The 56,971-nt window shown below is 55.8% G+C and carries 59 protein-coding genes (2 of these 59 only partly in view); 33 read left to right on the top strand and 26 right to left on the bottom strand.

The features are described 5' to 3' along the window. The 12 genes from EL361_RS00560 to EL361_RS00505 form a co-directional block, all read left to right on the top strand. Nucleotides 1-132: the 3' portion of a phosphoribosylanthranilate isomerase gene (locus EL361_RS00560; protein ID WP_126375644.1), read on the top strand. Its footprint begins 570 nt before the window's first position; 132 of the gene's 702 nt are visible here — the last part of the coding sequence; the start codon falls outside the window, past its left edge; it ends in the stop codon at nucleotides 130-132. Between the two features lie 65 nt (nucleotides 133-197). Next, nucleotides 198-995: a hypothetical protein gene (locus EL361_RS00555; RefSeq protein ID WP_126375643.1), complete on the top strand. Its 798-nt coding sequence runs from the start codon at nucleotides 198-200 to the stop codon at nucleotides 993-995. A 187-nt stretch (nucleotides 996-1,182) separates the two neighbouring features. Next, nucleotides 1,183-2,103, top strand: a complete 921-nt coding sequence (locus tag EL361_RS00550) for an HD domain-containing protein (RefSeq protein ID WP_126375642.1) — start codon at nucleotides 1,183-1,185, stop codon at nucleotides 2,101-2,103. 6 nt (nucleotides 2,104-2,109) lie between these two features. After that, nucleotides 2,110-2,913 carry a tetratricopeptide repeat protein gene (locus EL361_RS00545; RefSeq protein ID WP_126375641.1) on the top strand — a complete coding sequence of 268 codons (804 nt, stop codon included), beginning with the start codon at nucleotides 2,110-2,112 and terminating at the stop codon, nucleotides 2,911-2,913. A 175-nt stretch (nucleotides 2,914-3,088) separates the two neighbouring features. Next, nucleotides 3,089-3,403, top strand: coding sequence for a late competence development ComFB family protein (locus EL361_RS00540; RefSeq protein WP_126375640.1), 315 nt, complete (start codon nucleotides 3,089-3,091; stop codon nucleotides 3,401-3,403). A gap of 39 nt (nucleotides 3,404-3,442) precedes the next feature. Next, nucleotides 3,443-3,919: a hypothetical protein gene (locus EL361_RS00535; protein WP_126375639.1), complete on the top strand. Its 477-nt coding sequence runs from the start codon at nucleotides 3,443-3,445 to the stop codon at nucleotides 3,917-3,919. A 45-nt stretch (nucleotides 3,920-3,964) separates the two neighbouring features. Beyond that, on the top strand, nucleotides 3,965-4,450 hold the full coding sequence (locus EL361_RS00530; RefSeq protein WP_126375638.1) for a hypothetical protein: 486 nt from the start codon (nucleotides 3,965-3,967) through the stop codon (nucleotides 4,448-4,450). 151 nt (nucleotides 4,451-4,601) lie between these two features. After that, on the top strand, nucleotides 4,602-5,783 hold the full coding sequence (gene alaC, locus EL361_RS00525; protein WP_126375637.1) for an alanine transaminase: 1,182 nt from the start codon (nucleotides 4,602-4,604) through the stop codon (nucleotides 5,781-5,783). After that, nucleotides 5,777-7,060 carry a homoserine dehydrogenase gene (locus EL361_RS00520; RefSeq protein ID WP_126375636.1) on the top strand — a complete coding sequence of 428 codons (1,284 nt, stop codon included), beginning with the start codon at nucleotides 5,777-5,779 and terminating at the stop codon, nucleotides 7,058-7,060. Before alaC ends, EL361_RS00520 begins: the two co-directional genes overlap by 7 nt. Before the next feature lie 199 nt (nucleotides 7,061-7,259). Then, entirely contained in the window at nucleotides 7,260-8,438 is a 1,179-nt protein-coding gene (locus EL361_RS00515) for an iron-containing alcohol dehydrogenase (RefSeq protein ID WP_172961568.1), read from the top strand. A 265-nt stretch (nucleotides 8,439-8,703) separates the two neighbouring features. Next, entirely contained in the window at nucleotides 8,704-9,894 is a 1,191-nt protein-coding gene (locus EL361_RS00510) for a cofactor-independent phosphoglycerate mutase (protein WP_126375634.1), read from the top strand. Further along, nucleotides 9,891-10,301, top strand: coding sequence for an acyl-CoA thioesterase (locus EL361_RS00505; RefSeq protein ID WP_126375633.1), 411 nt, complete (start codon nucleotides 9,891-9,893; stop codon nucleotides 10,299-10,301). The genes EL361_RS00510 and EL361_RS00505 overlap by 4 nt, the downstream gene beginning before the upstream one ends. Before the next feature lie 62 nt (nucleotides 10,302-10,363). Here the strand turns inward: EL361_RS00505 and EL361_RS00500 are convergent, their stop codons facing one another. From EL361_RS00500 to EL361_RS00490, 3 genes are all read right to left on the bottom strand, one after another. Further along, entirely contained in the window at nucleotides 10,364-10,864 is a 501-nt protein-coding gene (locus EL361_RS00500; protein ID WP_126375632.1) for a DM9 repeat-containing protein, read from the bottom strand. Nucleotides 10,865-10,950: 86 nt separating this feature from the next. Beyond that, nucleotides 10,951-11,463: a hypothetical protein gene (locus EL361_RS00495; protein WP_126375631.1), complete on the bottom strand. Its 513-nt coding sequence runs from the start codon at nucleotides 11,461-11,463 to the stop codon at nucleotides 10,951-10,953. Between the two features lie 168 nt (nucleotides 11,464-11,631). Then, a complete protein-coding gene (locus EL361_RS00490; RefSeq protein ID WP_126375630.1) occupies nucleotides 11,632-13,290 on the bottom strand; it encodes a DEAD/DEAH box helicase in 1,659 nt (552 codons plus the stop codon). 336 nt (nucleotides 13,291-13,626) lie between these two features. Here EL361_RS00490 and EL361_RS00485 point away from each other — a divergent pair, with 336 nt between their 5' ends. The 4 genes from EL361_RS00485 (at nucleotide 13,627) to EL361_RS00470 (ending at nucleotide 16,432) form a co-directional block, all read left to right on the top strand. After that, complete coding sequence (locus EL361_RS00485) at nucleotides 13,627-14,415, top strand: amidohydrolase family protein (protein WP_126381213.1); 789 nt, start codon at nucleotides 13,627-13,629, stop codon at nucleotides 14,413-14,415. Between the two features lie 101 nt (nucleotides 14,416-14,516). Next, nucleotides 14,517-15,830, top strand: a complete 1,314-nt coding sequence (locus EL361_RS00480) for a M48 family metalloprotease (RefSeq protein ID WP_126375629.1) — start codon at nucleotides 14,517-14,519, stop codon at nucleotides 15,828-15,830. Between the two features lie 153 nt (nucleotides 15,831-15,983). Beyond that, complete coding sequence (locus EL361_RS00475; protein WP_126375628.1) at nucleotides 15,984-16,190, top strand: hypothetical protein; 207 nt, start codon at nucleotides 15,984-15,986, stop codon at nucleotides 16,188-16,190. Nucleotides 16,191-16,204: 14 nt separating this feature from the next. Further along, nucleotides 16,205-16,432 carry a hypothetical protein gene (locus EL361_RS00470; protein ID WP_126375627.1) on the top strand — a complete coding sequence of 76 codons (228 nt, stop codon included), beginning with the start codon at nucleotides 16,205-16,207 and terminating at the stop codon, nucleotides 16,430-16,432. An 82-nt stretch (nucleotides 16,433-16,514) separates the two neighbouring features. Here EL361_RS00470 and EL361_RS00465 read toward each other — a convergent pair whose 3' ends face one another. Beyond that, nucleotides 16,515-20,168: a PAS domain S-box protein gene (locus EL361_RS00465; protein ID WP_172961567.1), complete on the bottom strand. Its 3,654-nt coding sequence runs from the start codon at nucleotides 20,166-20,168 to the stop codon at nucleotides 16,515-16,517. A 358-nt stretch (nucleotides 20,169-20,526) separates the two neighbouring features. Between EL361_RS00465 and EL361_RS00460 the strand changes: the two genes are divergently transcribed. Beyond that, a complete protein-coding gene (locus EL361_RS00460; protein ID WP_126375625.1) occupies nucleotides 20,527-21,456 on the top strand; it encodes a hypothetical protein in 930 nt (309 codons plus the stop codon). An 81-nt stretch (nucleotides 21,457-21,537) separates the two neighbouring features. Here EL361_RS00460 and EL361_RS00455 read toward each other — a convergent pair whose 3' ends face one another. The 3 genes from EL361_RS00455 to EL361_RS00445 all read right to left on the bottom strand — a co-directional run bounded on the left by EL361_RS00455 (nucleotide 21,538) and on the right by EL361_RS00445 (nucleotide 24,826). After that, the gene (locus EL361_RS00455) at nucleotides 21,538-23,850 is read right to left on the bottom strand and encodes a cache domain-containing protein (protein ID WP_126375624.1); all 2,313 of its coding nucleotides are present in this window, start codon (nucleotides 23,848-23,850) and stop codon (nucleotides 21,538-21,540) included. Between the two features lie 109 nt (nucleotides 23,851-23,959). Continuing rightward, nucleotides 23,960-24,286 (bottom strand): hypothetical protein, encoded by a 327-nt coding sequence (locus EL361_RS00450; RefSeq protein WP_126375623.1) that lies wholly within the window; start codon nucleotides 24,284-24,286, stop codon nucleotides 23,960-23,962. 24 nt (nucleotides 24,287-24,310) lie between these two features. Continuing rightward, nucleotides 24,311-24,826: a TlpA disulfide reductase family protein gene (locus tag EL361_RS00445; protein WP_126375622.1), complete on the bottom strand. Its 516-nt coding sequence runs from the start codon at nucleotides 24,824-24,826 to the stop codon at nucleotides 24,311-24,313. Between the two features lie 156 nt (nucleotides 24,827-24,982). On the opposite strand from EL361_RS00445, the gene EL361_RS00440 reads away from it, so the two are divergent. Then, the gene (locus EL361_RS00440) at nucleotides 24,983-25,819 is read left to right on the top strand and encodes a tetratricopeptide repeat protein (protein ID WP_126375621.1); all 837 of its coding nucleotides are present in this window, start codon (nucleotides 24,983-24,985) and stop codon (nucleotides 25,817-25,819) included. 134 nt (nucleotides 25,820-25,953) lie between these two features. On the opposite strand, the gene EL361_RS00435 is transcribed toward EL361_RS00440, so the two are convergent. Continuing rightward, complete coding sequence (locus tag EL361_RS00435; RefSeq protein WP_126375620.1) at nucleotides 25,954-26,214, bottom strand: hypothetical protein; 261 nt, start codon at nucleotides 26,212-26,214, stop codon at nucleotides 25,954-25,956. A 152-nt stretch (nucleotides 26,215-26,366) separates the two neighbouring features. Between EL361_RS00435 and EL361_RS00430 the strand changes: the two genes are divergently transcribed. From EL361_RS00430 to flgM, 3 genes are all read left to right on the top strand, one after another. Continuing rightward, entirely contained in the window at nucleotides 26,367-26,882 is a 516-nt protein-coding gene (locus tag EL361_RS00430) for a hypothetical protein (RefSeq protein WP_126375619.1), read from the top strand. A gap of 397 nt (nucleotides 26,883-27,279) precedes the next feature. Continuing rightward, nucleotides 27,280-27,501, top strand: coding sequence for a hypothetical protein (locus tag EL361_RS00425; RefSeq protein WP_126375618.1), 222 nt, complete (start codon nucleotides 27,280-27,282; stop codon nucleotides 27,499-27,501). Nucleotides 27,502-27,705: 204 nt separating this feature from the next. Next, complete coding sequence (gene flgM / locus EL361_RS00420) at nucleotides 27,706-28,017, top strand: flagellar biosynthesis anti-sigma factor FlgM (RefSeq protein ID WP_172961566.1); 312 nt, start codon at nucleotides 27,706-27,708, stop codon at nucleotides 28,015-28,017. 244 nt (nucleotides 28,018-28,261) lie between these two features. Here the strand turns inward: flgM and EL361_RS00415 are convergent, their stop codons facing one another. From EL361_RS00415 to EL361_RS00395, 5 genes are all read right to left on the bottom strand, one after another. Next, a complete protein-coding gene (locus EL361_RS00415; RefSeq protein ID WP_126375616.1) occupies nucleotides 28,262-29,938 on the bottom strand; it encodes a ribonuclease J in 1,677 nt (558 codons plus the stop codon). Next, on the bottom strand, nucleotides 29,907-30,479 hold the full coding sequence (locus tag EL361_RS00410; protein WP_232034830.1) for a lysophospholipid acyltransferase family protein: 573 nt from the start codon (nucleotides 30,477-30,479) through the stop codon (nucleotides 29,907-29,909). The genes EL361_RS00415 and EL361_RS00410 overlap by 32 nt, the downstream gene beginning before the upstream one ends. A 261-nt stretch (nucleotides 30,480-30,740) precedes the next feature. Next, nucleotides 30,741-31,199 carry a rhodanese-like domain-containing protein gene (locus EL361_RS00405; protein ID WP_172961565.1) on the bottom strand — a complete coding sequence of 153 codons (459 nt, stop codon included), beginning with the start codon at nucleotides 31,197-31,199 and terminating at the stop codon, nucleotides 30,741-30,743. A gap of 119 nt (nucleotides 31,200-31,318) precedes the next feature. Further along, nucleotides 31,319-33,376 (bottom strand): elongation factor G, encoded by a 2,058-nt coding sequence (gene fusA / locus EL361_RS00400; RefSeq protein WP_126375613.1) that lies wholly within the window; start codon nucleotides 33,374-33,376, stop codon nucleotides 31,319-31,321. 258 nt (nucleotides 33,377-33,634) lie between these two features. Further along, on the bottom strand, nucleotides 33,635-34,117 hold the full coding sequence (locus EL361_RS00395) for an adenosine-specific kinase (protein ID WP_126375612.1): 483 nt from the start codon (nucleotides 34,115-34,117) through the stop codon (nucleotides 33,635-33,637). A gap of 533 nt (nucleotides 34,118-34,650) precedes the next feature. Between EL361_RS00395 and EL361_RS00390 the strand changes: the two genes are divergently transcribed. The 9 genes from EL361_RS00390 (at nucleotide 34,651) to EL361_RS00355 (ending at nucleotide 44,473) form a co-directional block, all read left to right on the top strand. Further along, nucleotides 34,651-36,051 carry a sigma-70 family RNA polymerase sigma factor gene (locus EL361_RS00390; protein ID WP_126375611.1) on the top strand — a complete coding sequence of 467 codons (1,401 nt, stop codon included), beginning with the start codon at nucleotides 34,651-34,653 and terminating at the stop codon, nucleotides 36,049-36,051. A 294-nt stretch (nucleotides 36,052-36,345) separates the two neighbouring features. Continuing rightward, a complete protein-coding gene (locus EL361_RS00385) occupies nucleotides 36,346-37,236 on the top strand; it encodes a formate/nitrite transporter family protein (RefSeq protein WP_126375610.1) in 891 nt (296 codons plus the stop codon). A gap of 9 nt (nucleotides 37,237-37,245) precedes the next feature. After that, nucleotides 37,246-37,380 carry a hypothetical protein gene (locus EL361_RS17305; protein WP_269471679.1) on the top strand — a complete coding sequence of 45 codons (135 nt, stop codon included), beginning with the start codon at nucleotides 37,246-37,248 and terminating at the stop codon, nucleotides 37,378-37,380. 37 nt (nucleotides 37,381-37,417) lie between these two features. Further along, the gene (locus EL361_RS00380) at nucleotides 37,418-39,553 is read left to right on the top strand and encodes a molybdopterin-containing oxidoreductase family protein (RefSeq protein WP_126375609.1); all 2,136 of its coding nucleotides are present in this window, start codon (nucleotides 37,418-37,420) and stop codon (nucleotides 39,551-39,553) included. A 12-nt stretch (nucleotides 39,554-39,565) separates the two neighbouring features. Further along, nucleotides 39,566-40,120 (top strand): 4Fe-4S dicluster domain-containing protein, encoded by a 555-nt coding sequence (locus tag EL361_RS00375; RefSeq protein ID WP_126375608.1) that lies wholly within the window; start codon nucleotides 39,566-39,568, stop codon nucleotides 40,118-40,120. Between the two features lie 68 nt (nucleotides 40,121-40,188). Continuing rightward, a complete protein-coding gene (locus EL361_RS00370; protein ID WP_126375607.1) occupies nucleotides 40,189-41,847 on the top strand; it encodes an FmdE family protein in 1,659 nt (552 codons plus the stop codon). Between the two features lie 314 nt (nucleotides 41,848-42,161). Next, a complete protein-coding gene (locus tag EL361_RS00365; protein WP_232034829.1) occupies nucleotides 42,162-42,623 on the top strand; it encodes a DUF2318 domain-containing protein in 462 nt (153 codons plus the stop codon). Nucleotides 42,624-42,632: 9 nt separating this feature from the next. After that, nucleotides 42,633-43,796: an ABC transporter permease gene (locus tag EL361_RS00360; protein WP_126375606.1), complete on the top strand. Its 1,164-nt coding sequence runs from the start codon at nucleotides 42,633-42,635 to the stop codon at nucleotides 43,794-43,796. Nucleotides 43,797-43,804: 8 nt separating this feature from the next. Further along, nucleotides 43,805-44,473, top strand: coding sequence for an ABC transporter ATP-binding protein (locus EL361_RS00355; protein ID WP_126375605.1), 669 nt, complete (start codon nucleotides 43,805-43,807; stop codon nucleotides 44,471-44,473). A 225-nt stretch (nucleotides 44,474-44,698) separates the two neighbouring features. Here the strand turns inward: EL361_RS00355 and EL361_RS00350 are convergent, their stop codons facing one another. The 12 genes from EL361_RS00350 to pspA all read right to left on the bottom strand — a co-directional run bounded on the left by EL361_RS00350 (nucleotide 44,699) and on the right by pspA (nucleotide 53,122). After that, entirely contained in the window at nucleotides 44,699-45,124 is a 426-nt protein-coding gene (locus tag EL361_RS00350) for a DUF4079 family protein (RefSeq protein WP_126375604.1), read from the bottom strand. 54 nt (nucleotides 45,125-45,178) lie between these two features. Next, on the bottom strand, nucleotides 45,179-45,997 hold the full coding sequence (locus tag EL361_RS00345) for a UbiA family prenyltransferase (RefSeq protein WP_232034827.1): 819 nt from the start codon (nucleotides 45,995-45,997) through the stop codon (nucleotides 45,179-45,181). Then, nucleotides 45,997-47,211 carry a cytochrome c oxidase subunit II gene (gene coxB, locus EL361_RS00340; RefSeq protein ID WP_126375603.1) on the bottom strand — a complete coding sequence of 405 codons (1,215 nt, stop codon included), beginning with the start codon at nucleotides 47,209-47,211 and terminating at the stop codon, nucleotides 45,997-45,999. The genes EL361_RS00345 and coxB overlap by 1 nt, the downstream gene beginning before the upstream one ends. Then, nucleotides 47,208-47,510, bottom strand: coding sequence for a cytochrome C oxidase subunit IV family protein (locus EL361_RS00335; protein WP_126375602.1), 303 nt, complete (start codon nucleotides 47,508-47,510; stop codon nucleotides 47,208-47,210). Before EL361_RS00335 ends, coxB begins: the two co-directional genes overlap by 4 nt. Before the next feature lie 35 nt (nucleotides 47,511-47,545). Continuing rightward, the gene (locus EL361_RS00330; RefSeq protein ID WP_126375601.1) at nucleotides 47,546-48,145 is read right to left on the bottom strand and encodes a cytochrome c oxidase subunit 3 family protein; all 600 of its coding nucleotides are present in this window, start codon (nucleotides 48,143-48,145) and stop codon (nucleotides 47,546-47,548) included. Next, on the bottom strand, nucleotides 48,138-49,745 hold the full coding sequence (ctaD, locus tag EL361_RS00325; protein WP_126375600.1) for a cytochrome c oxidase subunit I: 1,608 nt from the start codon (nucleotides 49,743-49,745) through the stop codon (nucleotides 48,138-48,140). The genes EL361_RS00330 and ctaD overlap by 8 nt, the downstream gene beginning before the upstream one ends. Before the next feature lie 9 nt (nucleotides 49,746-49,754). After that, on the bottom strand, nucleotides 49,755-50,726 hold the full coding sequence (locus EL361_RS00320; protein ID WP_232034825.1) for an SCO family protein: 972 nt from the start codon (nucleotides 50,724-50,726) through the stop codon (nucleotides 49,755-49,757). 9 nt (nucleotides 50,727-50,735) lie between these two features. Continuing rightward, nucleotides 50,736-51,023: a c-type cytochrome gene (locus EL361_RS00315; protein WP_126381206.1), complete on the bottom strand. Its 288-nt coding sequence runs from the start codon at nucleotides 51,021-51,023 to the stop codon at nucleotides 50,736-50,738. Nucleotides 51,024-51,235: 212 nt separating this feature from the next. Continuing rightward, nucleotides 51,236-51,622, bottom strand: a complete 387-nt coding sequence (locus tag EL361_RS00310; protein ID WP_126375599.1) for a cytochrome c3 family protein — start codon at nucleotides 51,620-51,622, stop codon at nucleotides 51,236-51,238. Nucleotides 51,623-51,708: 86 nt separating this feature from the next. Then, nucleotides 51,709-52,155 (bottom strand): envelope stress response membrane protein PspC, encoded by a 447-nt coding sequence (gene pspC / locus EL361_RS00305; protein ID WP_126375598.1) that lies wholly within the window; start codon nucleotides 52,153-52,155, stop codon nucleotides 51,709-51,711. Beyond that, nucleotides 52,142-52,390 (bottom strand): hypothetical protein, encoded by a 249-nt coding sequence (locus EL361_RS00300; RefSeq protein ID WP_126375597.1) that lies wholly within the window; start codon nucleotides 52,388-52,390, stop codon nucleotides 52,142-52,144. Before EL361_RS00300 ends, pspC begins: the two co-directional genes overlap by 14 nt. 45 nt (nucleotides 52,391-52,435) lie before the next feature. Continuing rightward, on the bottom strand, nucleotides 52,436-53,122 hold the full coding sequence (gene pspA, locus EL361_RS00295) for a phage shock protein PspA (RefSeq protein ID WP_126375596.1): 687 nt from the start codon (nucleotides 53,120-53,122) through the stop codon (nucleotides 52,436-52,438). Between the two features lie 187 nt (nucleotides 53,123-53,309). Between pspA and pspF the strand changes: the two genes are divergently transcribed. The 3 genes from pspF to EL361_RS00280 all read left to right on the top strand — a co-directional run bounded on the left by pspF (nucleotide 53,310) and on the right by EL361_RS00280 (nucleotide 56,782). After that, entirely contained in the window at nucleotides 53,310-54,374 is a 1,065-nt protein-coding gene (gene pspF, locus EL361_RS00290; RefSeq protein ID WP_126375595.1) for a phage shock protein operon transcriptional activator, read from the top strand. After that, a complete protein-coding gene (locus tag EL361_RS00285) occupies nucleotides 54,364-55,416 on the top strand; it encodes a lipid A deacylase LpxR family protein (protein ID WP_126375594.1) in 1,053 nt (350 codons plus the stop codon). The genes pspF and EL361_RS00285 overlap by 11 nt, the downstream gene beginning before the upstream one ends. A 145-nt stretch (nucleotides 55,417-55,561) precedes the next feature. Further along, nucleotides 55,562-56,782, top strand: coding sequence for a hypothetical protein (locus tag EL361_RS00280; RefSeq protein ID WP_126375593.1), 1,221 nt, complete (start codon nucleotides 55,562-55,564; stop codon nucleotides 56,780-56,782). A gap of 75 nt (nucleotides 56,783-56,857) precedes the next feature. On the opposite strand, the gene EL361_RS00275 is transcribed toward EL361_RS00280, so the two are convergent. Then, on the bottom strand, nucleotides 56,858-56,971 hold the final stretch of the coding sequence (locus tag EL361_RS00275; RefSeq protein ID WP_126375592.1) for a methyl-accepting chemotaxis protein. 1,950 nt of this gene lie beyond the right edge of the window; only the last 114 of its 2,064 coding nucleotides appear in the window; its start codon lies off the right edge, out of view; its stop codon occupies nucleotides 56,858-56,860.

Raw genomic sequence — 56,971 nt, 5'->3', positions numbered from 1 at the left:
ATTTTACAAGTCAAACCCGCAGGGGTGGATGCGCACACCGGTGTCGAAACCCCCGATGGTCGAAAAAGCCCTGAGCTCGTAGCAACATTCGTAAAACAGGCCTTGGCAGGATTCGAGTCACTCTCCCATTAAACCTCCCCCCGTTGCACCGCTTGCGCATTTGAGGCATGCTTGCAGGGCCATCCAAGGAGGCACATGTGAGCGACAATTTACCTCCCAAGCAACCATTCACCATTGAACATGCCACTTTTTCTGCCCGAGAGACGGAACTGGCCTGCAGCTTCGCCTTCAGCTACGACGCTGTATGGGAAGCCGTTAACAGTGCCGCCACCCGTCTGGGGTTGACCGTAATCTCGGCAAACAGAGAAGTGGGACTGACCGTAGTCAAACCGCCGTTCTCCCTGCTCAACTTCGGGCGACGCATCGCCATTACCTTCCTCAAACTCGAGAAGAATCACATCCTTGTCCGTAGCGTTTATCTGCATGGCTTCCTGTGCCTGGAAAGCCGCCATTCGCGGCAGCAGACCCTGGATGGCCTGTTCCGGGCCGCCTTGCTGAGCCTGGATAAACCCAAGCCACAGGCCCCTCCTGTCCCACCAACAGCAACAAATGAGGGGCAATCCGCCCCCACAAGCAAGGTTGCGCCAGGGACCTCGCCGGCTCCACCTGAACAAACGCGGCCCCCACAAACGGCCTCGCCCGTGCAGTCTGCCGCCGAAGTCCAGGCGTCCGCAGCCCGGACAACTCCCCGAGCACCGTCTGCAGCAGCCACAACCGCAGCGGTCGATCTCGATTCACTGGATTTTCGACACACGGACTTCGAATCGTTGCCCCTGACCCCACCGACAGGAGCCGAAGCAGCCAGATACCGCTTGCGCCCGCCGCTGCAACGCCAATCCGGATGGGGCCGTTCGCTTGGCTGGTTTGGCCTCGGGCTGGCCATCGCCATCCTGATCTTCATCCTTTCAGGCGGGCTGTCGCTTTTGGTACAGTAGTACCCAAGACGCGCCATCGCCCCCTTTGAAATCGGTTTTTTGATTCTAATTCACCACTGCTTCAAGCGCCTGAATCCAAGTAAATCGGAAGTCCGGTTGCACCTGTCACCAAAAAGAAATACACTGCAACGGTGCATCGCCATCACTGCGTGCCATGAGTCAGGCAAATACTTTCCGAGGGGGATCAATGGGAATTGCTGACACTCATGCCGACGTAAAATTGTACGACCTTGTTGACGTAACAAGCCCGTCGGTATTGCTGGCTGAAGTCCATACCATTGTCGAAACTATGTATCCCGGCTTCGATTTCAGTTTCCTGGACAAGGCATTTGCCGATTCCAAACGCCTTTTTCGTGGCAAATATCCCGGCTATCGCTCCAGTACGACCATGTACCACAATCTCCAGCACACAGTGGAAGTCTTCCTGTGTTGTGCCCGGCTTCTTCACGGCGCAGCCCAGGACAACATCACCGTCAATGCCCGAATGATGGAGCTGACCCTGGTCAGTTCCCTGTTGCACGATGTCGGCCTGATTCAGGAAGAAAACGACATGGAAGGGACCGGCGCCAAATATACCGTTGGTCACGAACAACGCAGCATCGCGTTCATGAAGGACTATTTTCATGAGGCCGGACGCCCGGGGTTCGACATTCACGACGCCTCGAAAATGATCGAATGCACCTGCCTGGGTGTAGACGCCACCAACATTGCCTATAGTGATGACACCACCAGATTCTGTGCTCAGATCCTCGCGACAGCCGACTTGCTGGCCCAAATGGCCGACCGCGAATATCTGGAAAAACTGATGCTGCTATATCTTGAATTTGAGGAAGCAGGCCTGCCTTACGCCTCCCCCAGAGATCTTCTTGAAAAAACCCATGGTTTCTATGCCATGATGGTGGGCCGCATGGATGGTCCGCTTGGCGGCGTCCGGCGTTTTTCCCTGGCGCACTTTACATCCAAATGGGATGTTCAAGAAGACTTGTACGACAAGTCCATTCAAGCTAACATGGCCTACCTCTACTTGGTTCTTGAAGAAGAGCAGGACAACTACCTGAACAAACTCAAACGGGGCGGCATCGTGCAAAAAATCGAGCCGCTGCTCTGAGAAACGATGCCTGATCAGGACGACAAAACAGAACGCGAGCCCATTCACGGCGTTTTCTCCACCATGGAGACGCGCAAGATTGGTACTGGCACGACTCTGCGCAAGACCAAGGTCAAACAACACTGGCTCGTGCACGAACTTGATGACGGATTGGTCGAAGTCCAGCCCATCAACGAAAACCTGATCGCCACGGGAAAAAAGCGGACAATTTCCACAGACACCCTGCTGGACCGCTTCGCGCCCGAACCCGATTTCTACATCACCTCCGAAGTTCCTGAACCCGCCACGGGCAATGGATCCGTACTGGACCTGGACGAACCTTCCGCGCCTGAGCCCAAGGCCCCGCCTGTTTCTTCCGGCGGCCCGCAAATCGAAGGATTCGAATTATCCGGAACACCCGAGGACGTTGAAAAAAGTGCCCGCGCCAGCTTTGGCTTGGCCCTGACCTATTTGAAACGCGGCAACATGACCAAGGCTGTGGACATTTTCTCCCAGTTGGCCGAGGCCGAAGCCCCCTTCGCCCCCGAGCACAAACACATGTTCAATGAGTTTGGCATCTCCTTGCGCAAAGAACGACTCCTCGACACGGCACTCAAGCACTACCTTCGCGCCCTGGACTTGGCCCCCGAGGGCGACGAAAACCTGCACCACAATATTGCCCGTGCCTATTTCGAAAAAAAGGACATCGGCAACGCCGTCAAATTTCTGGAACAATCCCTGAAAATCAATCCCGACCTCACGGAATCCAAACTGTTCCTCAAATACTTGCGCCGCAAGCACGAATCCGCTTTCGGCCCCATCACCCTCTAGCAGACGGTGAAAGAGCCCTATTCGCAGGACAATCAGACCTGCTCCCCCTCTCCTGTTTCCCAACCAACCGTGTTCCCCGGACAGGCCTGAACCGAATCGGCATGATCATTGCTTTTTCGGTTTGTAATAGCGCGCTAGAATTGCTATTCATTATTGCAATACTCAGGAGAATTTCATGGAAAAGAAAGTCGCTGACTTGCTGGAGCTGTACGCCGTAGGCAAAACCAACCTGTTTTTCATTCACAACAAGAATGAAAAACGGGTCATCGAAGCCATGAGGCACGCACTGGCTGAACACCCCGATTTTGCGCCCAACGACATCGATATTCAGGATATCTATGCCCTCAGCCTGAATTCGCTTCCGCCCCGCTATGTCCAACAGGGCACCATCGTCCTGCGCGAACCGGTCCGACCAGACGTCATCAACGACGCCGTGCGCGAAGCAATCGAAACGGTGCGAACCCGACCGAATTACACTCCTGACGAATGATAGGTACTTGTGGCGTAAACACATGGAGGCTTGCGTCCCATGATGAAGAACTACACCGAGATCCTTGATCGACTCCAAAAAGGCCTGGGCAAAGCCTACCTGGAATCCCCCCTGATTCTGGGCGTCCCTGGTGTTTCCGTTGCCGTCAAAATCGACCCTCATTACTATTTATGTGTCATGCCCGCCTTTCTCTCACGGTTGGCAGAATTAAGCGGCATGTTTCCCGACACGGCCGAACAGGCGCTCATCCGGACAGGCAGCCTGATCACTGGCGTGCATGGCTCGCACTTGACCCAAGTCACCGTGGTCTGGGGGTCTCCACCCATTTCCCGTCGGGTCAACGCTTCCTTTGTGCTCGCAGAATTCGTTGACCGGGCGCTCCGGCTCTATGGAAATCAACTCACCCCCATGTCTGTGGCCGATTTACGCATCACTACAGATGACCAGGAAGCAGTGGCAAAGTTCTTCGACACAAAAACCTGTGTTGACAAAACCGCATTCACTCAGCCAGTGTAGCTCCGAAGTTGACGAGCAATCGCTCGTATCTATGAAGGAAACTCCATGAGACGCCTTGCCGCTATCCATAGCAGCGCCCTGTTGGTCGCCCTTGCCACGATGATTCTCATCGCAGGTTTGGCCATGGCTCAGGACCTTCCCACGGGCAAGACCATCCCCAACACCCCCTCCGAGATGAAAACCGGTGCCACTCCCGTGGCCGTCATTCACGACAACGTGGATCAACTCGGTGCTCGTCTGGCCTACCAGCTCAAAGAGACCTTCAACGCCTCCAGCCTGTTCACGCTCACGTCCAAGGACGAAGCCAAGATCAAGCTCATTGTCGCCACCAAGCCCGAATTTCCCAGCCGCCCACAGGTGGGCAGCGTCTACTCAGTGGTCTGGATCTTCTCCGCAAGCGAGAATGTCCTTACCCATTATCTGGCCTCCGAGGCCGGAACCGTCGACGCAGCCACTGTGGCAGCAGCAGCAGAAGCCCTGGCGGGCCGAACTACCGCCGTGGCAGACCAGTACGCCTACCTGTTCGAGTAGGCGGCCCCCTCCCCCGCCCCATCCCGGTTTACCCCCCGGCCTAAGTGCGGGGGGATGAACTTGTTCGCGGATGTTTTGACAAGCGCGTCTTCGCGCCTCTAACATGCACGAATGCAGCAACCGCCTAGGCGGGACAACAAAAGGAGAGGACATGGACCAATTCCCACGAGTACACCGGCTTCCCCCCTATGTGTTCGCCGTGGTCAACGAACTCAAGATGCAGATGCGCCACCAGAACATCGATATCGTTGACTTCGGCATGGGCAACCCAGACATCGGTACCCCCCAGCACATTGTGGACAAGATGGTTGAGGCCGCGCAAAAACCCATCAACCACCGCTACTCGGCCTCCAAGGGCATCCCCAACCTGCGCCGGGCCATCTCGTCCTGGTACGAACGCCGTTACGACGTACATATCGATCCGGACCAGGAAGCCGTCGTCACCATGGGCGCCAAGGAAGGCCTTGCCCACCTGTCCATGGTCATGCTTTCTCCAGGTGACGTCGTCTTTGCCCAGGACCCGACCTACCCCATCCATCCTTACGCCAGCATCATCGCCGGCGCAGACGTGCGACGCATTCCCATGGACCCAGAGCGCGACTTCATTGCGGACCTGGAACTGGCCATGCGCCAAACCTGGCCCAAGCCCAAGCTGCTCGTGCTCTGCTTCCCGCACAACCCCACAACACAGGTGGTTGATCTGGAATTTTTCCAGCGTATCGTGGACTTTGCCAAAGAGCACGGCATCTACGTCATCCATGATCTGGCCTATGCCGATCTGGTCTTTGATGGCTACAAGGCCCCCAGTTTCCTGCAGGCCAAGGGTGCCAAGGACGTTGGTGTGGAATTCTTCTCCATGTCCAAGAGCTACTCCATGGCTGGCTGGCGCGTGGGATTCTGTTGCGGCAACCGCGACATGGTCCAGGCCCTGACCCGCATCAAGAGTTATCTGGACTACGGCATCTTTCAGCCCATTCAGATCGCCTCGATCATCGCCCTGAATGAGGACCAGACCTGCGTCAAGGAGATCGTGGATACCTACCAGCACCGGCGCGACATCCTCTGCGAGGGTCTGAACCGAGTGGGTTGGGAAGTCACCCCGCCCAAGGCGACCATGTTCCTCTGGGCCAAGATTCCCGAACCATTCCGCAAGATGGGGTCCGTCGAATTCTCCAAGCTCCTGCTTCGCGAAGGCCATGTGGCTGTTGCGCCGGGCCTTGGCTTCGGCAGCTACGGTGACGACCATGTCCGCTTTGCACTCATCGAAAATGACAACCGCACCAAACAAGCCATGAAGGGCATCAAACACGTACTGGAGAGTCATTCATGCTAGAGCCCCTGAAAATCGGCATCGCCGGCTTCGGCACGGTCGGCAGCGGGTTGGCCGAGGTCCTCAAATCCGGCGGTCAGCGAGTTACGGACCGTACGGGCCGCGCCATCGCCATCACCATGGTGGCCGAGCGCAACGAATCACTGCGTCCTGCCATCGAAGCCCACGGCGCATCCATGACCACCGACTGGAAGGAAATGGTCGCCAACCCCGACATCCAGGTCATCGTGGAGCTCATTGGTGGGACCACCGTGGCCCGCGACTTGATCGTCGCCGCCCTGAAGGCCGGCAAGCATGTGGTCACTGCCAACAAAGCGCTCCTGGCAGAACACGGACACGAACTCTTTGCCCTGGCCACCAAAAGTGGTGTGCACCTGGGCTTCGAAGCCAGTGTGGCTGGCGGCATCCCTGTCCTGGATTCTCTGCGCGGAGGATTGGCAGGAAACCGCATCCGCTCGCTCATCGGCATCCTGAACGGCACTGCCAACTTCATCCTGACCGAAATGTCCACCCGCGGGCTGGACTTCGACACTGCGCTCAAGATGGCTCAGGACAAGGGGTTTGCCGAGGCCGATCCGACCCTGGATATCGAGGGCATCGACGCGGCACATAAGCTGACCCTGCTTATCCAATTGGCCCTTGGTCGTTACTACGCCCTGGACAAGCTGCCCGTGACCGGTGTGACGGTGGTCGACTCCATGGATATCGGCTTTGCCAAGGAATTCGGCTACGCCGTGAAGCTTATTGCCCAGGCCAAGGAAGTGGACGGTAAAATTGAAGCTGGCGTGTATCCCGCGCTGGTACCGCAGGACTATCTGCTGGCGGCAGTGCAGGGATCATTCAACGCCATCCGCTTTGATGGCGATGCCGGGCCGGTGCTGCTGCACGGCCATGGCGCAGGCGACCTGCCCACTGGCAGTGCCGTCCTGGCAGACATCATGGCCATCGCCCGAGGCGAAGCCCCGAACATCCTGGGCTTCACCAGCACGTCACTGCCTGACGCCGAAATCCTCGATCTGGACGCCGCTGTCAGCAAGCACTACGTGCGCTTCATCGTCCCGGATCAGCCCGGCGTGCTGCGCGATATTGCGGGCATCCTGGCGGATAACGAAATCAGCCTGCATCAGGTCATCCAAAAAGGTCGCGCCGAAGGTGACGAAAGCGTGCCCCTGGTCTTCCTTACGCACGAGGCCACTGCCGAAGCAGTGCACACTGCCATGCACCGAGCCGATGAACAGGGCCTGACCCGAGGCAAGACCATGCATTACCGCATCCTGTAAGAGGACATACGTCCCCATACGGCTGAGCACAGAATCTGGGTCATTCAAACTGTTCAGGCAGAACAGGCTGATCAAATTGAGTCAGATGTGAGGCGCAATACGCATTCAAGATCGCTGCATATTATTACAATACCGTCGAACTTGAATGTGTCGCAGTAACAAAACAGATGGCTTGATTTCAAAGGCCCGGAGAATCAAAATGCAGAGTTTCGTATACCACAATCCAACCAAAATCATCTTTGGTTTGGGCGTGTTGGGTCAAACGGGGGCAGAAGCCGCCGCTCATGGCAAGCGTGCACTGCTGGTCACAGGCGGCGGGAGCATTCGACGTAGTGGTGTCTATGACACGGTCCGGGCTTCACTGGAGGCCGCAGGAATCGAGGTCGTAGACTTTGGCGGAGTCGAACCCAATCCGAAGCTCTCGCATCTGCGCCAGGGGATCGAACTGGCCAAGACCTCCGGGGCCGACCTCGTGATCGCTGCCGGGGGCGGCAGCGTCATGGACGAGGCCAAGGCAATCGCCGCCGGGGCCTGCATGGATACGGATATCAACGACTATCTCACGGGCGGGGCGCTCCTCTCCTGCGCCCTGCCCGTGATTACCGTTCCCACCGTGGCCGCTACCGGCTCGGAGATGAACGGAGTGTTTGTAATCACCAACGACGAAACCCACGTCAAAAACGGCATGGCCCATGATCTGGTAAGGCCCAAGACCTCGATCATGGACCCTGCGACAACGGCCACAATCCCACTGGAATACACGATCCTGGCGGCAGTGGACATCGTCTCCCATGCCACCGAAGGCACACTGACCCAGGCCGACAACGACACGCCCCTGCAGGATGGACTGACCGATACAGTTGTGCGCACGGTTATGGACTGCATGCACGTGCTCATGGCTACCCCCACAGACCTCCCCGCAAGGACGAATATGATGTGGGCCTCCACACTGGCCTGGAATGGCCTCTGTCCGGCGGGAATCGGAACATGGGCAAAGCCCTGCCACATGCTGGGGCACCCCATCAGCGCCATGTACGACACCCTGCATGGAGCCACCCTGTCCATCGTGACCCCTGCCTGGATGGAACATCAGGCTGAAATTGAACCGACACGCATTGCCCGCTGGGGACGCAGCCTCTTCGGTGTCAGCGAACAGGATGACCGTAGCGCAGCACTGGTCACAGCCTCGGCCTTGCGCGGTTGGTACCGTAAACTCGGCGCGCCTCTTACCTTTGCCGAGGCAGGCATCGAAAAGCCGGACCTTGACGGTCTGGCCGAGCGTTCCATGTCCATTGCCCGCTCCAAGGGCGAAGACAGTGGATGGAACACCGCTGGCATCCGATCCGTACTTGAACGCAGCCTGCAAGGATCGAAGTGAAACAACCTCTACCCTGAGAACGGACCTTTCCTTTTGCCGTGGCATCATGGTATTGGTTACTCAAGGCAAAGGGGCAAACGTCATGATCCACTCTGTTTTAGCGACATTTTTTCGCAAGGTCATCACCCAGGGAAACCGACATACCGTTGTGATCATATTGACTTGCGTGATTTTTTTGGCATTTCTGGTTGCCGCCTTACTGCCGCTTTTCTTCTAATAATCTGCCGGAATCCGGCCCGATCCAGACACTCCGATGGAACGACGCATGAAACTACTCTTTCTCATTGCCGACGGCATGGGCGACTGGCCCGTAAAGGAACTGGGGGGCAAGACGCCCCTGGAAGCTGCCCATACCCCGCATATGGACCAACTGGCTAAAAGCTGTGTGGCTGGACTCATCCGCACCGTGCCCACGGGTATGGCCCCCGGATCAGACGTTGCCAACATGAGCCTGGTGGGATTCGACCCCGCCAAGTACCATACCGGACGCGGCCCCATCGAAGCCGCCGCCCAAGGGCTAACGCTTGACCCGAACGATCTGGTCTGGCGCTTGAATCTGGTCTCCGTGACCAGTCCTGACGAAACAGGTACCATGCTGGACTATTCATCCGGACATATCGGCACCGCCCAGTCCACCCCACTCATCGAGGACCTTCAATCCCAACTGGGTGATGATGACTTCGAATTCATCCCCGGCATCCAGTACCGACACCTGCTGGTACACAAGGGTGGAGCAAACCAGCCCGAGGCCGAGCTGGCCATCCGCCCCCCCCACGACATCACCGATCAAGCCATGGATCAGGACATCACCGCCTACGCCCAGTCTCCACGCATGAAAGCCCTTTTCGACGCTGCGGCCAAACGTCTGGGCCGCCCTGACAACGGTACCAAAGCCAACGCCATCTGGCCCTGGGGCCAGGGTCGCCCGCTGATCCTGCCGGACTTCGCCGACACCTACGGCATGAAAGGTGCCGTCATCTCCGCCGTTGATCTGGTCAAGGGACTGGGGCGCGCTTCGGGTATGGAGGTCATCGACATCCCTGGCGCTACAGGCCTGTTGGACACCAACTATCAGGGAAAAGTGGATGCGGCCCTCGATTTTCTGAGTAGCGGCGGCGATTATGTCTATCTGCATGTGGAAGCTCCGGACGAATGCGGCCATTCGGGCATCGTCGCCGACAAGGTCAAGGCCATCGACCAGTTCGACGAGCACATCGTGGGCCCTCTGATCGAAGCACTGGCTGGCGAGGACGTGGCGTTCATGATCACCTGCGACCACTTCACTCCGCTCATCGAGCGCACCCACACCACTGATCCGGTCCCCTTCCTGATCTCGCACCCGTCGTGCACCATGCACGGTCTACCTGCATTTTCCGAGGCCAACGCAGCGGGAACGGGGGTGATGGTCGAGCATGGGCATGAGGCTCTCAAGTATACGCTGGAGGTGCTGTCATGAGCGACTTTCCCAGCCCCGAGACCTGGTATCAGCACCGCGTATCCTACGGTGAGACTGATGCCATGCAGGTGCTGTACTACGCCGAATACCTCCACCTCTTCGAACGCTCACGCAGCCAGTTCATCCGTGAATACGGCATGAGCTACAATACGGTGGAGGAACGTGGCATCTTTCTGCCTGTGCGCGAAGCCTCGGCCCGTTATCGACGCCCTGCGCGTTATGACGACCTGCTTCAGGTCCGGGTTGGTATCTCCGAATGGGGTCGTGCCTCGATGACATTCACTTACGAGGTCTACGACGAAGCTCGAAAAGTGCTGCACACCACCGGCATGACCCAACACGCCTGCATGAGTACCGAGGGCAAGCCGGTCAAGGTCCCCGACTGGCTCAAGGAACTTTTCACCTGATCGTTGAACACGACAAGGCCCGCAAAAGCGGGCCTTTTTCATATTGTTAAACCAAGCGAAAATCACTTGCACAGGGCTTCATAGGAATAGGCCTCTTGCGGCATGTTCCCACAATACACATACGGCGCACCAATTACGGCGCCAAAGGTACCGTAGCAATATTTCCCACCGATTCTGGCCCTGATGAAATACAACGGACCACCGTCCTGTCCGAATTGCACAGCTCCCTTGGGTGCCATAGTGGCCCCACCCTTGCACCATTTGGCCTTGGGCAGATAGACGTCATACGATGCCGCAGAATATTTCTGAGCCTGCCCATAGATCTCCGCCTTGTTCTCTCCAAGACTCACCGTTCCTGGATAATACGCATGGCTGCCACTCGTGGTCGGTATTTTTGCCTTCACGGCATAGACCCCATTCTCAATGGAATGAGCCGACTTGGGCACGCCCCCATTTTTGCCAGAACCCCAATCACCGGCAAAGCCATTTCCTGCCACTGACAGCAACATCAGCATCCAGATCGCTACGACCATCCACAAAATCTTCGCACACATCTTTCGCATACTCCGCTCCCTGCCGGTCACGCCCGGCGACAACTGGTTTGCCCTCTCTCATGAAAAAGGCAGGCGAAGGATGTGGTTGTTATCCATCAAGGGGATACGGCGCACAGCACTTCGCACTCAGGAACGGGCGCCCAGATGTTGCTGTTGTATACATATGGGACGAGGTTTGCTTCACTCAGCATCCCGTATGCATACTCACCTCCAAGGGTAAGCTGCGCCCGAACCAGATACAGTTCGCCATCGTCATCACCGAATTCCACAGCATCCTGCGGCAGGGCCATTCCTGCCTGAGTCTGTTTCCACTGCCCTAGGGGCAGATAGACCTGATACTGTGAAGCGGTTTCGACCGAGCCATCAAGGCAATGCCTGCAGACCATCGCAGGTTCACCAGCCTTGAGCACTCCGGGGTACCACGCCTTGCCACCAGGAACCTCGACCTTGACGCGGACCGCATACATCCCGTTGGCCACGGTGCTGGCCCCATCTGGGACCGTACCACCTGTCCCCTCAGCCCAATCCTTGCTTCCCAACAGACAGCCCGTCGAAAGCATGACGACAGCAAAAACAAACCCTAGAATAGCGCTGCGAAGAATACGCATTGTTTCCTCCCCGGTTGGCAATCCACCCCACTGACACAGAAGGTGTACCGTACATCTATATAGACAATTCAATCACAATCGTCAACAGTCCCCCCGGAACAAGACAATAAAAAACGGCGGGGCATAGCCCCGCCGTCATTATGAATCAATCATTAAAGAGAATTACGCTTAAGCGGCGCGATGATTACCGCGCCCCTTGTTGCGATGGTAACCACCACGCTGGTAACCGCCACGCTTGGGGGCAGGCCCACCATTGGAGCGATCACGACGAATCAGCGGTCGACCACCATCGGAGTTCTTGAAATGGCGGAGCAGTACTTCGGCATCACGGGCAGGAGCCGCGAAAGTGGTATGCTTGGGGAACAGGCGAACATCCATGATCTTGCTCTTGAATACGCCGGTTTCCTCATGGATGAAGTCCAGAAGCTTCTGCAGGCTCAAGCCATCACCACGACCAGCGGCCATGAACAACTCAACATTGCCGCTCAGTCCGCCACTTCCGCCGGAACGCTCTGGATCAGCGATGGTGGTGTAGCTGGCGGGATCAAGCCGATCACCATTAGCCTGCTGTAACACGGCGGCAAGCACTTCCATGGGATCGCCCTGCTCCAACAACGTGGCGGCAAGATCCATGCAGCTTGTGAAGTTGTCAGACTCCAGACAAGCCATGGCCTCGGCAGCGATGCGCGACTTGCGCGCATTCACGACGTCTTCACCGCTGGGCAGCCTGCGCTTGGGCAGATTCACATCTGCAGCACGCGACATCCAGCGCAATTTACCGAATTCACGAGGGGCGATGATGGTCACGGCGGTGCCGGTCTTGCCAGCGCGGCCAGTGCGACCGATACGGTGCACGTAGGACTCGGAGTCCTGCGGCAGTCCCAGGTTGATGACATGGGTCAGGTCGGGGACATCGATACCGCGGGCAGCCACATCCGTGGCCACAAGGATCTGCGTCCGTTTTTTGCGGAAGGCACCAAGGATCTTCTCGCGACGACCCTGAGTGATGTCGCCGTGCAGCGCTTCAGCGGGGTAACCCTTGGAGCTCAACCGCTCGGCCACCTCATCCACATCGGCCTTGGTACGGCAGAAAACCAATCCGTAAAAATCGTCAGCGCAGTCAATAACCCGGGTCAGAGCGTCGAACCGGGACATCTCGGGCACTTCATGAAAATATTGTTCTGTCAAAGGCTTCTCTTCGCTACCCTGAACGGAAACGACCTCGTGCTCACGCATGAACTCACGCGCAATGCGCATGACGTCGCGAGACATGGTGGCCGAGAACAACAGGGAACGCTTGTCAGGAGAAGCAGCAGACATGACTTCCTGGATATCGTCGATGAAGCCCATGTCGAGCATCTCATCGGCTTCGTCCAGAACAAAGAAGGTCAATTCAGACAGATCCAGACTACCACGGCGCAGATGGTCCAGCACGCGGCCGGGAGTACCAACCACGACGTCCGAACCGTCACGCAGGCCTTTGAGCTGCGGGCCAAAGGGCTGTCCACCGTACACGGTGAGCACCTTCAGGCGCTTGGAGCCTCGCAGGGATCCGATTTCACGGGCAACCTGCACAGCCAATTCGCGGGTGGGGCACAGAACGAGAGCCTGTACAAAACCGGCGTTAGGCTCTGCCAACTCCACAATGGGCAGACCGAAAGCTGCGGTCTTGCCAGTACCGGTGGCGGCCAAGCCGACAACGTCGGACTCGCCGGACAAAAGCAACGGCACGGTGGCTTCCTGAATGGGGGTGGGCTCGGTGAAACCTTTACGGGTAAGAGCTTCGAGAGTCTGGTCGGACAGGCCTAGGGCTTTGAATGCATCCATGTTTCTTTTTCCTTGGTGATCAGCCAGCCCCGGCGATGCGACACACTCAAAACCTGTATCCGTACAGTCCTTGCAGCCATTCAGTCGAATCATTGAGGCAGAAGGGGTATTAGCCCTGATCGGTGGGATGTTGTGATGAACCGGGCTTCTTAGCCTCTTCCGCAGACCTTGGCAAGAAAAATCTCGCACAATTTTGCAAAACAGCCCAAAAGACACTGGTTTCAATTTTGAATTGACTCGGCGAGGATTGCACCAGCACCCATGCATTTACTGCGCCCGCAGGCAATTAAACCAATTCTTGATTTTCATCAGCACAGGCGTAAAACACCCTTCGTCATGCTCTACGATGTACACACACACGCCTTTCATCCCAAGATCGCGCACAAGGTCTTGGAACAATTGAACGGCCACTACGGAATCCAGGCCATAGGCAACGGCACCGCCGAAGACCTTGCACAACGGGTCACCGATGCTGGCTTAGATCGCTTTGTGGTCCACACTGCAGCCACAGCCCCAGAGCAGGTCATCCCGGCCAATAACTGGGCCATTGATCTGGCCCAGCGCTTTGAGCAGGCCATCCCCTTCGGCTCCGTACACCCAGGATTCGAAGGCTGGGAGGCACAGCTGGATAAACTGGAGAGCCACGGAATCAAGGGTCTGAAGATTCACCCCGAGTTTCAGCAGTTCTGGCTCGATGATCCGGCTTTGGAACCAATTTTTGAAGCTGCACGCGGGCGCTTTACGATCATGGTGCATGTGGGCGACAAGGCTCAACCTCAGGACAACCCCTCCTGCCCGTACAAGCTGATGCAGGTGGCCAAAAATTTTCCCGGGCTGACCCTCATCGCCGCCCACATGGGCGGGTATCTTCATTGGAAATGGGCTCTGGATGAACTCATCGGATCGGATGTCTATATCGATACATCCAGCACCATTCCTTACATTGACGATGCTACCCTTGCCGAAATATTCCGCCGCCACCCGCGCGAACGCATCCTGTTCGGCAGCGATTACCCGTTGTTCGACCCCGGCACCGAAGCCCAGCGTCTGAAATTGCGCCTCGGGTTCAGCGACGCCGAGGTGGAAGAGTTGATGACCAATCCAGCTCAGCTCTTCGAATCCTAGCACCAGGGCTAGCCAATCTGAACCGATTCAGCGGCATCTCCGCCCTCTACACTCTGCTAGCGTGCTATGCTACATTGTCAGCGCAACGTAGGAGGAAACGCATGCCCGCCTCAATGAACCGAAGACAATTTCTGTATACCGGAGCCATCGCTGCTGCCGGGGCGCTGGCCGGATGCGCCATCAACCCCGTCACTGGCCAGCAGCAATTGATGCTCATGTCTCCGCAGCAGGAAGTCGAAGTCGATCGCCAAAACGCACCCCATCAGTTTTCTGCCGATTACGGCAAGACCGACGATATCGCCTTGCAGACCTACGTTAATTCCGTGGGCAAAGACATGGCCAAACGCACGCATCGACCTGACATGCCCTATAATTTCAATGTCGTGAATGCCACGTACGTCAACGCTTATGCCTTCCCGGGCGGTAGCATCGCTGCAACGCGCGGCATCATGCTGACCTTACAAAACGAAGCTGAGCTCGGCGCGCTCATGGGGCACGAGATGGGACACGTCAATGCCCGGCATACGTCATCTCGCATGTCCAAAGCCCTGGTACTCCAGGGACTGGCTGCCGGCCTGGCCATCGGCGTCTCGGCCTCGGAATACAAATCCCTGACTCCACTGGCCGCAGGATTGGGTGCCATCGGCGCCGGGGCACTGTTAGCCCACTACTCCCGAGAAGACGAACGTCAGGCTGATGAGCTGGGCATGGAATACATGGTCAAGACGGGCTACAGCCCACAAGGCATGGTAGGACTGCAACAGCACTTGGTCGACATGCACGATCGCACTCCCTCAGCGCTGGAAGTACTGTTCTCATCCCATCCCATGAGCGAGGAGCGGCGCGATACCGCCAAGTATGAAGCGCAAACCACCTACGCCTCAGCCAGTGGCCTGCCACTGAAGCGCGAGCGTTACATGGACAACACCGCCAAGCTTCGCACACTGAAGCCTGCCATCGATGAAATGCAGACCGGCGAAAAATTCATGAGCAAAAAACAATACGCTGATGCCGAAGTTCATTTCCGCAAGGCCCTCAAGCTGGCACCCGACGACTATGTCGGACTTCTTCTGATGTCCAAATGCCAACTGGCTCAGGGCAACAAACGAGAGGGAGAGCGCTATGCCGAGCTGGCCAAGATTTCCAAGCCCGGCGAGGCTCAAGCCTTGCACGTGGCGGGGCTGGCCAAGCTCCAGATGGGGCGCTATGACGCTGCCCTGTCTCAATTCACGCAATATGAACGCGCGCTGCCCGGCAACCCCAATACCATATACTATGAAGCCATGGCTCTAGATGGCATGGGCCAACGTGACCAAGCGGCTCGCCAGTACTCCCGCTATCTGCGAAGTGGGAACCGGGATGCCAATGCCCAGCGGGCATACAATCGTCTCCAGTCATGGGGCTACGTCAAGTAACCCTTCTTTCCCATCCATCAGAAAGGCCGCCCAAGAGCGGCCTTTTTTTATCACCATCACAGTCCGGCAACTTTTGTGAAAGAGAATCGGCTTGACATTTTCAGCATTTTTATTAGTAATATTTCTTAATAGTATTTTCCACGGGAGTCAGACATGCACGATCTGGATCAATTTACCGAAACCATCACCATCTGCGATGAAGAATGCCCATACGACCCCAAGCGCAAAATAGCGCTTGTGATGTGCGAGAACTGCAGCAATCAGGAAGAGGTCGATGTCGTGAGTGTGGAAAACGGCAAGGGAACCGTCTATGGCTTCATGTGCTCCCAATGTGGGCACTTCAATCAACCCTGTGAATAGGCACGGAGCATTACATGACAAAAAAAACCTATGAAGTACAAGCCGACTGTCCCCATTGTGGCACGCATCAGATGTTGCATATCGAAGCTTCAGAATATACTGCGCTGCCTCAGGGCAAGGCCCCTGAAGCCCTGTCCAGTTGCCCGGATTGTGGCAAGCCCTACAATGCTCCCGTAAATCCAGACAGCTGCGCCGAATGGGACGACTTCTGCAACGAGATCCATCCAGTTCCACAAGTATAAATCCAACTATTTAGGGCCGGCAATAGCCGGCCCTCTTTCTTTACTTCCCACCAGAAATGCACACCAAAACAACCAAAAGAGGCTAGCCCGCAGCATCTTCCTTGTTCACTTCAGACCTGTTTCTGCCCTTCCTCTTGGCCGCATACATGGCAGCATCAGCACGACGCAGCAGGTCGTCCAATGTCTCATCCTTATGCGCCAAAGCCACGCCGATACTCACGGTACAGCGCACCTCTGATGAATCCCGAATCATCACTGGGGACTGCTCGACACTTGCGCGTAATCGCTCGGCTGCTTCCAGAGCTTCTTCAACACCGGTCTCCGGGAGCAGCACAGCAAATTCCTCACCGCCCATACGCCCCATGATATCTACATTCCGCAGCACATTGCGACCGATCTGCGCCAAAGACTTGAGCGCCAGATCACCAACTTCATGACCAAAGGAATCATTGACCTCCTTGAAATGGTCAACATCCAGCATCAACAGCGACAGAGCAATACCATAACGTTGCGCACGCCTGAATTCGCGTTCGGCTTCTTCCATAAAGCTACGTCTGTTGGACAAGCCCGTCAGACTATCGGTCGTGGCAAGCTCACGCAGCCGCTCTTCCGCAGCCTTGCGTTCGGTAATGTCCTGCACAACTCCGAGCAGACGTACAGGGAGGTCCTGCTCTCCAAATTCAACAACTCGTCCCTGTACAAGAATCCAACGCCAATGCCCAAAAGCATCACGAATTCTGAACTCATGCTTCAGGGATGAATCCTCTCCCTGCAAATACGGTCGTAAGACTTCCTTGGTCGCAACCAGATCATCCTCATGCACCACTTCGGCCCAGCCCTTCAAATCCCTGTTCAACTCATTTCCGCTGAACCCGAAGCTGTCATGAAAAACTCTAACCGGCAGATCGATCTGCCCGCTCTGCGGCCACAATTCCCACAACCCGTACTCGGGACTGTCCAAGGCCATCTGCAGCCGCTCTTCATTCTGACGCAAACGCTGCTCCGCGAGATGCCGCTCGGTCACGTCACGAATATGCACTAAAATGCAAGGTTGGCCGTCGTACTGAATCACCGATCGGGAATTCTCCACGAACAGCACACTCCCATCCCGGGCGATCATTCTCGCTTCATACGTAAAATCTCCGGCCTGCCCCATGAAGGACGCAATTCTAGGCCAATCCTCAGCATGGAAAAACCGTTCGACCTGGACACCCTTGACCTCAAGCAGCCGATACCCGAACAACTCCTCCGAAGCGGGATTGCCATACATCAGCTCCCCTTTCATGGACCCGATGACGATGGCATCCTTGGATTGCTCCACAACAACGCGATAGCGCTCTTCACTGGCTTTGAGTTGATTCTCGGCACGATGGCGATCAGTGACGTCGATAACACAGCAAGCCACGCCCTGAACCTGGCCAAAGGCATCAACATATGGAGAATAATAGGCGTTGTAGAATCCCTGACGGCGAGCATAATCCGTATGCATGTCCACAAGGGAGGATTCTCCGCCGAGGGCCTTGTCTTCGGCGGGCTTGAACAACGCCCATACATCCTCAGGGATGACGTCCCCGATATGACGACCAACGATCCGATCAATGTCCATACCCAACAGTTCACAGCCAACTCTGTTCACCATCCGAAATCGCCTGTCCGCTCCGAACAGACAAACAAAAAACGGGATGGCATCCAGCACGGTCCGCATGAGGAGTTCCCCCTCTTGCAAGGCCTGCTCAGCCTGTACCTGCTCGGTCTGATCCTGGACAATACCGGTCACCAGACCATTCTTGGGATTGATCTTGCCTGAAAATTCGGCCCAGACCATAGCTCCATCCCGACGGCGCAACCCGGTTCGCAATTTCAAGAAGCCATGAACAGAAATCATTGCCCGGCGCAATTGCTCGGATGTCGAGGAATCCAGTAGATGCTCAGATAAGGCACACTCCTGAAGCAATTCCTGCTCACTGTCATAACCCAACATTTCCACCAGACGCTGGTTGGCACTAACAAACCGGCCTTCACCGTCAAGCCGGGCCTCATAAATACCCACTTGGGCGTTATCGAAGAGTTCGCGAAAACGCTGTTCACTATCCGCAAGGTGTTGCTCGGCCTGGGCACGCTCAGCGATCTCACGGCTCAAGCGGCGATTCCAGGAGACAACGGTCACCAACACCAACACCAGCGTCACACCGCCAGCCCATAGCCAGGGGAGCAAAGCCTGATCAATAGCAGAGGGGGGAGGTGGCGGAGCCACCCATCTGGCCATGATCTGGGCATGTGTTTCTTCGCTAATGGTTGCGAGAGCCTTGTTAAGAATATCTCTCAGTATGGGCCAGTCACTTCTGACACCCATGGCAAAGCCATACGAATCGAAGTCGGTCCGAGAGGCCACCTTGAGGTTGCTCAAACCGTGCTTGCGGATCAGATACCCCATGACTCCGAGGTTTCCCACGTATCCATAGGCTCGCCCCTGGGAGACAGCGCTCAAAGCTTCAGCTGCGTTCTCGACGATGAGCAATCTCGTTGCCGGATACTCATCCCGCAGCTGTTGCGTCGTATGAAACCCGCGCACAGCGGCAACGGTTTTGCCCGACAGATCGCTCAATCCTCCAATGAAAGGGGCATCCATACGGGTCACGACAACAGATGGAAATCGAACGTACGATTCAGTAAACAGCAGATGCCGCGCTCTCTCGCCGGATGGGGTCAGGCAAGCCACCATATCCAGGCTGTGCTCCATTGCACCATCCATGACCTGGGACCAGGACAGGCCATATTGGATGTCAAAGATCAAACCTGTACGCTCGGACAACAACCTCAATATGTCCGAGCTGTATCCCGAGTGCAGGCCTTGGGCATTCACAAAATCCAGCGGTTCATAATCCGAATCCACCCCGATCTTGATCACCTGCTTGCCCGCAATCCAAGCTCGTTCCTTTTCTGTGTATTGGACCGCTGGCTCCATGGCGAGCATCGGCCCCACACCATGCTCGAGGCGGGGGAGCCATTTGGCTCGGAGCCTCTCGAAGGAACCATCGGCCTTCAGATGGTCCAACTCCTGCTGCCAGGCATCCACGAGCACATCCGGCGTGGATGGAGAAAAGGCCAAATAACTTGGGAACTCAGATACAATAAGGACCTTATGCAATGATTCCGGATCAACATCCGCCTGCCGCGCCAGCGAAGCCATGGTGACATCACTGCTGACCCACAGATCGACGCGCCCATATTTCAAGGCGTCTGCGCACTGAGAGGGACTGCGATGACTGACGATGTTGGAAAAACCACGATCACGCAGATAGGTCTCCGAGGCATAGCCCTCCACCGTCGCGATACTCCGCACATGCTTGGCGGCTTCCAGACTGGCGAGGGAAATGCCACTATCCTTTCGAGCGTAAAGACAAATTTGCTCCGGGATGAGTGGCCCGACCCACTTGAATTCCTTTTCCCGTCCAAAAGTTCTGGAAGTGGGGAACAGAGCAACAGACGGTTCCAGCCGGCTCCTCTTGTAGTTGTCGGCATAGGCTCCCATCGCAATATCCACAGGCTGCCCCAGGCGCTCAGAAAGCACACGTACGACCTCGACACCAAATCCAGCCAACTCCCCCCGTTCAAAATAAGCGATGGGAGGGCTATTGATGGTCAAAATCCGCGGTGTTATGTCGCCGGGGTCTTGTGCTCCGGCACAGCAGACAGGATAGGCTACGAAAAGAACCAGAACGATGATGAGTCTCAAGAGCCACACATCCTGTTCCTGATTCTTATTGGATGTCGGAAGTGAAGAGAATGCCATTGATCAGCAATAGCACAGTGTCCAAAAACGGTGCAACAATTACGAAAAAAAGCCCTCCAAAAACACTGATCCTTCCCGAGCGGCTATTGCAACTTGAAATCTGAGGAAATCCAGCCCCACTCTCTGCTCTTTTCCCCATACATCCTGAAAGTCTTCCATAAATTTCAAGAGCCTGTACCTTCAATTCAAGCACTATTGCTCTTTTATCTACAATCCCGTAGATCATGGGGCTGACCAAACGTGCCCAGAGCCCTCTGAAACGGGCCTTCCAGCCGATATGGGCATGCACCAGGAGCAATACGTGAATCTCGACATCCCGCAACTCTATGATTTTGTGAACCCGGCTTACCCGGATAACGTCCTCTCAGAAATTCTGGTACTCGCCAGCGATCTGGACCTCATAGAAGCCACCCGAATCATCCCAGCAATCCACCACGACATTGTGGACTTGTTCGAAGGTCGTTTCGAGGGATACAGAGGGAGCAACACCAAATATCATGACCTGGAGCATACCCTCTCGGTGGTTCTCTGCACGGCGCGTCTGCTGCATGGCTGTGCTACCGATTGCGGACACAGACAGCTGCGTCCCTTCCTGTTGGGCATCATTTCCGCCTACTATCACGATGTTGGTCTGATCCAGACCAAGGATGACACCCTAGGCACCGGCGCCAAATACACCGTCGGCCACGAAGACCGTTCCATAGCTTTCATGCGGGAGCACTTGTCCAAGGCTGGTCTGAGCGAGCAAGACCTGACCGACATTTCCGACATGATTCGCTGCACAATCCTGAGCGCCTCGCCCGATGCCATCGAATTCAGCAGTGAGCAAGTCGCCCATGTCGCACGAATCATGGGCAGCGCAGACCTTCTGGCCCAGCTTGCGGACCGTAACTATCTGGAAAAACTACTGCTACTCTTCAAAGAATTCGAAGAGGCCAAGCTTCCTGGCTATACCTCTGAGCTGGAATTACTGCATAAGACGGAAGCTTTTTACACCCATGTTGCCAAGCCCCGGCTGGATGGCCCGTTGGGCAACATGCAACGCTTCATGATCCGTCACTTCAACCGCCGCTGGGAAACAAACCACGATCTTTATGCCGAAGCCATCGAACGCAACATGGAGCATCTCGCCATGGTGCTCAAGGCATGTGGTGATTCCTATGACTGCCTGCTGAAAAAACTGAACCGCGCCGGCATCGCCGAACTGGAACGCCTGCGCCTGGAAAAGTAAGTTCAAGCACTCTTCCAAAAACACGAACGGGCCACCAGGGGATCAACCTTGGTGGCCCGTTCGTGTTTCCAACATTCTCCGTTAGATGGGCAGTCGGATGGTGAACGTGGCCCCACGCCCGGGGGACGACTCCACGGCAAAGGTTCCGCCATGGTTGTCGGTGATGATAAAGTAGGAGACGGACAGGCCGAGCCCGGTGCCCTGCCCTACTTCCTTAGTGGTAAAGAAGGGTTCAAATATACGCCGCCGGGTTTCTTCATCCATCCCCGGTCCGTTGTCGGCAATCTCGACTCGAACCCAATCGCCGTCGCGCTGGGTCTTGAGCCTGAGCATAGGCACACCTGCTGCTCCATGCAGAAACATCGCCTGTGCGGCATTGCGGAACAGATTCAGAAACACCTGCTCGATTTCGGTGGCTGAACACATCACCGGAGGCAAATCCAGATCAAAATCTCTTTCCACAAGAATCTTCTTGAAATCGTACTGCCGCTTGAGGTCGTATTCGCTTCCAGCCAATTCCAATGCTTTTTCCAGAAGTGAAGACAAATCACTCAAAGCCCGCTTCGACTCGCTGGCACGGCTGAATTCAAGCATATTGGCCACGATCTGTGCTGCCCGCATCCCACTTTCACGAATGCCATCCAGCATGTGCAGTATGCCACGCTGTTGCATGTAGCGTTCAATATGATCAAGGGAACAACCGATTTCTTCTGCGACCTTGGCATTGGCTTTGATCCGGGGCGATAAGCGCCTGATGATGTTCTGTGCTCCCTGAAGAATCCCCCCCAACGGATTGTTGATCTCATGGGCCATGCCTGCGGCCAATCCACCCACTGACATCATCTTCTCCGTCTGAATCATCATTTCTTCCATCTGCACCCGGTCGGTCACATCAGCAATGACAATCACCACGCCCTCGGCACCGGCCAGAGGATAAATATCTATGGATCGATACACAGCCTGGCCATTATGAAGCCCCATCACCTTGTCACGAGAGACAGAACGGTGTTCGCGCTGGACTTCATCCAACAGATCAAGAAAAGTGCCGCTAGCTGGACATGATGTCGCCACATCCTTGCCCAAGGCCTGTACCCTGGGAATCCCCATCTCGTCCTCAGCGCGCCGATTCCATAGGGTAATCCTGTTGTCTGCATCGACACCAAGGACAATAATCGGCATGGAGTCGATGATATCCTGCAGGTGATTGCGCACCTGTTTTTCGCCTGCCTCGGCTACCCGACGATCCCTGATCTCGCGACGCAGATTATTGTCGTATGCTTCCAGCCGATCCATGAAATTATTAAAATATTTTGCCACACGCCCCATCTCGTCCTTGGAGCGTTCAGCCAGACGAACCGTGAATTCCCCCTCCGAGGCTTTCGCAAACCCAGCCCCCAGTTCCTTGAGGGAAGAGGTCACAGACATTCCGACCCACCAGGAAAACGGCAGTCCCAGACACAGCACAACCAGCACAACCAACACTGCCATGCGGCGCAAATACGTCAGAGGAGCGTTGAAATCATCAATATAGCCGCTGGCTGCTACAATCCAATCAACCTCCGGCAAATAGTTATAAATAACTATTTTCTCACGAGATTCGGTATCACCGGGATTCTTCCACCAGTATTTGATCTTGCCAAATTTTCTGGAGATCATCTCCTGGGTCAATTCTCTGCCCCGAACACCTCTGGCATTGAGCATGTTCCCGGACAGGAACGGATGCGCCACCAGATTGCCCAGGGAATCAAGCACAAAGGCATACCCTTCGTGACCAAAGCGTTGGGCCAGAATGCTACGCCTGAAATCCCGAATATCCACGAGTTCCCGGAACTCCTCCCGATATGTACTCACGGAGATAATCCAGTCCCAAGGCTCGAAATAAGCCATATACAAAGCCTTGGGTCTGAGCTCATCCTCTCCCGGGTTCTTCCAGTAGTACTCGAGATAGCCTTCCTTGAGCGCCTTCTGCTGCTGAACAAAATCGAACTCCGAAACATCCCGGCCCAAATTCTCCGTGACAGGGTGCACCACCACAACCCCGTCGCTATCCAGGCAGTAGATATAACCAGTCAGCCCGATGCGCTGGGCATTCATCATTTCCACGGCCAGCTGTTTGGCTGAAGCCTCGGTCATGGCCCCGCGCTTTGCCCGCTCGTAATAACTGGAGATGATCTCTTGATTCTTCTCGGCCACAGCCCGAAGTCGATTGCGAACGGACACGTCCACAGAATTCCTCACCAACTCCAGGAGGGTGGCAGAGCTGTTGGACAATTCGTTCTCGATATTACGCTGCAATGTATCCTTGACCATTATATACAGCACAAGGCCGCCGGCCAGGATCGTTCCAGCGAAAATCAGAAAGAAACCTGCAAATATTTTAGTTCGAATATTCATATTGATTCGTTAGAGAGCTTCAAACCGCAACGAGTCACGAAAGAGACATTCTCCAGTTGAAACAAGATTGTATGTCAATCCTGCAAGAAATCAAAGTCTATTGAAATCATTACTGACCGCCATCTTCTTTGCACTCGCCACGCGCCGAGGCACAACTTGCCCGCCCCAATGCAGTGCACAGTTGCTGAGGTGTCATCTCCGGATGCCAGACCCAAATCTCGAATACTGTCCGACCATCAATCTTCTGCGGCCGTATCTGCGCCTCCAGCCCAGAGACTGCCTCCTGCGACTCGTCAACCAGACGCTCAGCATCGGCCATGGTTCCCAGGCAGGTACAGAGCTGGAATTCTACACCAACGCCTTCAGCCCAGGCATCGCTCCCCCCCCACAGACAACTCAAGGCGACCACTAGAACCAAAACGGATAACAATCGCATATCAACCTCCCCAGCCACCAAGCTCTATTGCCCGACAAGATCACCAACGCCTTCGAACAGGGCTTCGGAAGCCATCACACCCACATGCTCTATTCGCAAGCGCCCCTCCCGGTCCCAAATCATGGTCTTGGGAATTGCTCCCACCGCGAAAGCAGGCATCACATCGTCCCAAGCGTGAAAAATGGGAAAATTCAATCCTGCCTCTTCGGCAAAATTCGCTGCAGCATCGGCATCGAAATCAAGGGCCACGCCGACCATAAACAAGTCTTCCTGAGCCATGGCTTCCCGCAATTTTATCAAAAAGGGCATCTCGACCCGACAAGGGCCACACCATGATGCCCAAAAATTGACCAAGACAACCTTCCCTCGCTCTTGCTCCAACAGGTTCATCAACCCTTGGGCATCAATACGATCCATGGCGTCAGCCCGTGCAGGCCCTGGCACGGCAAACAATCCCAACACAAGCGCAAGCACCAGCACCCTGATCAATCGGGGCAACACGGCTACTCCGGAACGGCTGTTTTTCTTGACATCCTTCATCAAACATCCGATGTTTTGATCTCAAATGGATAAAAATATTGCCTATTATTCAAGACTATTAAGGTTAATCCAAAACTCCCATCGGGATTGACCATGCCATCAAGTCGTTTACAATGAAGGCAGCTTTACACCCTATCACCCCATGAGCCTTTACACATGCCCGAAGAATCGCCAAAAGCCACTATCGATGAGACTACCACAATCCCGTATCCATTTACGGGTGTGTTCTCTGAAATAGTTACCAAAAGCGTGGGCTTTGGGGCAACAAAACGCAAAGAAAAAATAAAGAAACTCTGGTTTCTTGAACGCGATGAGCAGGGGACCACTTTTATCCGCCCACTTTCCAAGAGCTACCTGCCCAGCGGTGATCCCGCTGAAATTCCTCTCGCGCGAGCAATCAAGAATTTTTTCCCGGAACCCAATATTTACATGACTCGCGTAGCCCCCAAAATGGCCGAAGTGGAAGCTGCCGTAACCAAAGGGGACGAGCATCGGAGTCAGGACGAACACTACAGCGCTGAATTCGCTTACAAAGAAGCCCTGTCCATTGACGAATTTCATATCCGAGCCAATTTCGGTCTAGCACTGACCTATGCTAGCATGGGAGACAAGGAAAAGGCCAAGCACACCTTTCGCACCATCGTCACCCTCGAAGGCTCCTTTAACGAGAAACACAAACATCTGTTCAACGAATTTGGAATCGCCCTACGCAAGAACGAAATGTACAGGGAAAGTCTGGAGTATTATCTGCGGGCACTGAGACTATGCAAAAGTGACGAGAATCTACTCTTCAATCTCGCCAGAGCCTGCTACGACAACGACAGCCATGAGCATGCCGTCGAATTTCTGGACAAGGCACTCGCCCTGAAGCCGGACTTCAAAGAGGCCATGATGCTGAAAAAAGCTATCGGGAAAATAGACCCCAGCCTGTTGGAACCACAGGAACAAGATGATCAACCCCCTAGCGACGAGGCGACGAACGGCGCAGCCTGAGTGTAGCATCAACCAGCGTTTTCCCCGCTTCGCTCCAGCCCCCCGTCCTTCCAACGAACCACGCACAGCACAAACGCCCCAGCCCAAGCCGTCACCCCGTCAATTGCAAAAGAGAAGAAAAGAATCCGGCGTGGTCAGGCTTCGGTGCTAAACACCCGCCCCGTGTCTGCTTCGACGGGTTGAAAGCTCCCGCTCACGGTGGGATGCTGATGGAATTTCATGTGTGGAGGGGTGCCCGGTTCGGTCCGTTGCGGAAAACCGGCTTCATGAGCGCTCCTGATTCGAGCGTGCTCCTGCGCCCGCGATTGCCGCATCGTATGTGCGGTATAGGGCGGCTTTCGATCAAACATGGCCCTGAAGGCCTTGGTATGGACGGTGTCTCGCAATTCCGGCACGCTGTCCTCCTGTCAGGTCGGAAGAGCCGATCCTGCTTAGCATTGAACATAAGCCTCGCGAACCGCCCTGTCCAGCAAGACGGGCGGCATGGTATTTGCTCATAGGGTGCGTACGTTTGATCTGTCCATCCGCAAAAGAGGAGTCTCGCCCCGTGCCGGAATATCGCATTGCTCCCATCACCGTCAGTCCAAAATTTGACGCCACCCGATTTATTGCCACAAGCCACACAGGTGAATTGCCCGAAGAAACAATTAATGAACTTAGCGCCCTTTGGGACACATTGACTAATGGCATACAGGTCAAACGCATCGACAATGGCACCGGCTCCTGGCTTCTTATCTGGCTGGAGAAACATATTGAACAGCAGGTTGAACGCTGCTGGGAGACCTCACCGCATCGAGGGTTTCTCGAACATGCCCTGGCCGTGGATTACGTCATGGCTGCCGCTGCCGACCTGATACCGGAAATCGCGGCCCATGGATGCGCACCTATCCCAGAACCCAGCCCGGCCGTACGCGAGGCCGCCGAAGAATTGGGACTCAGCTGGCCCGAACGCCACACGCTGAACAGAAGGTATGCCCTGCTGACCCCTCTGCCCTGGAAGGGCGGGTGCTCTGCCTGCCACCTGAATGCCAACTGCCCAAAACACAAAACCCCCTCAGACTAAGTCAGCAAATCATCGAGGCTGAATATTCCCACTCTGCTTGCCCAAGCTGCCGTCAGCAAATCTTGAGCACCCCATGTCGCCGACAATGGCCTGATTGCACTCCACGATGTCGGAGGAGGGGAGAGTGTTGCAATAATCCATACGAAATGCGCTTCTCCCGGATCAAAATTTCGCACCACACTAGTCTGCGGAAGCATCTGCGCCGTCAAGCGCACAGAATAAACACCACAGGCGATATCGTCAGCCCAAACAAGACCTTACTACATCAGCAGAGCACGCATTACTGCATCAGTCAGCAGATCAGCTTGCATACGTCTAAAGTTTTTCCTATTTCACCCGATAAGACTTATAACAGTGGCACAGGGATTGCGCCGCCATTGTAACAAGGAGGTTCATCATGGCTCTTTTAGCAGTGACTGAAGTTCACGGAAAGGGGCTGGAGATGCAACCGGCGAATAAGGACAGCTTAAGCGATTCCATGAAGGAAATCCGTAAGGCAAAGCTCCGTCGCCAAGTCTATGCCGATCCGGCGCTGGCTCAAAAGCTCGTCGCCGTCGAAGCGTCGCCAACCTACAACTCAAGTGGAAAGCTGATACAATCCCTTGGGTTCAGTGGTTAGCAGCTAGACATCTTCAACCCTGGCTGAATTGCGGATGGCCCGAGGACTCCCCTCCCGGGCCATCGCACGGCCTTCCCCACACTTTGGTTCCCTTTTTGCAAATGAATCCGCATCTCGTTTGACATCCATCACGAGGGCGGATTAAGATTTTTCACAAGCGATCAGGTGCGTGCCCTCTCAGGCCGCCAAAATGGAGGATCAGCCGTGGCTATCAAAGGCTTGGGGAACACAAATAGCCCCTACGACCAAATCAATATCCAGAAGCAACAGGAAGCTGAGGCTGCCGAGAACGGCGCCAAAGGCGTCAAGAATCCGGCGCGTAGCGGAGACAACATCTCCGTCAGCGAAGACGCACGGCTGCTTTCCATTGCCATGAAAACGGCCAACGAAACCCCGGATACCCGTACCGACAAAGTGGCCGAACTCAAGGCCCAGGTGCAGGGTGGCACCTACAGTGCCAATGGGCGCACCATTGCCGAGCGCCTCGTCGCCGAAGAACTCGACCTGTTCGAATAGCTCGAACACCTCCCTGGCACAAAAGAGAACAAAGCCAAAGCCCCATACAATTTCAAGGCCGTTGCCCCATCCGGGTAACGGCCTTTTCCGTTCCCCAACGCTCACGGGCCATCCGGCACGCACACTCCATTCATAGGTCACGGCCAAACCGCCAAACTTGCAGCTGGCAATTGCGCCCGCTCACAAACAGACAGGGCGCCTTCCTGACGGAAGGCGCCCTGTCTGTACCCAGCAAAGAAGAGGACTAGAGCAGCACAACGGTCGGGACCACCACAGGGTCCCGCTCCAGAACACGACGGAAGAACCGCCTGAGCGACGAGCGGATGCGCTCCTTGAGCTTGTCGGTATCACCGGGCCGAATGTTCTCGAAAATATCAAGTACAATGCACTTGGCGTCTTCAAGCAGATGACTGTACTGCTGCTCGAACACAAAGCCCTTGGACATGATGTCAGGGCCGAACAGGATCTCTCCGGTACTCTTGTCCACGACCATATTGACCATGACAAGGCCCTCGCCACCCAGCAGATGCCGCTCCTTGAGCACCGACTGTCCGACATCGCCCACGCCCTTGCCGTCCACGTAAATGCACTCCACGGGCACGCGCTCTTCCAGCCGAATACTGGTGGCGGTCAGGGTCAGGGGGTCCCCATCCTCAAGAATGACGGTCCGCTCACGGGCCACGCCATATTCATGCGCCAGGCGGCAATGCTTGACCAAATGACGGTATTCTCCGTGCACGGGCACAAAGAACTTGGGGTCCACGGTCTCAAGCATGATGCGCAATTCCTCGCGGTGGGCATGTCCAGAGGCGTGGATTCCGGAAACTTTTTCGTACATCACCTCTGCACCCAGGCGATACAGATTGTTGATGACTCGCGTAATGGCGCGCACGTTGCCGGGGATAAAGCGTGAAGACATCAACACCAGGTCACCCTTGTGAATCCTGAGCTGACGGTGCTCGCCCTGGGCAATGCGCGACAGAGATGCCAACGGCTCACCTTGAGATCCCGTGACCAACAACACCAACTGGTCATCATTATAGCGGTGCAGATCTTCCATATTGATCAGCGTACCGCCACCAATGCGCAAATAGTCCAGCTCGTCAGCCAACTCGATATTCCGAGCCAGACTACGGCCTGATACGGCGACCTTACGTCCATACTCCTTGGCCAGCTCAAAGACTTCCTGCATTCGCTGGATGTGGCTGGAGAACAGCGTCACAAGGATACGCCCTTCGGCCTGGCCGAAGATCTGCTTCAGAGAAGCCATGATCTCGCGCTCGGTCAGGGAATACCCATCGCGCTCCACGTTGGTGGAATCGGACATCATCAGAACCACACCGCTCGTGGAGAACTCCTCAAAAGCCTTGAGGTCCGTCTCCACGCCATGCAAGGGATAGCGGTCAATCTTAAAATCTCCGGTATGCACAACCTTGCCGGCAGGAGTCTCAAGCCCCAGCCCGAAGCCACCCACAATGGAGTGACAGACTTCGAAGAAATTCACGGCAATATCGCCCAGTTCCACCCGGTCACGACCATTGACCACACGCATATCCACGTAACGGTCCAGGTTGTGTTCCTTCAGGCGGCTGGCCGCCAAGCCCAGAGTGAACTCGGAGCCGAAGACCGGAACGTCCACATGCGGCACCAGCCAGGGCAACGCCCCGATATGGTCCTCATGCCCGTGGGTAACAACAATGCCTTTGAGCTTATCCTTGTTCTTCAGAATATAATCGAAACGCGGAATAACCACGTCGATGCCAAACAGCGAATGCTCGGGAAACATCAACCCGCAATCGATGATGACCATGGAACTGTTGGTTTCCAGAACCATGCAGTTCATGCCGATCTCGCCAAGGCCTCCCAGCGGCGTGATTTTCAACTCGTGATCAGTCACTGCGCATCTCCAGGTAGGCGTCATTCATCATCTTGTACAAATCATCCTTGAAGGCCTCTCGATCCTTCATCGTATACTTCCCGGTATCAATCGGGGGCAAAGCCTTGACCTTCAAGGGGGCCGAGCGCAACAGCAATCTGTGCTTGGGCAGAACCTCACCGGTACCGGACAGCACAATGGGCACCACGGGCAGTCCGGTCTTCAGGGCGATGATCACGCCGCCGATCTTGAATTCCTGAATGTTATCCAAATCTTCGGCTCGGGTGCCTTCGGGGTAGATCATAATTGAACGTCCCCCCTGGGCTTTTTGCACGGCAGATTCGATGCTCTTCATAGCTCGACGGCGATTGGAGCGATCAATGCTGATATGCCCTACAGCCTTGATGGCCGCACCAAACACGGGGATCTTGAACAATGACTGTTTGGCCACGAAGCTCACCTTGCGCGGAGCCAGCAGGGCAGTCAAAAGCGGAATATCCAATTGACTCTGGTGGTTGGCCATAAACACGTAGGTCTGCTCGGGATCCAATTCGGAAAGATCCACGTCCAGCGGCAACATGGTCATCCAGATCGTAAAACGAGCCCACATCTGGGAGGCCCAGACAGCTTGCGATTTGAAGATAGCGCACGTCAAAGAAGCAAGAGCCGTAGCCGGGGTAAAAAAGAGGAAGAATAGAATATTTCGAATCATATGTTGTCGAATCGGCGGCCTTTCCCGCCCTGTGAATCGGTTAGAGGCTTTGGGTCGAGTGGCAATGTACTGGAAAAGACGTGCCCGGACAACCCGTGATCCACTAGGAGAAGGAGGATTTGAGACAAAAGAGGCTTAGCTATCGCCAGACCGGACCAAAGGCAGCCCTTCGCGTAGCCATTCCACAATGCCACCACCCACATGCCTGACATCTGCAAATCCCAGAGAGCGCATCCGGTTGATGGTTGTCGCACTCCTGCCACCCGAGTGACAGTAGACCAAATAGATTCTCCCTCGGTCCAATCCGGCGATGCGCGCCTCGAACTGCGAGTCATAAAAATTGATGACCTGCGCTCCGGGGATGATTCCTGTTGCGACCTCCTCCGGGGTTCTCACATCCAGAACAACCACTTCGTCTGGTCGTTCCCTGACAAGCTCCCAGGCCTGACGTGCACTCAGGGTGTTCTCTCCATCCTCGAGATTCCCACATCCCGAGGCAATGACCATCATCAGGACGAGGGTCATCAACGACCACAATTTCAGCGTCCTCAATCCACTTCGCGCCTGGATACTCGTCTCATTGCTTCTGTCCATGGACATTCCTCCAAGCAAAAAAGTAGGAGTTGACCGCCGCCAGGTCAAGGGACAGAAAAAGGGCCGCTCCCATGGGGGCGGCCCTGAATCATGACAGACAACAATCAAACAGCATCAGCCTAGTGCTCTTCCTTCTTGCTTTCGGCAATGACCTGCTCGGTCACATTGGGCGGAGCCTCTTCATAATGGTCAAACTCCATTGTGAACGTACCCTGCCCACCAGTCATGGAGCGCAGGTCCGGTGCATATTGCAGAACCTCCGCCATGGGCACATGCGCCTTGACCTCGGTCAGTCCAGACTGGGAGTCGGACCCCAGAACCTTGCCCCGGCGGCTGGAAAGGTCGCCGATCACATCGCCCATGAACTCGTCAGGCACGAACACGCTGACCTGAACCACAGGTTCAAGCAACACTGGCTTGGCCACCTCTGCGGCCTTCTTGAAGGCCACGGACCCGGCAACTTTGAAGGCCATTTCCGATGAATCAACAGAATGATAGGAGCCGTCGTAGCAGGAGACCTTGTAGTCCACCACGGGATACCCGGCGATAACGCCGCGTGCAGCAGCTTCCTGAACCCCCTTGTCCACGGCAGGGATGTATTGCCGAGGAATGGAGCCACCCACGATTTCGTCCACAAACTCATAACCGGCACCACGGGGTTGTGGCTCAAGTCGAATAAAACAATCACCAAACTGACCACGGCCACCGGACTGTTTCTTGTGGCGGCCCTGGACATCGGCCTTGGCCTTGAAGGTTTCACGATAGGGAATCTTCGGAGTCTTGAGCAGGATTCCGGTCTTGTAACGGCGCTTGGCCTTTTCCACCGAAATCTCGATATGCAGTTGGCCAGAGCCCGAGAGCAGGATATCTCCGGTTTCGGCATCGCGATGCAAATTCAGACACACGTCCTCTTCAAGAATCTTGTGCACTGCGGTGTAGACTTTGTCCTCCTCGCCCTTCTCCTCGGGAGCCAAAGCGTAAGAGATCAGCGCCGGAGCAAGCTTGGGCTTGGGAAAGACGAAGGAGCCCTTTTCGGCACAAAGGGTATCGCCCGTATGTGTGCTCTTCAACTTGGCCAGGGCGACAATGGAACCAGGCCCGGCCGGTGCTTTCATGGGCTTCTGTTCTTTACCCACCATATTCAGGAGTTGCCCCACGCGCTCTTTTTCTTCCTTGGAAGTGTTCAAGAGCGTGCAATCTGGCTTCAAAGTACCGGAAAGTACACGCAGGACCGTCAACTGTCCGGCAAAAGGATCGGAGATGGTCTTGAAAACAAAGGTGACCAGAGGGCCGTCAGGATCGGCAGTCAATTCATCGCCTTCACCTTCGCCCTGCCAGGGACCACTTTCCGTCGGCGCAGGGAACAAATCCTGGGCAATATCCAGGATCTGCTGGGCACCGGCATTCTGCAGAGCGGCACCGCAGGCCACGGGGACCAACTCGCCAGCCAGCACGCCAAGGCGCATGCCATGAGCGATGTCTTCGGCAGAGAGTTCACCCTCTTCCAGATATTTTTCCATGAGTTCTTCATCGCTTTCGGCGATGTTCTCGATCATGGTTTCACGCAGAATTTCGACCTCATCAGCCATGTCGCCGGGGATCTCACCCTCGATCGTCTTGCCGTCAGCATCGAAAAGGAGAGCCTTGTTACCGAGGACATCAACCACGCCCCTGAAATCTTCCTTGGCGCCGATGGGCATATACAACAGGACCGGGCGAATCCCCAGAATCGAGTGTAAACTGTCAAAGGCCATTTGGAAGTCCGCACGGTCGCGATCCATCTTGTTGATGAAGACCATGGCCGGACGCCCAACAGCTTTGACTTGCTCCCAAAGGCGCTTGGTCAGAGGCTTGGCACCGTCCACGGCATCAATGGTAAACACAACGGCGTCGGTACCGGCCAAGCAATAGCTGAGGTCGCCGACAAAGTTGTTGTCACCCGGGGTGTCGATCAGGAAATGGGTGTTCTTCTTCCAGTCATAACTGGCGAAGGCAGGCTGAATGGAGCCTCGACGTTTGATCTCCTCGGGTTCGGTATCGAGAGAGGTAGTCCCTTCCTCAATCTTGCCCAACCGATTGATGATGCCTGTTTGAAAGAGCAACATCTCGGCCACGGAGGTCTTGCCGACGCCGCCATGTCCCACCAGGGCGTACGTTCTCTGGTTCTGCAACGACATTGGTTTCTCCCTTTTTCCTTATTTACCGGGTCATTCCGAGGGAAATACCGGCATCGTGTCCCTTGCTCAAAAAACTTTCGAAGGTTTAGACCTATACGAACATGGCTTCAAGATTGTCAAGCGCATGAACTGCATTGTAGGCACTTCCAACTCCCTGATAATTCCGATGATTCCTCTGTACCACGATACCGCGCAGACAACAAAAAGCCGCCGGCCCACAGGGGACGGCGGCTCATCGAATCATGGCATTTCAATAGCCTACAGCTTGTAACCAATGGTTCGCAAAAAACCTTTGCGGTGCTCAACGTCCGCCTCCGTCTCCACTCCTCTGGAAGCAAAACCATCGATGACGCCCATCACTCCACGTCCCAAATCAGTCTCTGCCACAACAACCTCCACCGGATTGGCAGTAGCACAGAACAGGCGAACGACTTCGGGCACATTCTGCACGACGTTCACGATATTGATGGGGAACATATCCTTCATGAACAGAATGAAGCTATGCCCACAGGACAAGGCCTGAGCATTCCTGCTGGCCAACTCGATACAGCCTTCATCGGTACCGGACAGACGGATCAGGCATTTGTCCGAGGCCTCGCAAAATGCCAGTCCGAACTTGGCAAAGGGCACGGCGCCCACAATGGCCTCGTGCAGATCCTCAACGGTTTTGATGAAATGCGATTGCCCAAAAATCAGATTCAGGGCATCAGGATTCTCGATCTTTACAGTACTCAATTCCATAATGGCCTCCTGCCCCGTTAAAGGAGCGGCTGGATTCATTGTTTTGCAGCGGTTTTATCACAAGCCCTTTGCGGGGTGAAGCCTGCTCATACCTGCTTTCAGCAGACAAGGCTGGCTCATGGGCAACCCACGCACTCCTGCCAAAAGTACCGTCGTGCAAGACAGCATGGAACATCAAGATCCCGACCCCTGCTTACGCAATCATCAATACACTATAGAACAACATAATCGCACCCGACAAACCATCCACCCACGTTGAACTTCCCACCGGAGCAGCATTACGCCCTCAAACAGCATTGCGTATTTATCAAAAGACTAACCAATTGTAATTGTGAACTAAATATCCATGTGATAGGTTCAAAAAAAGACGTCTTCAGAAGCAAGTACTTACTCACAAACTAACGCTTCACTTATACCAGACAACTGTCTTGAGTTGTCAACAACAGCAAAGGATTCTCACCTAACGCATCAGCTGATCCACAAACGCACACCACCTAATTAGATTCATCTATAGCACTCAAGGTGATCGCATCATGGCTCAAGCCAGAGAATTTGATAAACGAAACAGCCCGGCTCAACAGCAAGGAAACAACCTCGATACAGACGGGTTCGCCAAGCTGATATCAGAGCTGATGCCAGGGATGCTCGTGCGTGCAGGGCGAATCCTTCTCTCCCGGGAAGAGGCTCAAGATGTCGTCCAGGAAGCCCTCATCATCGCTTTCACCAGGCTTGACCAGATTCGGGACGTCAACAGCTTTCCGGGATGGCTCAGATCCATTGTCGATTCTCAATGCTACCGGCATTTACGCAAACGAGGAAAAGAGGTTTCCCTGGAGGGGTTGGACCGCTACCAACCGCTAGCCCCGAAAGCCCTGGACCCGGCATCCAGGTATGAGCAGCGCTGTTTCAAGGCAGCGGTCAATCACGCCTTCCTGCAATTGTCCGCTCCCCTGCGCGACGTCTGTCTTCTCTACTACGAATCCGGCCATTCCATCGACGAAATCGCCGACATCCTTGCCGTCAACAAAGGCACCGTCCGCAAGCGATTGCACAGCGCTCAGCCTAGACTTGCCAGCATGCTCAAGGATCAAATGGGGGAAACAGCAATCCGGGTCGGGTATCTACCCATATCCGACCATCTGCTGGGCATGGTAGCCCACAGGTTAAGCAAAGGACGGCACTCGAGAATCCACATGAAACGTTTCCTGTCGTGGAGCGTCCTTGCCGAGGCCCTGAAGCAGAGGCGAATTGATGCGGCCTTTATCATGGCCCCCCTTGCCATGCAGTTGTGCAACTCCGGTACACACCTCAAATACGTCCTGGACGGACATCATGATGGCAGCGCCCTGGCAGCGTCCACCAACAAGCTCCAGGGCAAACTCGTGGGTGTCCCCGGCCCTTATTCAACACACCGCGTCCTGCTGGGCAAATTAGCCAATGAAGCCCCGAAACTCTGGGAAAACATCAACACCGCGGACACCAATCCGTCTTATGCCATTCGATCCCTGAAAAGCCAGACAATCGACGCGTTCTTCTGTGCGGAGCCATGGAGCACGAAATGCGTATGTGAAGGCGATGCCAACGTCTTCATCCGCTCCAAGGATCTCGCTCCCGGTCATCCATGCTGTGTCGTGGCCGTGCGCGAAGACTTTTGCCAGGCACATCCCAATCTTGTCAGCGAATATGTCTGCGCCCTGCTCCGGGCACGGGACAAGATTCATACTGATATTAAATACTGTGCGGAAACCCAGGCCATCTACACCGGCATCCAGAGCGAACTCGCCGCCCGGGTTCTTGAAGGCAAAGTCGTGACCTTCGACAATCTACACCCGGACAAAAACAGAATGGCCAAGTTCATGAAACTCGCCCTTGCCAGCGGAGTGCTCTCCGCCCCTTGCGATCTGGATCAATTCGTGTGCAACAAATTTCGCTGACGCCTGCCCGTTGCGCCAATCGCACAGGCACTCCCGCATCTCCTTTCAGGACGAGCACCCGCCCCCTACTTCCGCTTCGGTTCTCCCGTTTATTTTCAACTTTTTTTCTCCAGACAGGTAACTTTTTCGGTACCTCGCGGCTCTTTATCTTGCAGGCACTGAAAAAGGTCTGCGCGCAGTGCACCGCGCCAAGCAATGGACTCCAAGAGGTACCACATCTCCCGTTGACGGGAACAGTTGAACATCCACACCCACAGTTCATCAGGGCAAAGGACGTTTCCACAGGAGAACTTGATGCCGTTGAATTCAGAGGAACATATTCTGGGGGTCGCGGACCTCTGTTCCAAAAAATGGGAAATGCTCAGGGACAGACCCCTTGCTTTCCTGCTTTCAGCATTCGCAGGAGGTGCATTTGTCTGCTTCGGGGCCATGCTCGCTTTGGCCGTATCAGCCGGGGTCCCGCAAAATCTGGCACCGGGGCTGGCCAATCTGCTCATGGGGCTGGTGTTCATGTTCTCGCTGGTCATCATCATGTTCAGTGGCATGACACTGGTCACCGCTGACATGGCCTACGGTCTGGTCGGCGTGTTTCAAAGCCGGATATCCTGGGGACAATTCGCTCTGGGCGTATTTGCCGGTTATGTCGGCAATTTCACCGGTTCCATGAGCTTCATGTGGATCATGAGTAAGGGGGGGGGCTACCACGCCTTGCCCTGGCTTATGCGCGCACACGATATCGGCCTGGCAAAGACTGGTGAAACCGCCATGGAAATATTCGTCATGGGCATCATCTGCACTTGGACGCTCCAATCCGCAGCCATCCTTTTCATGAAAACCAACGACGACATGAGCAAGATCATGCTGACGGCCTACGGTCCTCTGGCCTTTGTCGCCGGCATGAATGAGCACTGTATTGCCAACATCGGCTTTCTGGCGGTGCCACTGTTCCAGCAGGACCTGTGGATTGAGGCCGTCTCGAACATGAACGAAATAACGCCCGTGCTGATGCATTGGGGATTCGGAAAATTCGGATGGGCACACAACCAGCTGTTTACTGTCATGGGCAACGCCATCGGTGGAACCCTCTTCGTGGCCGTCATTTTTCAGCTTGTGGTCGACCCGCTCAAACTCAAGGAATTGTACCGCAAACGCCGGATGCAGACCGCACCGGACAAACACACCTAAGGAGGATGGATGGACTACGATTACAGCCCATTTAATCCCGTCATCTGGGGGGCCTTCATTGCCGCCTGGGCGATCATCTGGGTCATTGGTAATACGTACCGAAAAAAACACCATTTTGGTGAAGACGAGCGACAAGGCAAATAATCAGTGCTTTGGATACAGTGAAACCTAGGAGTACGATATGTATGAAGATGGGTGGATTCCAACTGTTTGCTATCAGTGCAAGGCTGAATGCGCCATTCTGGCCCGCGTGGAAGACGGCGTCGTCAAGGAAGTGAAAGGCAATCCCCGGGGTCGCGGCAAGGCCTGCGTCAAGGGCATGGCCGGTATCACTTCGTTATATTCCTCGGAGCGGCTCAAATACCCCATGAAGCGTGTCGGTGAACGTGGAAGCGGCAAGTTCGAACGCATCACCTGGGACGAAGCCATGGGCATCATGGAAACCAAACTGACCGAACTCCGTGACCGTGGCGAGGCCCACAAGTTCACCTATTCCATGTTCCCTCATTCAGTCACCGATCCCAAATGGCGATTTGTGAACGCTTGCGGAGGTTTCATTTCCACGGGTCTGCCGCATTGTGACTCGGCCAAGATCATGGCCCACATGCACACTTTTGGCTGCTTCCCCAACCACCATATCGCCCCCATGTACAATACCGTACCCAAGGGTGGCCTGATGATTCTGTCCGGTCGTCACCCCTTCGGCTGTCTGGATGATGCCTGTGTGCCCAAACACATCCTTGATGCCAAGGCACGTGGAGCCAAGCTCATCGTCATCGATCCCATCTACCGCACCGAAGCCTCCAAGGCCGACTGGTGGATTCCCATCAAGCCCGGCGGAGATGCGTCCCTGTTCCTGGGCGTCTGCAACTATCTGCTGGCCAATGACCTGCACGACAAGGAGTTCTGCGACAAATGGGTTCGTGAAGGAGACATGGAGAGCCTGAAGGCATACATCGCCGACAAGACCCCCCAGGCCATGAGCAAGATCTGTGGCGTTCCGGCTGCGGACATCGAGAAACTGGCAAAGATGGTCGCAGAAGCACCCAGCGCCTGCATCGATGCCTTCAAGTCCATCATGTACGGCAACGGCATGGACTGGGGCCACGCATGGTCAACCTTCCTCGTCATCACCGGCAACCTGGACAACCCCGGTGGGCAGCCTCTGCCGGAAATCGCTCCCATGGCTCCGGTCGAACCCGTGCCCGCTGGCCCCGACCTTGGGGAACTGGGCTACCACCGCACAGGCAAGAACCGCGAGAAGTTCGACAATTACAACTTCTTCCTGGAGCCCACATGGTACGCAGCCCAGGCCATCAAGGACGACGGGCTCAAGGTCTTCTTCGCCTCGGAGTGCAACCCTGCCCTGTCGGAAATGGGTTCGGGCGAGTGGCGCAAGGCCGTGACCATGAAGGACGAGAATGGCGACTACAAACTTGAGCTGCTTGTGGTCACGGAAATCATGCCGTCGGAGACCATGAAATGGGCCGACCTCGTATTGCCCGACCAGACCAATTTCGAGCGTTGGGAATTGCTGTATATGCCCTGGTGGTACAACTTCGGTCACGGCACTGCCCTGTGCCAGCCCGTAGTCGAACCCATTGGCGAGGCACGCCATGCCAACAGGGTCTTCATCGAGCTTGGCAAGCGCATGTTCCCGGAATACTTCGCCTTCAAGGACGACGTCGAGTACTATGATATCGAACTCGCCGGTGTGGGCATGTCCGTGAAGAAGCTTCAGGAGAACGGTGGCCTGTGGTCCCCCGGCACTGCTGGCTTCCGCAAGTACGAGGATCAGGGCAAGTTCAACACCCCTTCCGGCAAAATCGAGCTGGAATGGCAGATGTACAAAGACATCGGGCAAGAGTGGCCCAGCCCTGAGCTGCCTCTGGAATATCGCCGAGGTGAAGAGGAATTCCCATTCATTCTGGTCAACTTCAGGACCATCTTCCTCAACAACACCGGAGCCTGGTCCCAAAACAACGCCCAACTCCGCGACCCGGCCTCTGGCCTGGACGCCAACCCCTGCCTGCTGAATCCCATCGACGCCAAGAAGCTGGGCATTGCAGACGGCGATACGGTGACCATGGAATCCGGCAGCGGCAAGGTCGAAGTCCCCATCATGCTCACGGAAAAGATCATCCCTGGTTGTGCTGGCATCATCCACGGCTTTGGCCAGACCATGGGCAAGGTAGCCTCACGCGGCAACTGGATCGGCGATAACGAGCTGATCGCCGATGCAGGCTCCACCCTGGACGAACAGGACATGCGCGGTGGCGAAGCTCACGTTTCCACCCGGGTCAAGATCTACAAATAAAAGGAGTTTGAAATGAGACAGCTCAGCATAATGGTGGATCTCGATCGCTGCATCGGGTGCAAGACCTGCATCGTGGCCTGCCGCAACCACCACGACATCATCGATCACGAAAACGATCAACCCGGTGCCATTCCAAACTACCTCCGGGTGGAAAGCAAACTTGAGGGAACTTTCCCCTCGTTGCAGGAAGACTATTGGGTGGTCATGTGCCAGCACTGCAAGAAGACCCCCTGTGCCAAGGTCTGTGAAGTCGGTGCCATCACCAAGGATGAGCAGACCGGCATCGTCCTCATCGACCAGGAAAAGTGCAACGGCTGTGGCGAATGCATCGACAAGTGCCCTTACAAAGTCATCCAATTCAACAAACAGAACAATTACGCGCACAAGTGCAACATGTGCTACGATCGCGTGACCCACGGCCTGGACCCCGTCTGTGTGGACGTCTGCCTGACCGATGCCTTGAGCTTCGGTGAAAAGGAGATCCTGCTGATGCAGGCCGAGGCCGACGGCAAACAGGTGATCAAAAAAATGAGCACCCAGTCCATCATCTACACCAAGACTCCCTAACTCATACAAAGGGCCGATCGACATTTCCGTCGGTCGGCCCTTTGCCAATCTAATCTCACAGGGACACCATGAACACGGACTACTCACAACTCCTGGCTCCATCCGATACCATTGGCCCCTATTCAATCGATCAATTCATAGAGGCAGCCACCCAGTTCCATGGCTATGCCGCACCAGGCCTCGTCCTGGGAGGCTTCATGGTGGACGCCGCCATCAAAGCCCTACCCGACGACACCCTGTTCGACGCCATCAGCGAAACCTCATGGTGCCTGCCCGATGCGGTTCAGATGCTCTCTCCCTGTTCCATCGGCAACGGCTGGCTCAAAATCCTAAATCTTGGCCTGTACGCCGTGTGTCTGTACGACAAATTCACGGGCAAGGGTGTGCGCCTGTGGCTCGATCTAGACAAAGTGGAGCCTGACTCCGAAATCAAAACCTGGCTACTGAAGCTCAAACCAAAACCCGAGCAGAATTCCAAACTCCTGCGCCGTCAAATTATCGAGGCCGGAGCCAGTATCTGCTCCATGCGCGATGTGCAGGTCAGGCCCGAACAACTCATCAAGCGCAGCAAAGGTCGCGTTGTTCCCTGCCCAATCTGCAAAGAGCCCTACCCGGCCCAATTCGGGGCCATCTGTCGCTCCTGCCAGGGCGAATCGCCCTATGTGGACAGTCCCAACGCAGAGCGTCTGGCTGAGCCTGAGCTCGTTGCCACGCTTGTGGAAGAGGCCATTGGCGGAAGTCCCCTGCACGACATGACCCGCATCGAACCCGGCGTCAGCAAGGGCCCCGAATTCCTGCACGGGCAGGTCATCACCGGCGGCGACGTCTGCCGACTGCAACGCATGGGCCGCAGCCGCATTTACCTGGACGATCAGAATCCCGGAGCCGAATGGGTCCACGAGAACAAGGCCGCAACCGCCTTTGCCAAACTCATGTCCGGCCCCGGAACCAGGGTGCTTGGCGACCCGCGCGAAGGCAAATCAAAGCTTGTGGCCGATCACGACGGCCTACTGGTTGTTGATTCGGTCAGACTCAAACAGTTCAACCATGTCCCCGGCGTCATGTGCGCCTGTCGCCAATCCCACTCCATCGTACAGAAAGGCGCCCAGATCGCAGGCACACGCGCCATCCCTCTGTACCTTCCAAACAGGGACTTCCAGGCAGCGCTTCAGATTCTGGATGAGGAACCACTCTTTTCGATTCACCCGCTCCGCAAGGCCCGGGTCGGTGTGCTGGTCACCGGGACCGAAGTATTCACCGGACTCGTGGAAGACAAGTTCGCGCCTGTTGTGTCCGCAAAGGTGACACATCTGGGAAGTCAGGTGGTCGACACCATCAAGGCACCGGACGATGCCAAGGCCATCTGCGAAGCGGTCCAGAAGCTTGTGGCAGAACAATGTGACCTCATCATCACCACGGCTGGCCTCTCCGTTGACCCAGACGATGTGACCCGCAAGGGGCTCCAGGATGCAGGAATCGCAGACATGCTCTACGGCATGCCCGTGCTCCCCGGAGCCATGACTCTGGTGGGCCAGCTGGGTTCGGTTCAGATTCTGGGGGTCCCGGCCTGCGCCCTCTTCCATAAGACCACAAGCCTTGACCTGCTGTTGCCAAGGCTGCTGGCCGACACCCCTATCACCAGAACTGATCTGGCCGAATTCGGAGAAGGCGGATTGTGCCACGAGTGCAAAACCTGCACCTTCCCCAAATGTTCATTTGGCCGCTAGGCCGTGTCCGGGGCATCTGCGGATGCCCCGGTTTTTTGCATACCGTGACTGCCCAAGATTAAGCCATTCACGCTGAATCCCACCCTCCCGATTGTGTAATTTAGTGCACATCGGATGTGCAGTTAATTGCATTTTTTGCACATATCAGATCCATACTTCACCACCAGCTTCGCCACACCTCACTACAATTCATGAAAGAAATTGTTTCTGCATGCCCTTTGCATATCCGACAAAATCAGTATGAATTGCACATCCAGCACAGTTATTCCGCGCGACCGGGGTCGCAAAAGAAATGACCGACGAGGAGATCCATCGTGAAACCCATTTCCATTCTGTCCGCATTGGTGCTCACCGCCTTCATCGCCGTATCAACGGCCACCGGGGCTCATGCCTTTCTGGGCATGTTCGGCAAATACCAACAAGTCACTCCTGAGAATGGTACCGTGGCCATTGCACTGACGGAGGTCAACGACGGCAAAGCTCACTATTACAGCATGAACGCCGGAGACCGTGATATCCGTTTCTTCGTGATCAAAAGCCAGGATGATGTGCTGCGTGCAGCCTTCGATGCCTGCGACGTCTGCTACCGTGAAGGCAAGGGGTACGACCAGGACGGTGAGTCCATGATCTGCAACAATTGCGGCCAGCGCTTCCACTCCAGCCGCATCAACGAAGTCAAAGGTGGCTGCAATCCGGCTCCACTCACACGCACAATCAAAGGTGACAAGCTGATTATTACGCAAGCGGACATCATGACCGGTGCCGGATACTTTTAGGCTCTAACTATGAATATCCTGACCATCCCTCTACGCAGCAGTCGGCGCAAATGGCTGCGCAGCCTGCTCCTGCTGGTAGTTTTCACGCTAGGTGTTTCATCCATCGTGGCACTGAACAACGTGTCGCGCGTGGTCGGCCAAAGCCTTGAGAAAAAACTTACGGCTTTCGGGGCCAACATTCTGGTCTACCCCACTTCGGACACCCTCACTGTCAGCTACGGTGGTTTCAACCTCGGAGACATGCTGGTGGACGTGCGCTACCTGCAGGAGGCCCACACCACCACGCAAATCAGGGGCATCAAGAATTCTGCCAACATCGCCAGTGTGGCCCCCAAGCTGGTGACCATGCATGAGTTGGGTGGAACCTCCGTGGGCTTGGTGGGCGTGCGCTTCGAGGCCGAACAGACCATCAAGGGCTACTGGGCAGTGAACGGCTCGTATCCTTCCGGCGGGGCACAAGTTCTGCTGGGTTCCGCCGTGGCCGAGCGTCTGGGCCTGGCACCCGGAGACGATCTGACCCCGCTGGGACTTTCGGCAAAAGTCAGTGGTCTGCTGTTGCCCACGGGCAGTGATGACGACAACGTGGTTCTGGCTGACCTGTCTTATGTTCAGGAATTGACCGGCAACCCTGGTGCGGTCAGCTTTGTGGAAGTCGCAGCCCTGTGCGCTGGTTGTCCCATCGAGGACATCGTCCAACAGATTGCCGACACCCTGCCGGGCGTCGAAGTCAAAGCTTTGCAAAGCATCGTCAAACAACGCATGTACTCGGTAAATTTCGTCAAGCAGTTGATTCTGGCGGTGAGCATCATCATCCTGCTCACGGCCTGCTCCATGGTGGGTTTGTCCATGCTTTCGGCCGTGAATGAACGCAAGAAGGAAATCGGCGTTCTGCGGTCCCTGGGCTACTCACGCCGTGCCATCTTCGGCATCTTCTGCTTCGAAGCACTGTTCATCGGAGCCCTCTCCGGTCTGGTGGGCTATGTTGCCGGTTATGCCCTGAGCTTCAAAGTTGCCTCCGTCCTTGGCATCACCACCGACGCCAATCTGAGTTTTGTCCCGCTGCATCTGTTGGTCACCATCGGTTTCGTGGCTGTGGTCACCATTATCTCGGCGGCAATCCCCGCAGCCAAGGCCTCACGCATCGATCCGGCCGAAGCCCTCATTTCGCTCTAGGAGATCACATGCTCATTGCCCAAGACATCACCAAAAGCTACCTCTCCGATGGGATCACCACCACGGCCCTGGCTAATGCGGACCTGCATGTACAACGCGGCGAATTCGTTGCTCTGGTCGGACGCTCCGGCTCGGGCAAGTCCACCATGCTTTCGGTGCTGTCCACCCTCACAGCTCCGGATCAGGGGCGTTTGGAGTTCGAGGGGCGCGATCTGCTGGCAATGTCGGAAACCGAACTGAATGCACTGCGCCATTCGGACTTCGCGGTGATCTTTCAACAGCATTACCTGCTGCCCTACCTCACGGCACAGGAGAACGTGCTCCTGCCGTTCATGAACCGATTGACTCCTGTCTCGAGTGAACAGGCCAAACACGCACGCCAATGCCTTAACCGGGTGGGACTGTCTGGAAAACACGACCGGCTCCCCGGTCAACTCTCCGGTGGAGAACAGCAACGCGTGGCCATTGCCCGTGCCCTGGTCAAAAATTCACGAGTTCTATTTGCTGACGAACCCACCGGCAGTCTGGACCGAGCCACAGGCGAGGGCATGATGGACCTCTTGGCGGGTCTGTCCGAAAGCGGACTGACCGTGGTCATGGTCACCCATGACGAGGCTCATGCAAGGCGTGCCCAGCGCATCATCCGCATGGAGGATGGCAGAACCATTCACATCTGATTGACAGACACGAATCTTTGAAATACTTGATCTCCCAGTGCCTTGCCCGGATTGGGCAGGGCCCTGCGAGCACCGGACATCCCCCCCCTCAGCCCCGTGTTCCAGGTCCTGCTCAACCCAGGCAAGGCACTGACATATCAAGCAGAAACAAGCAGGCCGCTCCAGTAGGAGCGGCCTGCTTGTTTCTGTCTGGTCACTGGTCAATCGCCCGACCTGCTTCGAACATTACGGCAGCAAAAAAACCCTGACCACTTCAATTCCTGTCCAAACTTGGTAGAGAGCCAGCCCAAGCAGCAGCATATTATTCAGGCCATGCACCACAGGCAACACTGCCCGACGCTTCTTGACCGTGTCCAACACATGACCGGTAGCATACCCCGTGACCAAAAGCGGTAGCATAATCAGTCCAATGACGTAATGAATCCCGGTCAAGTCGCTGGCCCCCCAAAGGATGCGCGCAGCGCCTGCGCCCCACACAAAGGCCACGAACCAGATAATCAGCACAATCTTGCCGTAGAACACATGTCGCTTCCAATTGAACATCACCTTCTGCTTGAGGTGCGAGGCACGAAAGCGCTGCACACCCAACACCATCACATACAGAGCCAGCAGGGTGCACAGTAATTGAAGAACGGGATGTATCCAAAGCATGGGGTGTTCCTCCATGATCGTCAGTAAATGTATGCAATCAACCTGACACGGGGCTCAGGTGGCGAGAAAGCAAAGCATCGTTAACGCCATTACGGCATTGAGTGAAATCAACGCCGCCCGTTTGCGACCCAAGACAAAAAAACCGGTCACCGTCGCAAAGCCCATGGCTGCCGAGGCAAAGGCCCAGGCCGCAGTTTCCGGCAAGACCAGAGCCATACCCAGAATGGCCGTAAAATAGGCCAGCATCCACAAGCCCATCAGGGGCCCTCGCAATGGTTTGGGTAGAACCAGAGAGGGGACCGCGAACCCTGCACGCTCATAGTCCTCGCGATGGCGTTCGGCAATCAACCAGAAATGCGGCACCTGCCACAGATAAAACACACCGCAAACAGCAAGGATTCGTGGATCACTGCCCATTCCACCCACCGCCAGCCATCCTGCCAACGGCGGAATCGCCCCCGGTAGACCACCAAGCAGCAGTGATAGCGTCGAGACCGGTTTGAGCGGCGTGTACAAACCATTATAGAACAGGATCACCGTCAGCCCCAAAGCGGCTAGAGGCCACCCACCCAGAAATCCATAGAAACATAATCCCACAGCCATGAACGCAAAGGCACAGGCCAAGGCCTGCAAAATGGTCACCGCTTCCGAAGGCAAGGGCCTCTCACGGGTGCGTTCCATCAGCCTGTCTCGCCCGCGCTCCTGAACCTGATTAAGGGCCGAGCAACCTGCGCAAAGCAGCACGGACCCCAACCCTGCCCACAGCCCGACACCTACGGGACCACCAGCCAACAGCGCCCCAAAGACCGTGGCCGCACCTACCATCGAGCTCACCCGGAGACGCGCCAAAGCCACAAGCACCGACAAAGACATCAGCTCCCCTGTCCCAGGCTTTCGATGTAATCGATCAGGGCTTCCACCTGCGCAGGATCAAGATAGTCATAGGCAGGCATCATGGGGTCAAAGCCCTCGGTCAGCTTATTCTCGGGGGAAACAATGGATTCACGTAAATATTCCCGATCAGCCTTGATGGAACGCACTGCGCCATCCGCCACAACCTGACGCATGGTTCCGGCCACCCCTTTGAACGACGGCCCGGCAATGACGGAACCATCCGTGGAATGACAGGACAAACACCCTTCCTCCTCGGCCATTTCCCGCCCGGCAGGCTTGGGCGTGGCATCACCACTGAGCATGAAATTGACCATGGCTTCCAAATCATCGTCCGGAATGGCCCCCTCGTAGGCAGGCATGGCTGGTGAATAGCCCTTCACGTATTCTGCATCCGGTTTCAGGATGGCACGCTTCAAGTATTTGGCGTCGGCAATCATCTGGGTTTCCGAACCATCGGGCAGTTCCGCCACAAATCGACGGCCCGAAATACCCTTGAAGCTCGGCCCCACACCATCGGTCCCATCAAGAGAATGACAGGCTGTGCAGCCGTAATCCTCCAAGAGAGCAACGCCCTTGGCCGCGCCTTCGCTGGCCTCACCCGCGAGCCATGCCTTGTAATCATCCTGGCTCACCACCGATAGTCTGGCGATCATGTTGGCGTGTTTCAGACCGCAATACTCGGCGCAAAGGATGTCGAAATCACCCACGGAGTCGGACTTGAACCAGACGTAGGTGGTCATGCCCGGCACGGTATCCATCTTGATGCGCATGGCCGGAACATAAAAACTGTGAATCACGTCCACGGAGGTCATGGACAACTTGATCGGGGTATCGACAGGGGCCACCAACTGGCTGGAGCGCTTGCCATCGGGATAGAGGAATGACCAGGACCACATCCGGCCTTCCACGCCGATAATCAATGAATTCTCAGGCGCGGCACGCATGGCCTTGTAGCTGTCCCAGCCAAACCAGAACATCCCCATCACCAGAATGGCAGGAATGATCGTCCAGGCGAGCTCCAGCCAGACATTACCGGGGATTTCAACCGGCTCGGGATGACGGGTGTGATGGTAGCGCACCACGAACACGGCCAGCAGCACTGTCACCAGCACCAGAATCCCCACGGAGATTCCCAGGATAATCAAGAAGGCCTGGTCGACCTGCTTTGCGGCGTCGAAGACCTGCGGAATCATACCGCCCCCCTGTAGGCCGTATCAAAGAATGTCAATCCAATGAAGATGGCCAGAATCACGAAGGTCAGGAGCACGAAGCCCTTGAGCATCCAGTTTTCGTACTTCAGATGCATGAAATACAGGATAACCAGCGAGGCCTTGGTCGTGGCAATGGCCAAAGCCGCAACCACGTTCAGATACCCCAAATCAATGCCCGCAGCCCAGACCGTCACCCAGGTCAGTACCAGCAACAGCCCCCAGATTCCAGCCAACAGGCCATAGCCAGGGCCATGATGCGGAACATGTTCGGCTGTATTCATATCACCTCTCCTCTCACCCATCGGCGACCATCCCCTTATGTAATCAGATAGAACAGCGGGAACAGATAAATCCAGATCAAATCAACAAGGTGCCAGTACAACCCCGCATTCTCCAGGGCCACATATCGCTCCGGGGTCACATGCCCTGTATTCACAAGCCACAGCACCCAGGACAAAACCCCCATGCCGACCACGATGTGCACACCGTGCAGCCCCGTCATCAGATAGTACAAGGCAAAGTAAACCATCTGTCCCTGTGCGCGGGCATCAAGCTCAGCACCACCGGGATACAATCCATGATGGAACTTGGCTCCCCACTCGAAATATTTGACCACCAGAAAAACCGCCGCAAAGGCGATGGTCAACACGGTCATTCGGGTTGCGACTTTGACGTTGCCGCGCTTCAAGGCCGCAATACCCCAGGCCACAAAAGCGCTGGAGGTGATCAGCACCACGGTGTTCAGCGCGCCCATGCGCACATCCAACTCTGCGCTAGCCAGATGGAAATCGGGTTGATAGCGCTGCAGATAGACCGCATAGAGCACGAACAATCCGCCAAAGAGCAGGATTTCCGTAAACAGGAACAGCCACATGCCCAGCTTGGCGCCTTCATCGTCGCGATGGTGCTCAGGCATCGGGCTGAACCCCCTTAAAATCGTACGGGCCACGATCCACGATCGGTTCCTCATCGAAATTATGCGTGGGAGGAGGGGACTTCGTGCGCCATTCCAGAGTGGCCGCACCCCATGGGTTCCGCCCCACACGTGGGCCGGAGCGCATCCCCACCCAAAGGTTCACGGCCATCATCACCAGCCCCACGGCGGTGATCCAGGAGCCCACGGTGCTGGCGACATGCATACTGGTGTACTGCGGCAGATAATCGAAATAACGACGGGGCATTCCGGCCAGACCGAGGATATACATGGGAAAGTAAAGACCATTCATGCCGATAACCAGAATCACGGCACTGATATTCGCCCACTTCTTATTATACATCCGGCCATAGACCTTGGGCAGCCAGTAATGCAGGGCCGCAAACATTCCGAAGCCCGTGCCTCCGAAAATCACGTAGTGGAAATGCCCAACCACGAAATAGGTGTCATGCACATGGATATCCGTCCCGGCACTGCCCAGCACCAAACCGGTGATGCCGCCCATGGTGAACAGGAAGATGAAGCCCAGGGCATAGACCAGCGGAGGCTCCAGCCGAATGGAACCCTTGTAGAGCGTACTGGTCCAGTTGAAGACCTTCACGGCCGAAGGGATGGCCACGATAAAGGTCAGCAGTGAAAAAACCATCACCGCCGTATCACTCATGCCAGAGACAAACATGTGGTGCGCCCAGACCAGTGACCCGGCAAAGGCAATGGCGAGGCTGGACACGGCGATGGTCTTGTAGCCAAAGATGGCCTTGCGCGCGAACACGGGAATGATCTCGGAGATCACCCCCATGGCGGGCAGAATCATGATGTACACTGCCGGATGCGAATAGATCCAGAACAGGTGCTGGTAGAGAATGGGGTCGCCACCTCGCGAGGGGTCGAAGATGCCCATTCCAAGCACACGCTCGGCAAAGATCAAGAGCAGCGTAATACCCAAAATGGGAGTGGCCAGAACCTGAATCCAGGCCGTGGCATACAGGGACCAGCCAAACAGCGGCAATCGCCCCCAGGTCATGCCCTCGGCGCGCAAGCGATGGATGGTGACCACGAAATTCATGCCCGTCAGAATGGACGAAAAGCCAAGGATGAAGACCGCCGTCACGGCCACCGAGACATTGGTGGTGGTCACCGCCGAGAACGGAACATAGAACGTCCAACCCGTATCAGGCGGACCATCCCCCGTGAACAGTGCCGCCAGGGCGATGACCGCACCGATGGCATACAGCCACCAGGAGAACATATTCAGCCGGGGGAAGGCCACATCATCCGCCCCCAGCTGCAAGGGCAGGAAGATATTTCCAAACGCGGCGGGGACACTGGGAATGACCACCAGAAAGATCATGATCACCCCGTGCAGGGTGAAAGTGGCGTTATAGGCTTGCTGGCCCATGATGGTCTGCCCCGGAGCAATGAGCTCCAGACGGATCAAAAGACCCAGGACCACACCAATGGCAAAAAAGGCCATGATGCACCACAGATAGAGCATCCCGATGCGCTTGTGGTCCGTGGTGAACAACCACGAGGCCAGCCCTCGCTTATCCCAGAAGGTGCCTTGAGCGGTGGATTCAGTCATGTATCTTCCTTAGCGGCGTTTCTTCTTTCTGCCCACAGAGAACAGAATAATCAGCATAATGGCGATAAAACTCAGGATGGACACACCAGCCACACGCATCAGATCGAAGGTGTAACGGCGCCCCTCAGGGTCGTAGTTGAAGCAGTAGGAGAGCATGCGCTTGACGGACAGCCCTGTTTTTCCCTCGGCCGCTTCGGTGGCTGCCATGGTCACATCAAAGGGCAAAAAATCCGTTCCGTAGAGATACCGTACGATCTTGCCGCCAGGGGCAACGGCAATGATCACCACGGGGTGCGCAAAGTCCTGATCCACGCGCTTGAATCGGAAGCCAACGGCCTCCATTGCCCGGTGAATATTCTGCTTGTCACCACTCAGAAAATGCCAATACTCGGGCGGAAACTTAGCGCCCAGGGCCATTGCAAAATTGCGTTTGGAATTGGCTGAGGTGCGCGGACTGTCACGTTCATCAAAAGACAGGGAGATCACCTGGATCTCCTCGCCGGGGACAAGATTGACCTGGGGTAAAATCCGGGCAAAGGAGCTTTGCAGAATGTGACAGACGTTGGGGCAGCTGTAATAGACAGGCAGCAGGATGGTAGGAGTGTTCCCCACCAGTTCGCGCAGATTGACCCGCTGGCCGGTGGAGTCGGTGAACCAGGCATCCCCGGGTAGAAATGCCCCCAAATGCTCAATCACTCCCACGGGAGGGCCTTCCTGTTCGGCCTTGGCCATCATGGCTTCATGGTCATGGGGCTTGGCTGGGACAGCCTGTGCATCGTCGGACACCCCCTGCATATCCATCCCCTGCATATCCATGTCATCCATGGAGAGGGAGGCCTTGGCTGGAGCATCACCAATCGCATGTGCCCCCTCCGAAACCATGGCTTCATGACTCTGTTCAGTGGGTACGCCGGCGGCAATGGACACTCCAAGACAGGCCACAGTCACAAGGACCACCGCCAACATTGCTGGCACACGCATGGCAGCCCCCTAGAAACCGGCAATATGATCAGCGAGTTCCTTGATCTGTTCAGGACTGAGCTTTTTGAGCGTATTGGTCATGATCATCTTCTTGGCTCCGCCGTAGCTGCCATCAAGATATCCGAGCATCTTCTTTTCCAGATCCTCGGAACACTGGCCTTTAAGAGGGGCACTGACGCCCATGGCCTGTTTGGAGCCATCAGCCCCATGGCAACCCGCGCAGCGTTTGTACAATTCTCCGCCGTCTGCAAAGGCAGTTGCCGCCGCCAGAGCGGAGATCATGACCACGGTGGACATCAGGGCAATACATTTCTTCATTGTTATTCCTCTCATCTTCAGAGTGAAACTCCCTGCCTTTCAGAGAGTTGACTTCACAGTGCTAGGTGAAAGGATACCAGCCAAACGAATTTTTTCAATACTTTCCGTAAACTCCGCTCCAGTCCCAATGGGCAACGCACCCCATCTTCATCGCAAATCTCCCTGCCCCACTGATCTTTCCAACAAGCTCCTCACTTGCGATTGTGCCTGCCACCCCTGGGATTACGGTGACATTCACCACACTCATCAGGACCGGACCCGACATTCGCATGGCATCCGATGCAACTGTAGCTGGAATCCGCAGCATGAATCATCACATACTTGGACTCGACACCAGCCCGTACCTTCAGGTCATCGTGACATCCGGCACTTGAGCAGGCAGCGGGTTCTTCGCCCTCGAACACTCTGTGGTGACAGGCCGAACAGTCCTGATCCATTTGCTGCTGATGCTGCTCGTGATCAAAGTTATTGCAGCTCTGGTCCAGGCCAAAAATATGGGCCTCCACCAGCACGGCCAGCATCAACACCAGCACAACAAAGCCGGTCATCAGACAAAAGCGTACCCATCTCATTGCCATAACGAGCCTCCTGCGAACCCACCTTCGCAATCTGAAAATGTATTGGTACAAAGCCGCCCGGCAGGACACCGGGCGGAAAATGGCGATTATTCGCGCATGCGCTTCTCCCACTGCCAGTCCTTGGAAGTGACCACATCCTCCATGCGCCGCAGACGGCGATCAAGGCGGTCGAACTTATCCCTGACGCGAGAAACGGCATCGGACTTGGAGCGGGTATAGGAATTATAAAACTCACGCTCGGAACTGGATTGCGGCTGAACAACAGGCTCCAGCTTCATTAAAAAGGCCGCAATGAAATAGACCGCAACGCCGGGCCAGAGACCGGTGAACAGAACAAACAGTGCCGTCAGCACCCGCACCCAGAAGACGGGGAGGTCGAAGTACTCGGCCAGCCCCTGGCAGACGCCCAGGAATCTCCCGTTGCGGGAACGATACAAACCGCTCCCCGGTGAATCGGCAAAGGAACAACCGTTTCCACCCGAGCCAAAGGGCCGACGTCGTCCCGAACCGCCGCAACCTCTATAACGTCTCATCTGACCCTTCCTTGCCCTTTCCCCCGGCTTCGTAGAGCAGGGTTTCGAGAACATCGACCCTGTCTTCCATACGCGAGAGCTTGGTATATATTTCCTGGACCATCCTGGTTTCATCCACCTTCGCTTCGGGCTCGCTCCGGGAGAACGCCCCGGAAAACAGCCTGGCCAGGAGGAATACCGCACCCACCACAATCAGCAGGGGAACGAGGATGAAACCCACAACGAAATGTCCCATTGAAACCACCTTGGTTGTCGGAAGACTCCTATGGAGCGCTCCCGGCTAGTCCTTCTTTTCCACTTTGCCGCCAGCCGGCTTCCTGGACTTCTTCAGGGCCGACAGTTCGTCCTTGATGCTATCCTCTTTTTCAAGAAGAGAAAACTCGTCTTCCAGGTCCAAACGCTGCTTGGGCGCAGCCAATTCGGCTTCGGCCTCAAGATGTTCAATGCGATTTTCAAAACGGTCAAAGCGCAACATCACATCCGAACTTTCGACTCGAGTCAGAGTCCTGCCCGCAGAACGACGCTGGGTGGCACGGGCATGCCGCTGTTCCAGCAACCGCTGCTTCTCACGGGCAGCATGCATCTTGTCTTCCAGGCGCGAAATATCCTCGCGAGCCTGTTCCACCAATCCATCCATGTACAGAGCCTCTTCGTCCAGAGCATCAAGACGGCGAACGAAGGCACTCTTTTCAACCAGGGCTTCGCGAGCCAGGTCATCCCGGCCCTTGTCCACCGCCAACTCGGCACGAGCGGCCCACTTCTCGGTCTGTTCGGTAATGGCCTCGCGCTCACGCTCCAGGTTCTTGCGTTCGGCCATGGTCTTTGCACAGGAAGCCTTGAGCTCAACAAGGGTCTCTTCCATTTCACGCACCATGAGCCGGATAAGCTTGCGCGGGTCTTCTGCCTTGTCCAACAGCACATTGAGGTTGGAACCGACGATATCCTTGAAACGGCTGAACACACCCATGGGATGCCTCCTTCGATCTTGTGATGAATAATGTTGATCTTACTGAGCACGAACCGTGCCGAAGCATTATTTAGAAGATAAGTGATTGAAATAAATTAATATATAAGATTGACAAGACTCGCCACCTATGGCATTATAAACCAATATTTGGCTCAAAATACTAAATTTTAGCATATTAAACCAAGCGATGTCCGAATACTCGTCCGCAACCGAAGCCCTAGGGCAGTCCGAAGCCTTCCTGCAGTTCATGGAGGGACTCTCCGTGGCAGCCCGGGTAGACCGCCCGACGCTCATCGTCGGCGAGCGCGGCACGGGGAAAGAACTGGCAGCAGGGCGACTCCACTACCTCTCCGCCCGCTGGCAGGGGCCTTTTGTTGCCCTGAACTGCTCCGCTCTCGCCCCGTCCCTCATCGAAAGCGAACTGTTCGGGCACGAAGCCGGAGCCTTCACCGGAGCCTCCGGCAGACGCAAGGGACGTTTCGAGGCCGCAGAGAATGGGACCCTGTTTCTGGACGAGATTGCGACAATGCCGCTGACCGTTCAGGAAAAGATCCTGCGAGCGGTTGAGTATGGAGAATTTGAACGCGTTGGAGGCTCAACGCCGATTCGAGTGGACGTCCGGGTGATTGGAGCCACCAATGCAGACCTGCCAGCCCTGGCGGATGCAGGCCGCTTCAAACGCGACCTTCTCGACCGCTTGGGATTTGAAGTGCTGACCGTACCCCCACTGCGGTATCGGCATGGTGATATCGAGTTGCTGGCTCGCCACTTCGCAGACCGGATGGCCGTTGAAATCGAACGCCCTGAGCCCCCAGGATTCTCGGCACAGGCCTTGGCGACCATGAACTCGCACCCCTGGCCCGGCAACGTACGCGAACTAAAGAACGTGGTAGAACGTGCGGTGTACCGCACAGAAGGCAACAGGATCCAAAACGTTGTTCTGGATCCATTCCAGTCGCCCTGGCGACCGATACCCAATGAGCATACCCCCCCCGCATCCCGGCAGACGCAGGGGGAATCCTCCACGAAGGCAGGACCTGTCCGGCGCGCCGCTCTCACCCCTGGCGCGCCGGGCGGGACCAGCCCGGAGCCGCTGCTTGAAGCCGTGCGCAATCTGGAGTTACAGTATCTGGAAAACGCCCTGACTCTCACTCGTCACAACCAGCGAAAAGCGGCCATATTGTTGGGCCTTACCTACCATCAGTTCCGGGGCTTATACCGCAAACACAAGGAGGCTCTCGATGCCGCCTAGACTCCTGCCATTTCTTCTGCTTCTGGCCATTGCCATCCTCCTCTCGACCTCAGTGCATGCCGGAGAGCCAACCCGCCCTGGCGAGCACTGGGCCATGTCGATCTATAATGAAAATGACAAGTTCGCCGGAACCGATCAGCACTACACCAACGCCGTCAAGGTTACCGTGCTCAGCAAGGACCTGCGAGAATACGCCCACAGTGAAGTTGTGGCCGAGTATTTCCCCTGGATGATCCCTGTGATCGAGCAAGCTCCCTTTGTCAATGACCCCAACAAGACCCGCAACATCGCCTTCTCCTTTGGCAACGAAATCTATACCCCCATCGATGTCAAAGCCTCAGAGCGCATTCAAGACGATCGACCCTACGCAGGTTGGACGTACGCCTCCCTTGCCCTCCATGCCAAGAACGCCAACCGACTGGACACATTCGAAACCACACTGGGCATTGTCGGCCCATCCGCCCACTCGGACATCATTCAGAATGAATTCCACAAACTGATCGATACGTTCCCGTCAGAAGGCTGGAACAACCAACTCCGGGACGAACCCGGCATCATGCTCTCCTGGCAGCGCCGCATTCGGCATGAATACCCCTTAGGCAGCAGCCAATGGTCTGCGGACCTCATCCCCCACCTCGGGGTAACGGTGGGTAACGTCCTGACCTATGCCAACATGGGTGGACAGGTGCGCCTTGGTTACAATCTCCCCCAGGATTTTGGTGTCTCCCCCATCCAGACCGGCTCCACCGTGGCAACCCCGACCGAGGCAAACGACCCCCGACTCAGCGGGGGCTGGGGATTCAACGTCTTTGCAGGTGCGGATGGACGCGCCGTGGCCCGCAACATCTTCCTCGACGGCAACACCTTCCGTCAGAGCCACAGAGTCGACAAGATCCCGTTCGTTGCCGACCTGTATGGCGGGGCTTCCCTATTCTGGGATCGATGGACCCTGACCTATACCCATGTCTACCGCACACGAGAATTTTCAGAGCAAAAAGACGGGCAGGTTTTTGGTTCCTTCAATCTTTCCGTGACCTTCTGATTCAGACACTTTCGCACCCTTCATGCCGTCGCAGGCTCCCGCGCAGAAGCTTGCCATTAGCTGGTTTCATGACTACCATAAGAGCCCGGAACCAAGATCGTACGAGCTTATCTTCCGTACTCCGGACCCTAGGAAAAAGACACGAATGAAAAACACTATAGGTATCTGCTGGCCGGCATTCAGCCTCTTCGAAAAAGTCACAATTGCCACCCTGCTTCTCATCAGCCTGCTCCTGCTCCTTCCGAGCGGAGTCATGGCCGAGCAAAGTGACGCCTTTGCCACCCTGAGCGGAAACAAGACAGCCCCCACCAAACAGCTCGACCCGACCGGACAAAGCGTAGTGCAGGCCGTCCAAGCCATCCTGAATGCGGTGGACAATCCTCAGGCAGCCTCACCCACCGAGGCCATGGCCACCCTGGCAGACATTGTTACGTCTGATGGCCCTGCCGAGCTCGACCTACCGACCATGGACGGAGCCAAAGGTGTGGCACTGCGCGAACAGGTCGCAAGCCCCCTATCTCGCATCCTGGAATACGCCTACAACCCTGACGTGCCCGCCTACCTCGTGCTGCCGTCGGTTGTGCGTCTGTCTCAATGGTACCCGGAAAGCGACATCCTGAATCTGCAAACACCGCTTCATCAGCAGCTTCCGGCATCAGCGACCCCCCTGGTTCTGCGCGGGCGTGAATACGAGGAAATCACCCCTGACACGTTCTCAGGTGGTTATTACAGCTATGACCTGCAGCGCATGCTCGCCCTGTTCCAGCATCAGGGGCGCAATGTGCTGGTCTCCGTCTCCCGCCAGGACGGCGAATCCGAAGTGGGCAAAAAGGGCGTGGTTCTGGATGACAACAAATGGAACTATTTCTACTCCGGCAAGGAAGGCCTGACCCAGGGGGCCATCGGCTGGATGGACACCTATATGTATGACTCATGGTCCGTCTCTGTCTTCGTGGAGGAGCCCGACGGAACCACGACCAACATGATTTTCAAGTGGCTCCGCGCTGGATGGGCGGGAATGAACGTCGTCAAGGGCAGCCACATCCTTGAAGGCTGCAAGCGATTTGCCAGGGCCTTCCGGTCGGTCATCGAATCCGACCTACTGCCAGCTGCCGGCGAATTGGCGGCAAAGACCAAGGAACTCCTGGCCCTGTCGGAAAATGAACTGGACCGACGGATCAAACACTACGCCCGCCAAATGGAGCGCGTCTGGAAAAACCACCCGGTACTGTCGCGACGAACCTTTGCCAAAATCATGGAGGGCGGCGGCTACGCCAAGGCCCTGAACCGCGAACAACGCGTCAGCGCCCTGCTGCTGGAATACCTGAAAAAGCAACTCCAGACAGCATCCATTCGCCAAGGCTAGCTCCACTTCTCGAACATGACAAAAGGCGCGAAGGCATATGCCTTCGCGCCTTATTCTTTGGAATGAATCCCAACCCTAATACTTGACCAGACCGGTGGCATCGTCCCCAGAGGGCAATGCCTGCACTGGTTGACCAGCAACACGGACAACCGGTCGGCCATTATTGCCAGCCACAGTGAAATAATCCAT

It is taken from the genome of Desulfovibrio ferrophilus, assembly GCF_003966735.1.
In the GTDB taxonomy this organism is placed as follows: Bacteria; Desulfobacterota; Desulfovibrionia; order Desulfovibrionales; family Desulfovibrionaceae; genus Desulfovibrio_Q; species Desulfovibrio_Q ferrophilus.
Note: the sequence above shows the minus strand (reverse complement) of the source record. Positions and strands in the feature narration are given on the sequence as shown.

What these genes read in the sequence shown, in the direction of transcription:
- fusA (WP_126375613.1), bottom strand. Translation starts at nt 33,376, where the DNA reads ATGTCGTTGCAGAACCAGAGAACGTACGCCCTGGTGGGACATGGCGGC.
- EL361_RS00300 (WP_126375597.1), bottom strand. Translation starts at nt 52,390, where the DNA reads ATGGGACATTTCGTTGTGGGTTTCATCCTCGTTCCCCTGCTGATTGTG.
- EL361_RS00535 (WP_126375639.1), top strand. Translation starts at nt 3,443, where the DNA reads ATGATGAAGAACTACACCGAGATCCTTGATCGACTCCAAAAAGGCCTG.
- EL361_RS00515 (WP_172961568.1), top strand. Translation starts at nt 7,260, where the DNA reads ATGCAGAGTTTCGTATACCACAATCCAACCAAAATCATCTTTGGTTTG.
- EL361_RS00335 (WP_126375602.1), bottom strand. Translation starts at nt 47,510, where the DNA reads ATGAATACAGCCGAACATGTTCCGCATCATGGCCCTGGCTATGGCCTG.
- alaC (WP_126375637.1), top strand. Translation starts at nt 4,602, where the DNA reads ATGGACCAATTCCCACGAGTACACCGGCTTCCCCCCTATGTGTTCGCC.
- EL361_RS00315 (WP_126381206.1), bottom strand. Translation starts at nt 51,023, where the DNA reads ATGTCCACCGTGGTCATGATCTCCGCTCTGGCGGCGGCAACTGCCTTT.
- EL361_RS00330 (WP_126375601.1), bottom strand. Translation starts at nt 48,145, where the DNA reads ATGCCTGAGCACCATCGCGACGATGAAGGCGCCAAGCTGGGCATGTGG.
- coxB (WP_126375603.1), bottom strand. Translation starts at nt 47,211, where the DNA reads ATGATTCCGCAGGTCTTCGACGCCGCAAAGCAGGTCGACCAGGCCTTC.
- EL361_RS00480 (WP_126375629.1), top strand. Translation starts at nt 14,517, where the DNA reads ATGCCCGCCTCAATGAACCGAAGACAATTTCTGTATACCGGAGCCATC.
- EL361_RS00410 (WP_232034830.1), bottom strand. Translation starts at nt 30,479, where the DNA reads ATGACCATGTTGCCGCTGGACGTGGATCTTTCCGAATTGGATCCCGAG.
- EL361_RS00545 (WP_126375641.1), top strand. Translation starts at nt 2,110, where the DNA reads ATGCCTGATCAGGACGACAAAACAGAACGCGAGCCCATTCACGGCGTT.
- EL361_RS00350 (WP_126375604.1), bottom strand. Translation starts at nt 45,124, where the DNA reads ATGCTTTGGATACATCCCGTTCTTCAATTACTGTGCACCCTGCTGGCT.
- EL361_RS00380 (WP_126375609.1), top strand. Translation starts at nt 37,418, where the DNA reads ATGTATGAAGATGGGTGGATTCCAACTGTTTGCTATCAGTGCAAGGCT.
- EL361_RS00510 (WP_126375634.1), top strand. Translation starts at nt 8,704, where the DNA reads ATGAAACTACTCTTTCTCATTGCCGACGGCATGGGCGACTGGCCCGTA.
- EL361_RS00440 (WP_126375621.1), top strand. Translation starts at nt 24,983, where the DNA reads ATGCCCGAAGAATCGCCAAAAGCCACTATCGATGAGACTACCACAATC.
- EL361_RS00500 (WP_126375632.1), bottom strand. Translation starts at nt 10,864, where the DNA reads ATGCGAAAGATGTGTGCGAAGATTTTGTGGATGGTCGTAGCGATCTGG.
- EL361_RS00280 (WP_126375593.1), top strand. Translation starts at nt 55,562, where the DNA reads ATGAAAAACACTATAGGTATCTGCTGGCCGGCATTCAGCCTCTTCGAA.
- EL361_RS00485 (WP_126381213.1), top strand. Translation starts at nt 13,627, where the DNA reads ATGCTCTACGATGTACACACACACGCCTTTCATCCCAAGATCGCGCAC.
- EL361_RS00455 (WP_126375624.1), bottom strand. Translation starts at nt 23,850, where the DNA reads ATGAATATTCGAACTAAAATATTTGCAGGTTTCTTTCTGATTTTCGCT.
- EL361_RS00425 (WP_126375618.1), top strand. Translation starts at nt 27,280, where the DNA reads ATGGCTCTTTTAGCAGTGACTGAAGTTCACGGAAAGGGGCTGGAGATG.
- EL361_RS00470 (WP_126375627.1), top strand. Translation starts at nt 16,205, where the DNA reads ATGACAAAAAAAACCTATGAAGTACAAGCCGACTGTCCCCATTGTGGC.
- EL361_RS00445 (WP_126375622.1), bottom strand. Translation starts at nt 24,826, where the DNA reads ATGAAGGATGTCAAGAAAAACAGCCGTTCCGGAGTAGCCGTGTTGCCC.
- EL361_RS00450 (WP_126375623.1), bottom strand. Translation starts at nt 24,286, where the DNA reads ATGCGATTGTTATCCGTTTTGGTTCTAGTGGTCGCCTTGAGTTGTCTG.
- EL361_RS00355 (WP_126375605.1), top strand. Translation starts at nt 43,805, where the DNA reads ATGCTCATTGCCCAAGACATCACCAAAAGCTACCTCTCCGATGGGATC.
- EL361_RS00375 (WP_126375608.1), top strand. Translation starts at nt 39,566, where the DNA reads ATGAGACAGCTCAGCATAATGGTGGATCTCGATCGCTGCATCGGGTGC.
- pspC (WP_126375598.1), bottom strand. Translation starts at nt 52,155, where the DNA reads ATGAGACGTTATAGAGGTTGCGGCGGTTCGGGACGACGTCGGCCCTTT.
- ctaD (WP_126375600.1), bottom strand. Translation starts at nt 49,745, where the DNA reads ATGACTGAATCCACCGCTCAAGGCACCTTCTGGGATAAGCGAGGGCTG.
- EL361_RS00285 (WP_126375594.1), top strand. Translation starts at nt 54,364, where the DNA reads ATGCCGCCTAGACTCCTGCCATTTCTTCTGCTTCTGGCCATTGCCATC.
- EL361_RS00390 (WP_126375611.1), top strand. Translation starts at nt 34,651, where the DNA reads ATGGCTCAAGCCAGAGAATTTGATAAACGAAACAGCCCGGCTCAACAG.
- EL361_RS00385 (WP_126375610.1), top strand. Translation starts at nt 36,346, where the DNA reads ATGCCGTTGAATTCAGAGGAACATATTCTGGGGGTCGCGGACCTCTGT.
- EL361_RS00550 (WP_126375642.1), top strand. Translation starts at nt 1,183, where the DNA reads ATGGGAATTGCTGACACTCATGCCGACGTAAAATTGTACGACCTTGTT.
- EL361_RS00540 (WP_126375640.1), top strand. Translation starts at nt 3,089, where the DNA reads ATGGAAAAGAAAGTCGCTGACTTGCTGGAGCTGTACGCCGTAGGCAAA.
- EL361_RS00345 (WP_232034827.1), bottom strand. Translation starts at nt 45,997, where the DNA reads ATGTCTTTGTCGGTGCTTGTGGCTTTGGCGCGTCTCCGGGTGAGCTCG.
- EL361_RS17305 (WP_269471679.1), top strand. Translation starts at nt 37,246, where the DNA reads ATGGACTACGATTACAGCCCATTTAATCCCGTCATCTGGGGGGCCTTC.
- EL361_RS00395 (WP_126375612.1), bottom strand. Translation starts at nt 34,117, where the DNA reads ATGGAATTGAGTACTGTAAAGATCGAGAATCCTGATGCCCTGAATCTG.
- EL361_RS00415 (WP_126375616.1), bottom strand. Translation starts at nt 29,938, where the DNA reads ATGACGCCTACCTGGAGATGCGCAGTGACTGATCACGAGTTGAAAATC.
- pspF (WP_126375595.1), top strand. Translation starts at nt 53,310, where the DNA reads ATGTCCGAATACTCGTCCGCAACCGAAGCCCTAGGGCAGTCCGAAGCC.
- EL361_RS00490 (WP_126375630.1), bottom strand. Translation starts at nt 13,290, where the DNA reads ATGGATGCATTCAAAGCCCTAGGCCTGTCCGACCAGACTCTCGAAGCT.
- EL361_RS00505 (WP_126375633.1), top strand. Translation starts at nt 9,891, where the DNA reads ATGAGCGACTTTCCCAGCCCCGAGACCTGGTATCAGCACCGCGTATCC.
- EL361_RS00360 (WP_126375606.1), top strand. Translation starts at nt 42,633, where the DNA reads ATGAATATCCTGACCATCCCTCTACGCAGCAGTCGGCGCAAATGGCTG.
- EL361_RS00475 (WP_126375628.1), top strand. Translation starts at nt 15,984, where the DNA reads ATGCACGATCTGGATCAATTTACCGAAACCATCACCATCTGCGATGAA.
- EL361_RS00370 (WP_126375607.1), top strand. Translation starts at nt 40,189, where the DNA reads ATGAACACGGACTACTCACAACTCCTGGCTCCATCCGATACCATTGGC.
- EL361_RS00520 (WP_126375636.1), top strand. Translation starts at nt 5,777, where the DNA reads ATGCTAGAGCCCCTGAAAATCGGCATCGCCGGCTTCGGCACGGTCGGC.
- EL361_RS00310 (WP_126375599.1), bottom strand. Translation starts at nt 51,622, where the DNA reads ATGGCAATGAGATGGGTACGCTTTTGTCTGATGACCGGCTTTGTTGTG.
- pspA (WP_126375596.1), bottom strand. Translation starts at nt 53,122, where the DNA reads ATGGGTGTGTTCAGCCGTTTCAAGGATATCGTCGGTTCCAACCTCAAT.
- EL361_RS00320 (WP_232034825.1), bottom strand. Translation starts at nt 50,726, where the DNA reads ATGCGTGTGCCAGCAATGTTGGCGGTGGTCCTTGTGACTGTGGCCTGT.
- EL361_RS00495 (WP_126375631.1), bottom strand. Translation starts at nt 11,463, where the DNA reads ATGCGTATTCTTCGCAGCGCTATTCTAGGGTTTGTTTTTGCTGTCGTC.
- EL361_RS00405 (WP_172961565.1), bottom strand. Translation starts at nt 31,199, where the DNA reads ATGGACAGAAGCAATGAGACGAGTATCCAGGCGCGAAGTGGATTGAGG.
- EL361_RS00530 (WP_126375638.1), top strand. Translation starts at nt 3,965, where the DNA reads ATGAGACGCCTTGCCGCTATCCATAGCAGCGCCCTGTTGGTCGCCCTT.